The organism is Sphingobium sp. LB126 (genome assembly GCF_002795205.1).
Taxonomy (GTDB): Bacteria; Pseudomonadota; Alphaproteobacteria; order Sphingomonadales; family Sphingomonadaceae; genus Sphingobium; species Sphingobium chungbukense.
Genome location: NZ_NETV01000002.1, coordinates 290,686 through 348,120 on the forward strand (window position 1 = coordinate 290,686; position 57,435 = coordinate 348,120).

Below are 57,435 nucleotides of genomic sequence, written 5' to 3' on the forward strand. Positions count from 1 at the left end.
CTGTTGCTGGCGATGGTCAAGTCGAGGGGGGATGTGGATTCCGCGGCCATTCATGGGCTGGACGACTATTTCACGCGTGCCGTTGGCCGCGTCCGCTCGCAATATGAGGAGGCGGGGCTGGAATTCGACGTGCCGCCGGAACTGATGGTCCGCTATGGCTTCGGCATGCTGGCGGGATCGGTCCTGCTGGGCGACTGGTTCTTTCCCGAAGGTGGGCCGGACGCGGACGTCGAGGAAAGCGTGCTGGCGCGGCTGCTTTTCAAGGCGAGCGCGCCCAAGCAGGTTTGAGCGCCGCCGCCGCCATTCATCACATGGCCGAAATTCTGTTCCCCGGCTTGGCGGGAGGCGGTGGCGCCGCCATGGTCGGCTCCCAAAAGGAGTGGCTGATGGCGATCGATTTCAACGGGCAGGTGGCTGTGGTGACGGGGGCGGGCGGCGCGCTCGGTTCGGCCTTCTGCCGGGAACTGGCGCGCAGAGGCGCCGCCGTGATCGCCAATGACCTGGGGGGAGACCCGACCGGGCAGGGCGGTTCGACCGGCTATGCCGACGCCGTCGTGGAAGAGCTCAGGGGCCTGGGCGCGCGGGCCGTCGCCAATTACGACACGGTCGCGACGCAGGCCGGAGGACAGGCCGTGATCGATGCCGCGCTGGCCGCCTTCGGCCGGGTCGACATCGTCATCTCCAATGCCGGCAATCAACGGAACGGCGCTTTCGGCGCGCTGAGCGAAGAGGATGTCGAATCCGTCCTCGCGGTCCATGTGAAAGGCGCGTTCAACATATGCCAGCCCGCCTATCGCGCCATGACGGAACAGGGCTATGGCCGGATCGTGCTGGTCGGTTCGCAATCCGGCGTGTTCGGCAATCCTTATCGTGCCAATTACGGGGCCGCCAAGACGGCGCTGATCGGCCTGATGAACGTCATCGCGCAGGAGGCGCCGGCGGGGATCGCCGTCAACACGCTCTTTCCCAATGCGCAGGGCGGGCGGCTGGGCGGCACCCCGATCGAGCAGCGCCCCGACATCGCGTTCCTGAAGGCGGCGGGCGCGCGGACCCGTCATTTCATCGAGGGGATGAAGCCGGAATTCGTCGCCGCCCTGGCCTGTTATATGGCCAGCCGGGACTGCGATTCCTCCCAGCATATGTATTCGGTGCTGGGCGGCAAATATTCGCGGCTGTTCGTCGGTCTGACGCGGGGGTGGTACAGTCCTGGTCCGGACGCGCCGAGCTGTGACGACATCGCCGCCCATATCAGCCAGATCGACGACCGCGCCGACTATGACGTGCCGCTGAGCGGTCTCGACGAGATGGATACGGTGCTGGCGGCGCGGCGCGCCCTGGGGCTCGATGCATGATCGTAGCGGACGGACCGCTTCATGACGACGGCCCCATGCCGACGCGGGATCCGATTTCCGACATACTCGATGTGACGCAGGCGGGGCCGGATCGGTTCACCGGATCGGCCGGGGCGCGTAATCATCTCGGGTCGGTGTTCGGCGGGCGATTGCTGGCGCAGGCTCTCCTTTCGGGGATGAAGACGGTGGAGGCGCTGCCCGCCAGCTCGTTCCACGCCTATTTCCTGGCCGCCGGGCGCACGGATCGACCGATCGACTATCAGGTGGTGCGTCTGCGCGACAGCCGCCGCTTCGCCAACCGTCAGATCACCGCCTGTCAGGATGGGCAGGCGATCTTTACGATGATGGCCGAATTCCACGCGCCGGAGGAGGGGTTCGTCCATCAGAATGCGCCGATGCCCGCCGTTCCGCCGCCGGAACTTGTCGCGCCCATCCAGCATTTCGTGCGAGAGCGGGTGGCCGAACTGGAGCAGGCGGTGACGCATAATTTCGCCGCCGCCCTGGCCATCGAGATGCGGCCGATCGCGCCTGAAGAATATTTCCTGGCACGGCCGACCGAAGCGGCGCGATCCTTCTGGTTCCGTCAGTCGGACGCCGCCGCCGTCGAGGACAGCCGGTTGCAGCAATGTCTGCTCGCCTTCGCCAGCGACTATTGGCTGGCCGGTGCGGCGGCGATCCCGCACTTCCTGCCCACCAACAGCGGCGAATTCCTGATCACCAGCATGGATCATGCGATGTGGTTCCACCGCCCTGCCCGCTGCGAGGATTGGATGCTGCACGATACGTCCAGCCCCTCGGCGGGCAATGGCCTGGGCCTCACAACGGGGCGGATTTTCGACCGGGATGGCCGCCTGATCGCCTCGACCGCGCAGGAATGCCTGATGCGCCGCATAAGGGCCTGAGGATGGCTCAGTCGGGTTGGCCCCCTTCCGGATAGCGTCCCATCATCAGGTAAAATAATGCGGCGAGGAAGAAGCTGCCTGAGCATGCCAGCAGGGCGATATCGTAACTGCCGAAATGATCATAGGCCATGCCGATCAGACTGGCGCCGACCGCGACGCCCAGCGCGATGCCCAGCGTCGACAGGCTGTAGATGGTGGCATAGCTGCGCAGCCCGAAATAGCGGGCGATCATGAAGGCGACGATGTCGATCTCCGCCCCCTGGCCGAGACCGATCATCAGCACCGCGCCATAGAAAAGCGCGGGCGGCACATCATGCTGGAGCAACAGGAGGCAACCGATCGCCGGCGCGAAATTGAGGATGAAGGCGACGGCGGGCGCCCAGAAGCGATCGACCAATATGCCGCTGAGCAGTGCCCCCATGGCGGCGGCCACGCCCATCACCGATACCGCGCCCACGGCGGCGACGGCGTCCAGCCCCTTTTCCACGCCAAGCGGCTTCATCTGGGAGAGCAGCGCCACGACAGGCACATAGTTGAGGACGGACGCGGCGATCAGGATGCGCACCTTGCCGTTGGCGAGCAGTGAGAGCGCGCTGTCGGCGCGGGGGAGCGCGGTACGTCCGGACCGCAATTCCGCAGTGCGTGAGGGAACCCAGAACCAGATGAGGGGCAGCGCGATCAACAGGATGAAGGTGGCCAGCAGCAGATAGCCGCCCGCCGACCCGAAGCGCAGGATGATCGGATAGAGCGCCATCGGCATCAGCGCGCCGGCAACCGCCAGACCCGATCGGCCGATCGCCAGCGCGGTTCCGCGCGTCCGCTCGAACGCGCCGCTCAGGATGCGTGTGACGGTGATGCCGGTCGTCGCCATGCCGACGAGCGCAAAACCGAAATGCACCGCGTAGAAATAGCCGAGCGATCCGCCCATGGAGGCGAGCAGGCCATAACCGATGGCGGTCAGCAGCAGGCCCGCCGACAGGATCGGCCTGACGCCGTAACGGTCCGTCATCCGGCCGATGACGGGCGCGATGAAGGCGATGATCAGGCCGAAGCTGTGGACGAAGGCGATGTCACCGCGAGACCAGCCGAATTGTTGTTGCAGCGGTTCGACGAACAGGCTGGATACCGCCGAATAGAGGGAATAGCCCAGCGATCCGGCAAAGAGCGCCGCGACTCCGGGGCGCCAGGCGCGCCGCCATTCCTGAGCGATGAGGCGCAATTGGGATGTGTCGGCGGCGTCGTCATGGTGCGGGGTCATGGCCCATTTCTGCGCCAAAGCGGGCGACGGGAACAGTCGCATCCTATTTCTACGCATATGTGTAGAGACCATGGCTGTGGCTTGCCAGCGTGGCGGCGGCGGCGGAACCTTTGCCGCAACGTTGGGGAGAAGATGATGACCGAAGAGGATATTGTCGTCGAACGGTTTGCGGGCGGCGAGGGGATCGTGCTGGTGACGCTCAATCGCCCGGCGCGGCTGAACGCCTTGCTTCGGGAGACGGTCGCGCGCTTCAATGGGCTGCTGGACGAGCTGGCGGCCGATCCCTCCTGCCGGGCTGTCATCATCACCGGCGCCGGGCGCGGATTCTGCTCCGGGCAGGACCTCGCGGCATCCAACCAGCGCAACCAGGCTGGCAACAGCGGCGTGGTCGAGAAGCTGCACTGGCAACAGCAGTTCGCCGGCATGGGCGGGCGCATCCGGTCCATGCCGAAATTGGTGGTGGCGGCCGTCAATGGGCCTGCGGTCGGCGCTGGCATGGCAATCGCGCTCAGCGCCGATGTGCGGATCGCGACGCCAGCCGCGAAATTTCTGGTGGCGGCGGTGCGAATCGGGCTGACCGGCGGCGAGAGCGGCATTTCCTATCTGCTGCCGCGCATGATCGGCGCGGCGCGCGCCTTCGACATATTGTTGACCGGCCGCGCGATCGAGGCGGAGGAAGCCGAGCGCATCGGTCTCGTGCACTCGCTGTCCGATCCGCAATCGCTGATCGACGACGCCGTCGCCTATGCGCGCTCCGTATTGGCGAACAGTCCCTATTCGGTCGCCCATACCAAGGCGTTGATGTGGGCCAATCTGGACGCCAACAGCTATGACGCCGCGATCCAGGCGGAGAACCGTACGCAGATATTGGGCACGATGACCGAGGATTATAGCGAGGCGACCGCCGCTTTCATGGACAAGCGGTCACCGCGCTTTTTGGGCCGGTAGGCTGAAGCACCCCCCACGGCCCGAAGGCGGTGACGAGGTGCTTTCCCGATTTCAGTCGACGATCCGCTTGACCGCGCGGTTGCGGTCGAGCGCCGGGTCGAGATAGCGGCCCACCGCATAATCGCCCATGATCGTGGTGCGGCGGGCGCTGCGCGACACATCCAGCGGCACGCCCTCGGCATGATGGATCATCCGCCAATTGTCCCACACCAGCATGTCGTTCTTCTGCCAGTCGTGGAAATAGGCATGGCGCTCATCGGTCAGATGTGCCGCCAGTTCGGCCAGCAATGCATCGCTTTCCGCGCGGTCCATGTCCAGAATATACTGTGCCTGTAGTGGCGAGATCTTCAGTGCCTTGCGGCCGGTCTCCCGCTGGGTGATGACCATCGGGTGGACGACGGGCGGGAAGTCGTACTTCACCCCGCCCGAAGGCGTCTCGCGAGGCAAGGCTTTCAGATCGGCGGGCACACCATATCGGCATTGCAGGAAGTCCGTCACGAAATGATAGACGACCTCCATGCCGTCGATCTTCTCCTTCATCTGGGGCGACAGCCGTTCATAGGCCTCGATCGCATCGATGAACCCGGTCCGGCCAAGCTGCGTTGCCGGTTGCTCCATACGAAGCACCGCGCCGCGCACGATGGTCGGCATGAAGCTCTGGTCCCAGTGCCAGGGAATATAGCCTGCCCGGTCATGGCCGCCGAAATGATAATCGGTCTGGAACCGGGGTTTGTCGTCCGTCGGGTCATATTTCAGCGTCATCATGAACTGGTTGTTGGGATCGTTCATGTCCGCCGTGGCCGCCGGCTCCATCTCGCCAAACAGGCGGCTCAGCCGCATTTGCGCTTCGTCATCGGCATGGGGATCGCGGAACAGCAGCAGCCCGGCCTCGATCCATATGTCGCGAATGGCGTCGGCGGTGGCATCGTCCAGCGGGCGCGAGAGATCGGCGCCGATGATCTCCGCGCCGAAACCGGGGCTGAGCGAGCGGACTTTCAATCCCGCCTTCTCCCGAACCTCATGATCTTTCAGCATCACTCTCTCCTTGAACATGCGGTCGGGCCATGACGGCGGACCAATGGGGCCATGCTAAACCTTATCCATTATCTCCATAATCGGGCAAATTTCAAAAAAACCATTCAGGATCATTGAACAATGATCTTGAATGCACTTCCGGCAACTCATCAGAAATCTGATGACATCGCCCGGAACATGCCCATACCGGCGCCTATTCCTTCGGCCATGCTATAAGGGCCGTCAAGACGGGGGTCGCGGACGGCAGCCTCGTGTCGGACGATATCCCCAAGAAGGAATGGAAAAGAATGAACAGTTTCACCGCGACCCCGTGGCCCAAGGACCGCATCATGCCGGCCCGTTCGTGGGAGAGGCCCGCCGGCATGCGCGTTATTTCCAGCGACGATCACCTGATGGAAGAGCCGGGTCTGTGGGAAAGCCGGCTCAAGGGCGCGGACAAGGATCGCGCGCCCCGCTATTGGAAGGACGAAACCGGTTTCCACCTTGAGGTGGACGGTCAGAATTACGACGTTCCCGGCCTGCCGCCGACCTTCCCCGAAGGGCGCGAAGGCTATTGGGATGTCCAGCAGCGCCTGGCCGACATGGATGCGGAGGGTATCGATGCCGCGATCATCTATCATGGCCGTTTGAACAGCCTGATTCGCATGGCGGACAAGGATTTCTGGTTCCGCTGCGTCGACGTCTGCAACGAATGGGCCGCCGAATGGAAGGAGGCGGCGCCCGACCGGCTGTTCCCCGTCGCGCTGCTGCCCACCTTCCTGTGGCCGGAACGGACGAAGGATTATCTCCAGAAGCTGAAGCAGCTCGGCTACAAGGCGATCGACATTCCCGTCAATCCGAAGGGCGTGCGTTACAACAGCAAGGACATGGACCCGCTCTGGGAAGCGATCCAGGAAAGCGGCTTTCCCGTCTCCTTCCATATCGGCGCCTACCTGCAATATAGCGGCCGGGGCTCATTGGGCGCGAACCTGAATGCCAATCTGATGCCGTTCACCGGCCTGTTCGGGCAGCTTGTCTTCTCGGGCGTGTTCGACCGCTTCCCTGGCCTTCGCGTGGTGTTCACGGAGGGCGGCGCGAGCTGGGTGCCCGGCACGCTGGAAAATGCCGACAAGGTCGCGCGCGACTATGCGAGCGAATTGCGGCCGAAGCTGGCGCAGAAGCCGAGCTGGTACTGGCACAATCACTGCTACACCACCTTCATGGAAGATGATGTGGCGATGGAGAATATCGCGCGCATCGGCGACGGACGGGTGATGTGGTCGACCGACTATCCGCATCCCGAAGGCGTGATGGGCAACAGCGACGCCATCATGAAGCGCATCTTCGACACGGTCGGCGAGACGTCCGCACGCAAGGTGCTGGGCGAAACGGCAGCCCAGGTCTGGGGTATCTGATCGGGGCGGCCCGGTCGTGGGGTGGCGGCCGGGCGAGGGGGTAAGGGAAGGGGGAGCGGACCGGCGGTTCGCTCCCCCTTTTTTCATTGTTCGTCGGCGGATGCGGGCCTGGTTCGTTCAGGCGGGCGTCCCGTTGCCCCATGTCATCGCGCCCATGGCCTTGCGCTGTTGCAGCGTCTCCGTCTCGATCGCCAGCGCATCGGCCAGCGTGCCTTCCGTTCCGCGATCGACGACGCTCTTGGACATGCGGATGAGACCGGGATCGTGCGCGGCGATCGCTGCGGCAATTTCCATGGCTCTCGGCAGCAGTTCCTCAGCCCGCAGAAGCTCGTTCACCAGGCCCACGCGCAAAGCGGTGGCGGCATCGATCGGCTGGCAGCTCAATATCATCTGGCGGGCGAAGCGAGCGCCCACGGCGCGGGGCAGGCGCGCGCCCATGCCGCTACCTGAAAGTGCGCCGATTTTCGCATGGGTATCGGCAAATCGGGCATTTTCGCTGGCCAGGATGAAGTCGCAACCCAGCGCCAGTTCAAGGCCGCCGGTATAGGCGGCACCGCCGACGGCGGCGATCATGGGCTTGCCGAGATGCGGAACACGCTGGATCAGGGCCGTCACGCTGTGGCGCGGCGCATCGGGGGCCGAGAAGGTCTTGAGGTCCAGTCCGGCGCAGAAGGCCGGCGGTGCGCCCGTCAACACGCCCACCCGCCAGCGGTCGTCGCGGGTGAAGGCGTCGAAGGCGTCGTTCATGGCGTCGAGCAGGGCGAGATCGATCGCATTGCGCTGTGCCGGGCGGTTCATCGTCAGCAGCAATATGCCTTCGCCGGCTTCCTCGGCGAGCAGTATGTCGTTCATATCCGGCTCTCGAAAAAGGCGATGACATCGCGGGCGAATGCCTGGGGTTCCTCCATCGCCGCGAAATGCCCGCCCGCGTCCATCTTCGTCATCCGCACCACATTATATTGGCGTTCGGCCAGCGCGCGGCTGGGCATGGGATAAAATTCGCCGGGGAAATGGGCGAGCGCGGTGGGAACCGGCACCGGGCCAGCCGCCAACGTGTCGCCATTCAGGCCGTAATACATCCAGATCGACGACATGACAGTGTCGGTGACCAGATAGGACATGAGATTGGTGATCAGATGATCCTTGTCGAACCGGCTCTCTATATCGCCCTTGGTGTCGCCCCATCGCCAGAATTTCTCGACCACCCAGGCCGCCCAGCCGACCGGATTGTCGTGCAGCGCAAGGCCGATCGTCTGCGGTTTGGTGGCCTGTTCGTGATGATAGCCGCTTTCCACCTCCATCACCGCGCGGACCTGCGCCCAATAGTCGAGCAGTTCCGCGTCCGCATGGGCATCCGGCGGCGGCGCCATGAAGAAATTGAGATGGATCGCCGCCACGACATCGGCATGGCTGATGCCCAATTGCGTCGTCACCGCCGATCCCCAGTCGCCCCCCTGCGCGAAGAAGCGCGGATAGCCCAGCACGTCCACCATCAAGACGCGCCACAAGGCGGCGACGCGGGCCGGGCCGATCGGCCGCGGCGGACGGCCCGACCAGCCATAGCCGGGCAGCGATGGGACGACGACGGAAAATCCCGCCTCCACCAGCAGCGGGATCGCCTTCTGGAACTCCACCACCGATCCCGGCCATCCATGCGTCAGCAGGATCGGCGGCTTGTGCGGATCGCTGCCCCGCACATGATGGAAATGAATGGGGATGCCGTCGATCTCCGCCATGAACTGAGGCCAGCGGTTGAGCTTCTCCTCCTCCCGGCGCCAGTCATATGTGGTGCGCCAATAATCGACCAGCTCGGCCAGATAGCGCGCATCCATGCCGTATTTCCACTGGTCGGGATCGTCGGGCATATAGCCGATGCGACTGTCCGCCAGCCTATGTTGGATACGATCGAGCACGGGCTGCGGCACGTCGATGCGGAAGGGGGTAGGGGTCAAAGGGCCTCTCCTCAATGATCCGCCGATTCATAATCGCTCTGTTCCGCGCCCGAATATCCACGGATGGATACATCACAGTCATGATCGGATTCCCGCTGGTCATGACGGGGGAAAAGGCGGGTGGTACGATAACGTATCCTGTATGGAACCGAACGAAGAAGGGGACGCCAGTGGGCATCGTCATACGCTATCCACGCATCGATTTTTCGAAGGTGCGCGCGCATTGGGCGCACAATATCGCCTTCGCCCAGTTCCAGAACGCGACCTCGATCATTCCTGCGCCGGTCGAACCCTGGCTGATCAAGGTGCTGAACATCGCGATGGAACGGCTGCCCGCCGGTTCGGAGCAACTGCGGGAGGACATGGCCGCCTTCGTCGGCCAGGAATCGCAGCATTACCGCCAGCATCAGAAGTTCAACAAGGTGATCGCGGCGCAGGGCTATCCCCGGCTGGCCGAGTTCGAGAAGAAGCTGGCCGACGATCTGGACGCGTTCCTGAAGAACCGCTCGCTCAAATTCATGCTGGCCTATGCCGATGGCTTCGAATCACTGGGCGCGGTGCAGGGCGGCATCTGGTTCGAGCGGATGGATGCGCTGATCGAAGGCGCCGACGCCAATGCCGTGGCGTTCTGGAAATGGCATATGGCCGAAGAGTTCGAGCATCGGGAGGTCTGCTTCCAGATCTATCACCGGATTTACAGTCGCGGCCTGTGGGGCAAGATCTGGAACGGCTATTTCTACCGCGTCTATGGCTGCCTCTACGCCATGGTTCATTTGCGGGGTTTCATGGACCGCATGTTCTCCTACCTGATCGAGCAGGACAAGAAGAGCATGACGCCCGCCGAACAAGCCGCACTCGATCGCGACATCAAGGCGCTCAACAATTTTCAGCTCAGGGTCTTTTTCCCGCAACTGCTCAAGAATTTGCTGCCCTGGTACGATCCGGGGAAAAAGCCGACCCCTCCCGGGCTGTTCGATTTTCTCCGCCAGTTCGAAAAATCGGGACCGGCGGAGACCTGAGGGACAGGCCCTACGCCGCCGGTTGAGGCGCGCTGGCGCGGTCGAGCAGGGCGAGATGCTCGTCCGACAGGACAATATCCGCCGCATCGAGCAGATCGTCGAGCTGGGCGATGCTGGTCGCGCTGACGATCGGCGCGGTGACGCCCGGCTGCGCGATCAGCCAGGCGATGGCGACCTTTGCCGGGGTTGCGCCGGTCCGCGCCGCCACCTCGTCCAGCGCGTCGAGGATGGCGAGCCCGCGCGGCGTCAGATAATGGGCGACCATCCCGCCGCGCATGCGGCCCTCCAGATCGGCCTGCGAGCGATATTTGCCGGACAGGAATCCGCTGGCCAGGCCGAAATAGGGCACCACGCCCATGCCATGGCGCTGGACGATCGGCAGCAGCACGCTTTCGAACGGTTCCCGATCATGCAGATTATAGCCGGGTTGCAGTACCTCATAGCGCGCAAGGCCCTGGTCGCGCGACACGGTCAGCGCTTCTTCCAGCAGCGGCACCGGATAATGGGATGCGCCCAATATCCGCACCTTGCCGCTCTTCACCAGCCGGTCGAACGCGTGCATCGTTTCCTCCTGCGGCGTGTCCGGGTCGGCGATATGCGCGAAATAGACGTCGATATGGTCGGTCTGGAGACGGCGAAGGCTGTCCTCCACCGCTGCCTCGATATTGGCCGCCGAAAGCCCGCGCCGCGCCTGCCATTCGCCTACCTTGGTGGAAATGGCAAGCGCGTCGCGGCGGCCGGTCTTTGCGATCCAGCGCCCGATGATCTCCTCCGACAGCGCGCCGTTGGGACCGGGCTTTCCGGTCATGCTGTGATGCGGATAGCAATCGGCGGTATCGACCGCGTTGAAGCCGCGTTCGACGAAGCGGTCCAAGAGGCGGTGGGCGTCGGCCTCGTTGCAGTTGAGGCCAAAGATGTTCGTGCCCAGCATGATGGGCGCGATGGAAATGTCCGTCGACAAGGGGCGGCGTTGCATCGTCAATTCCTCTCATTGTCTTCTTGGGCACCGATGTCGATCATGTCGGCATGGCGTCGCGCCCAATCGGTGAAACTCGTGGGTTCTATGCCCCAGTCCAACATTTCCTCGGGCCGCGCGGGATAGTTGACGATGTTCATCCACTCCTGCGTGCGAACCCAGCCGTCATGCTGGCCACGGGCAATCAAGGCGTCGGCGTTCCAGCTTTCAGAGACGAGCTTCCGTCCCTTGACCGTGGCCAGCACGCCGGCGATTTCCGGCAAGGTCAGCAGGTCGCCCGCCAATTCGATGATCTGCCCGGCAAAGGCAGGCGGCGCCTCGAACGCGGCGCAGGCCATGCGCGCAATATCATCGGCGGCGATCAGCACCATCGGCGTTTCGGGCGCAAGGGCGGTGCGGATCGCGCCCTGCGCCAGATCGGGGAACATCCACGCCGCCTTCGGCATGGCGAAATTGTCCATCATGAAGGCGGGGCGCAAAATGGTGTGAACGGAAAAGCCCGCATCGCCCACAATGGCTTCCGCGTCTGCCTTGCTCTCCCAATAATTGCGTTCCCAGCGGCCCTCCGCCCAACCTTCCATGCTGCGGAACGCGCCGCTGTTGGACACGGAGCTATGCACGACATGGCGGACATTCTCGGTGCGCGCCGCATCGATCAGCGCACGTGCCTGCATCCGTTCGCCGTCGCGCTCGGCGCCGGGAGCGGTCTGGACGGAGAAAAGGGCATCCACACCGGAAAGGGCGGTCCGCAGCGAGGCGCTATCCTCAAAGCGGCCGACCGCCAGCATCGCACCCGCCTGCTCCAGCGTGCGAGCGGAGGCCGCATGGGGATCGCGCACCAACGCCCGTACCGGCTTGCCTCGCGCCAGCAGCGCCCGCGCCACGGCGCCGCCCTGCGTGCCGGTCGCGCCTGTCACCAGGATGGTCACATCCTTCTCCTCTCAAGGGTCGCCGGAGGGATCGGGCGCCGCGCCGCCACGTTTTCTTCCCGGTCACGCGTCTTTATACAATTCCTTCAGCGCGAACTTGATCACCTTGCCGGTCGAATTCATCGGCAGCGCATCCAGGAAGGTGACGCCGCGGGGAATCTTGTAATTGGCGAGATTGGCCTTCGCCCAGCCGATCACTTCCTCCGCCGTGACGGAGGAACCGGCGGCCCGGACGATGAAGGCATGGCCCACTTCGCCCAGCCGCTGGTCGGGCACGCCGATGATGGCGGACTGGTGGATGCCGGGCAGGCCCGTCATCTGCTTCTCGATCTCCGCCGGATAGACGTTGAAGCCGCCGACGATATACATGTCCTTCAGCCGGTCGGTGAGCTTCAGATACCCGTCCGCATCCAGACAGCCGACATCGCCCGAATGCAGCCAGCCATCGGCGTCGAGCGTGGCGCGGGTCGCCTCCGGATTGTCGAGATATTCGATCAGCAGCTTGTCGTCGCGGATCAGCACTTCGCCCGGCTCGCCCACGGCAAGGGAATGGCCGTCGGGTCCGGCGATGCGGATTTCCGTGCCGGGGATCGCCGTGCCGACCGTATAGGCGATGCGCTCCATCGGATCGCCCGGCCGGGTGTGCGTGGCGGAGCCGCAGCATTCGGTCATGCCATAGCCGGTGCTGATCTCCTGGATCGGCGTTTCGGCCTGGAGCCGCTTCATCAGTTCGATCGGCACGACGGTCGATCCCGTCGACATGAAGCGCCAGCTCGAAATGTCCCAGTCGCGCCAGTTGGGAAAGGCCAGCATTTCCTGGAACACGGTCGGCGGGGCGGGCATCACGGTGATGCGGTTCTTCGCCACCAGGTCGAGCACGCTCGCAGGATCATAGGCTTCGGGCCAATAGAGCGTGCTGCCCGCGATCAGCGAGGCGACCCAGCCCGCCTTGTAGGATGCGTTGTGCGAGAAGGGGCCGAAGGCGGCATAGCGATCGTCCGCCGTCTGGCGCGCAATGTCGACCCATGCCTGACCGCCGCCCAGCGACCGGCGATGATCGAACAGCGCGCCCTTGGGCGCTCCGGTCGTGCCGGACGTGAACATGAGGTCGGCCAGCGTGTCGGGCTTCACCATCGCCTCGCGCTCGGCAAGCTGCGCGTCGCTGCTGTTTGCGGCCAGCGCGACGAAATCCTCGAAGCGGATTTCGCCTTCGCCCAGTTCCTGCGGTTCTGCGCGCAACACGATGCGGCGGCGCAGGCCGGGCATCGCCTCGTCCTTCAGCATGGCCGGATAATAGCGGCCCAGGAAGCTGCCGATGGAAAACAGGCGGACGATCTGTCCCCGACGCACGATGTCCGACACCTCGCCGCCCTTGAGCCGGGTGTTGAGCGGCACCATCACGCCGGCGGCGCGCTGGATGCCGATGGCGATCGCCACCCATTCCCACATATTGGGCGCCCAGATGGCGGCCCGGTCGCCCGGCCGGGCGCCGTCCGCGATCAGGGCCTTGGCGACAAGATCGGCCTGGCGGTCGAGTTCGCGATAGCTGATCGCCCCGTCAGTCTGCGAAACCAGGGCCGGGCGGTCTCCGTGGCGCGCGGCAGCGCTGCGCATGAGGGCGGGAATAGTCGTCGTCATGATCGCCTTTTCATCAGGTTTCTGTTGCCGATGCCGTGTTGCAGCATGGCCTGGACTTGCCGTCGAAGGAAGGATGCGCGCGGCATAAACGTGGTTGTGATGGCTGACTTCATCGATCCAGATGGCGCAGGAAATCGCCGCGCGCCGACCACACCATCCAGGCGGCGAGCGGCCCGGCGGTCAGCAATCCCGTAATGATCGCCCAGCCAAGCTTCATGGGATCGCCATAGACATAATCCGTCAGGAAACCGATCAGCATGGGTCCAAATGCGTAACCGCACAGATTGGACGCCAATACCATCAGCGCAGCGAAACGGCCGCGCATCTCGATGGGCGCGATCATCTGCACGGCCGCCATGGTCGGCCCATAGCTGGACCCCATGGTCATCATCATCAGCGTGATCGCGCCGAACAGCAGGGCGAAATTGCCGATCGCGAAGGCCAGCGCGAGGATCGGGGGAATGACGATGCAGAAGCCGCACAGCAGCCGCAGCGCCATGTCGCGGGTGCCGCGCGCGAAGCGATGATCGATCAGCACGCCGAGCGAGAGCCCGCCGACGATACCGCCCAATGCCACCGCAACCGACATCATCGTTCCGACATCCGCCGCGCTCGCGCCCAGCACGCGGCGGGCATAGGTCGGCGTCCACACCATCGTCCCCTGGATGGCGACCGCCATCACCGCCGATCCCAGGATCAGCCCCAGCATCAGGCGCGGGTGCGCGGCGATATAGCGGAAGAAGGCGCCCCAGCTTGCCGCATGCCGGTCGGGCGGGGGTTGGCTGCGTCGTTTCGGCTCGCGAAAGGCGAAGGCGAGGAAGGCGACCGCCACGCCGGGCAGGCCCGTCACCACCAGTACTTGTCGCCAGGGGGCAAGCCCCGCAAGCGGACCGCCGAGCGGCTCCGTGCTGAACAGTGCCAGCAGATTGCCGCCCAGCGCATAGGATAGCGATATGCCGATGACGCCGGACACGGAAAGACAGGCGATCGGCGTCGTCAGCCGATGCCGTGGGAAGATGGAGGAGAGGAGCGATTGCCCCGCCGGGGATACCGCCGCCTCGCCCGCGCCCACCAGCAGGCGGCCGGCAAAGAGCTGCGTATAGCTGCGCGCCAGCCCCGTCCCCGCCGCCGCCAGCGACCAGACAACGATGCCGGTGAACATGATCGCGCGCCGCGAATAACGGTCCACCATGCCGCCGATCACCAGCCCCATCAGCCCATAGAAGAGCGCGAAGGACAGGCCCTGGACCAGGCTGATCTGGAAATCGTTGAGGCCAAGGTCCGCCCGCATCTCCGGGATCAGCACCGATATGACCTGCCGGTCGATCATCGACACGATCTGGAAGATCATGAGGATGAAGACGGTCCACCAGGCGCTGGCCGGACCATAATTGTCCGGCCAGTCGCCCGCATGGACATGGCCGTCCGGCAGGACCTGCGTGGCCAAGGGTCAGCCCTTCAGATGGGCAGGCAGATCCTGCATGAAGACGGCCTTGATCTCGGTGAAGCCGTGCAGGCCTTCCTCACCGCCCTCTCGGCCGACGCCCGACTGCTTGAAGCCGCCATAGGGAATGGTATAGTCGATGACGCGGCCATTATGGCCGAAATTGCCGGTGCGGATGCGCCGGGCGACCTTGTAGGCGCGCTCGACATCCTGCGTGAACACGCCGCCCGACAGGCCGTAGATATTGTCGTTGGCGATGGCGATCGCCTCTTCCTCGCTGCCATAGGCGATGATCGTGCCGACGGGTCCGAAAATCTCCTCGCGGGCGATGGTCATGTCGTTGCTGGCGTCGGTGAACAGGGTCGGCTCCACGAACCAGCCCTTGTCGAGATGCGCGGGGCGGTTGCCGCCGGTGACGATGCGGGCGCCCTGCGCCTTGCCCTGCTGGATATAGTCGAAGACGCGGCCGTGCTGGCGCTGGGTGACGAGCGGGCCCATCTGCGTGGTTTCGGCGAAAGGATCGCCCACCTGCACATATTGCATGGCGGCGGCGATCGCCTCCTCCACCGCGCCTTTCAGCGAGGCAGGAACCAATATGCGGCTGAAGGCGGCGCATTGCTGGCCGCACAGCCCGACCAGGTTCGGCATGATGCCTTCCACGACCTTGCCGATATCGGCATCGTCCAGGATGATGGCGGCGGACTTGCCGCCCAGTTCCGTCGTGATGCGTCCCGACCGGCCGCTGACGACGGAGGCGATGTGCAGGCCGGCAGCGGTCGAGCCGGTGAAGCTGACCTTGTCCACCCCTGCATGACGGATCAGATAGTCGGACACGTCGCGATCCGCCGTCAGGACGGAAAAGACGCCCTCGGGCACGCCCGCCGCCGCGATGCATTCAGCCAGGATCAGCGCTTCCAGCGGCGTTTCGGGGGAAGGCTTGGCGATGATCGTGCAGCCCGCCGCCAGCGCGAAGGCGACCTTCAAGGAGAGCGTGGCGAGCGGCGCGTTCCACGGCACCACCGCGGCGACGACGCCCACAGGCTCGCGCACGACGATGGCATGCCCGCCGGCCAGGGCGGGACGCACCTCCTCAAACCCCTTTTCGGCAAGCTCCGCGGCATAGGTGTAATAACCGCCCATGAAGGGCGCGGTCATCGACGATTGCGAATAGGGCATGCCCACCTGCATCGACCAGGCGCGGGCGAAATCGTCGTTGCGCTTGGCCATTTCCTCAGCGATGCGGCGCAGATAGACGGCGCGCTCCGGCCCGGTCATGCGGGGCCAGGGGCCGTTGTCGAAGGCATTGCGCGCCGCTGCGATGGCGCGGTCCATGTCGGCGGTGGTCGCCTTGGCGACGCGGCCCACTTTCTCCTCGGTGGCGGGCGAGATGATCTCGATACCGTCCGATCCGGAAGAAGGGGACCAGTCGCCGCCGATGAACAGCTTTTCGGGGCTCGCGAGATTGAGAAGCGTATCGGTCATGCGCGATTTTCCTTCTGGATTCGGCAAAAGAGTAAGGACGTAGGGCCGTTCAGGTCTCGACGACCACAGGTAGCGACAGGATATTGGCGACGCCGCCGTCCACCGGCAGCATGTGGCCGGTGATATAGGCCGATGCGTCGGATGCCAGGAACTGGACCGGGCCGACCATCTCCCTGGGATCGCCGAAGCGATCAAGCGCGATGGCGCTGCGGAAGATTTTCGCCCGTTCCGGATGGCCGACGGTGGGCGCCGCCATGTCGGTGTCGAAGAAGCCGGGCGCGATGGCGTTGCAGGTGACGCCATGGGGCGCCAGGTCCGCCGCGATCGATCGCGTCAGGCCCAGCACCGCATGCTTGCTGGCGACATAGGCGGACAGATTCGGCCGCCCCGTGTCGGAGACATAGGAGGCGAAGTTGACGATCCGCCCCCATTTGCGCGCCACCATGCCCTTCGACAGGTCGCGGCACAGCAGATACATGGACGATACGTTCACATCGAACATATTCTCCCAATGGGCGAGGGTGGATTCGTGAAGCGGCCCCCACCCGCCAATGGCGCCATTGTTGACCAATATGTCGATGGCCGCACTCTCGGCGTTCAGCCTGTCGGTCGCCGCCTGCACCGCGTCGAGATCGGCCAGGTCGAAGGCGATGGTCCGCGCCTGCCCACCCGTGGCGCGTATCTCCTCGGCGGTTTCTTCCAGTTTCGCGCCGTCGCGCGCGGCGAGGACCAGGGATGCTCCGGCTTCCGCCAGTCCCAGCGCGATCGCCTTGCCCAGGCCGCGCGAGGCTCCCGTGACCATCGCCGTGCGTCCCGCGAGCGAGAAAAGCCCCGTCATTTCTATCCTCATCCTTGGCCAAGACTTCGTTCCGATGCAGTCATAGCGCTGGCCGCCACCGGATTTCGATGGCGTCCGGCAAGCCATCATAAGGGCGATGTTCGCCGGCAAAGTCCGACTAAGGCTTGCGCACCCTTCATGCCTGCCCGTTATGCACGGTGCTGAGGATAAGGAGAAAGGCAGCATGGTCGAGGCGCACAACAGTGTGGTGGCGGAAGCCGATTATGTCATCGTCGGCGCCGGATCGGCCGGTTGCGTGCTCGCCAACCGGCTGAGTGCGAACGGTCGCCACAAGGTCGCGTTGCTGGAGGCGGGCGGGGACGATCGTCCATTGCAGAACCTTCTCAATCCCGCGCAGGCGATGAGCACGATGAACATTCACGTGCCCGCCGGCTTCACCAAGATGCTCAAGGACCCGCGTCTCAACTGGAATTACATGACCGAACCCGATCCGGGTTCGGACGGGCGGCAGCATTTCTTCCCGCGCGGCAAGGTTCTGGGCGGCTCCTCCTCCATCAACGGCATCCTCTGGGTGCGCGGCCTGCCGGAAGATTATGACGGTTGGCGGCAAAGGGGGCTGACCGGCTGGGGTTGGGACGAAGCGGAAACCTATTTCCGCCGGATCGAGAATCAGCAGGGCGAAGGCGCCAGCCGCGACCAGCAGGAAGGGCTGCTGAAGATCAGCGACGTGCCGATGCGGCATCCGATGCTGGACATCATGACGAAGGCGTTCGAGGAAGCGGGCGCACCGGTCGCCAACGACCTGAACGGCACCACGAGAGAGGGCGTCGCGCGGGTCCGGCTCAACGCCTATAAGGGCCTGCGGGTATCGGCGGCGGTCGCCTATCTGCACCCGGCGATGAAGCGACCCAATCTCCAGGTCATCATTCATGCCCATGCCACGCGCCTGTTGTTCGAGGGCAGGAAGGCCATCGGCGTCGAATATTGGAAGGGCGGCCGGTTGCGGCAGGTGCGGGCGCGCCGCGAGGTCATCCTCTCGGGCGGAACGATCAATTCGCCCCAGTTGCTGGAACTGTCCGGCATCGGGCAGGGCGAACGGCTGCGGGCGCTGGGCGTCGCTACTCTGGTGGACAGCCCGAATGTCGGCGAGAATCTCCAGGATCATTATGCATCGATGGTCCGCGCTCGCCTCAAGCCCGGTGCCTCAAGCTTCAACGCCATGTCGCGGGGCCTGCCGCTGATCGGACAGATGGTCCGCTTTGCAATGAACCGAAGCGGCCTGCTGGCGCTGGGCGGTTCGAATTTGACGGCGTTTCTCAAATCCGATCCCGCGCTCGACCTGCCCGACCTGCAATTTTTCGCCAGCCCTGCGACGGTGGATTTCGAGGCGCTTGCGAAAAATGGCGCGATGACCATGGAAAAGCTGCCCGGCATGACGGTGGGCGGATATGTGATGCGTCCGCAGTCGAAGGGGTCGATCCATATCAGGAGCGGTGATTTCCACGACGCGCCTTCGATCAAGCCGAATTTCCTTTCCGCCGATGCGGATTGCCGTGCGCAGGTCGGCGGCCTGCGTTGGGCGCGGCGCGTCATGGAAAGCCCGGCGCTGGCGCCCTATTTCGACCATGAGCTTACGCCGGGCGCAGCGTTCCAGAGCGACGAGGAACTGCTGGCCTTTGCCCGGGCGAGCGGATCGACCGGCTATCATCAGACATCCACCTGCGCGATGGGCGTGGGGGCGGACGCGGTCGTTTCCGGCCAGCTCAAGGTCAATGGCGTGGAGGGCCTGCGCGTGGTGGATGCTTCGGTGATGCCGGCGGTCGTCTCAGGCAATACCAATGCCGCCACCATGATGATCGCGGAGAAGGGATCGGACCTCATTCTCGCGGAGGCATGATCGCGAAGGGTTGGGCTGGCGCCAGACCCTACCGCTGCACCTGCTCTCCGAACGACAGCAGCGACTGGTCGGTCGGCAGTGCGGCCCAGATCTGGCGCGCGGCGGTGTCTATGTCCATGACGCCGATGCCCTGTTCCATCTGTTTTCGCATCTGCGAAGCGATGGGATAGTCGCTGTCCGCCATGGCCGCGACATGCCGCGTGAGCGGGGTGTCGACGAAGCCGGGCCGCACCGCGGTAACCCAGACATCATGTCTTTCCCGCATCGCCAATTCCCGGCGCGCCACCCGGACCCACATTTCCAGGGCCGCCTTGCCGGCACAATAGACGGTTTGGCCGATGGTCGGGGATCGCGCGGAGGAGGAGGACATCATGACGAGGCCCGCCTCGCCCGCATAGCCGCTTTGCCCGACCGCGCGCAGGAACATTTCTCCCAGTCGCAATGGAGCGACCATGTTCGCGGTGATGTCGCGGGCATAGTCATCGGGAGGAACTTCCCCCAAGAAGCCGGTCATCCCCTTCATATGCGCGTTCTGGATGAAGATCGCGCGCGAACCCCCAAAGCGCGTCAGACTATCCGTGAAATGGGCGCCGATCCCGTCCCAGCTACCCGGATCGGCCAAGTCGAGAAAGACGCTTTCAAAATCGGGATGCGGCCGTCGCGACAGGTTGACGATGCGGGCGGAGGCATAAGGCACATTGCGCGCGAGACCCAGCCCGATGCCTTCGGTCGCGCCGGAAATCCAGATCAGGCTACCATGCTTCTCATCTACATTTTGCATGCAAGATAAGCAGCATGGCGTGGCTGGACTGTCAAACCGCTTCCCGCCATCATCGCATGGATGATGCTGCGGCCCGCCGTGCTTGCGCCCCATGGGCGTGCGGGCCATGGAAACGCCTAATCACCGAATAGACAGCCGGAGCCGATCCGATGGAACTGCGCCTCGATCCCGATCTCGAAACCTTCCGGAAGGAAGTGCGCGCCTTCATTGACAGGGTATTGCCCGCCGACATGAAGGAACGCCAGCTTCGCAAGGTCGCCAACAACGCCGCCGTGCCCGACCTGCTGGAATGGATGCGTATCCTGAACGCCCATGGCCGGTCCGTCCCGCACTGGCCGGAGGAACATGGCGGCTGCGGCTGGACGCCGATGCAACTCTTCATCTTCAACGAGGAATTGTACAAGGCCGATGCGCCCGAATTCGACTGGGGCGGCACGCATATGCTGGGCCCCGTGCTCTACACTTATGGCTCCGACTATCTGAAGGACAAGTTCCTGCCCATGATCCGCGAAGGCGTGACCATGTGGGCGCAGGGCTTTTCCGAACCGGGGTCGGGTTCCGACCTTGCCTCGCTGCGCACTTCGGCCGAGCTGGTGGGCGACAAATATGTCGTCAACGGCCAGAAGATCTGGACCAGCGGCGCTGCCCATGCCGACTGGGGCTTTTTCTTGGTCCGCACCGACAAGAATGTGAAGCCGCAGCGTGGCATCAGCTTCCTCATCATCAAGATGGACACGCCCGGCATCACCGTGCGCCAGATTCCGCAGATCAATGGCGAAGCCCATCTGTGCGAGGTGTTCCTGGACAATGTCGAGGTGCCCGCCGACCAGTTGATCGGCGAGCCCGGCATGGGTTGGACCTATGCCAAGTTCCTGTTGGAGCATGAGCGCACCACGTCGAGCTTCATCTATTGGAGCAAGCGGGAACTCGCCCGCGCCAAGGACATCGCGCTGGGCGAAAGCGTGGGCGGCCGCCGTGTCGCAGACGATCCCGCCTTCCGCGCCCGCTTCGCCAAGGTGGAGGCCGACCTGCTCGCGCTGGAATGGTCGGTATTGCGCGTGCTGGCGCATGAGGAGTTCGATGCGCCGGAGGCCGCCGCCGCCTCCGTGCTGAAGATCAGGGGCTCGGAATTGCAGCAGGAAATCACCATGTTGCAGGTGGACGCCATGGGCGCCAAGTCGCTGCGCTTCTTCGACGTGGCGCCTGTTCCGCCTCCGGCGCCCACCGATGCCTGGCCCGATTATGCGCCCGGCCGCACCACCGTGGCGCTGATCAACCGGGCAGCGACCATCTATGGCGGGTCGAAGCAGATTCAAAAGAATATTCTGGCCAAGCTCGCCTTCGGCCTTTGAGGGGAAGACAGGGACAATGGATTTCGCGAAGTCCGACATTCAGGCGATGCTTCTGGATAGCGCCGAGCGGTTGCTGTCCGAAAATGCCGACGTCGAATATTGGCGGCATCAGCGGTCGAGCGCGCTGGGTTTCGACGAGGCGCGATGGGCGCAGTTCGCGGAACTGGGCTGGCTCGCCCTGCCGGTGCCGGAGGCGGCGGGCGGCCTGGACGGCACGATAGAGGATATTGCGCTGCTGAACATCGCGCTCGGCAAGGCGCTGGCGACCGAACCTTATGTCAGCACGGTCGTGCTGGCCGATCATGTGCTCAAGCAGGCGGTGGACGAAGCGCGGGCGCTGGAATTGCTGGGAGAGATTGCGGGCGGCACGCTGCGCATCGCGCTTGCCCATCAGGAAAATGGTGCCCATCCGCTCGACGTCGAGGCGGCGGCCACCTTGGCACGCCCCTCCGCGGGCGGCTATCTCCTGTCGGGCGCGAAGATCATGGCGCTCGACGCGCCCAGCGCGGGTCGGTTGATCGTCTCCGCCCGCATCGAGGGGGAGGAAGGCATCGGCCTGTTCCTCATCCCCGCCAACGCGCCCGGCCTTTCCGCCGAATCCTATGTGCTGATCGACGGCACCCGCGCGTCCGACATCGTTTTTGCCGACGTGGCCCTGCCGGCCGACGCATTGCTGGTCGGCGGCAATCGTGGCGCGGCTGTGCTGCGCGAGGCGGTCGACCGCGCCTCGATCGCGCTGATGGCGCAGGCGGTGGGCGCCATGGAGGCCGCGAACAAGGTCTGCGGCGCCTATGTGCAGGAACGCAAGCAGTTCGGCACCGCGATCGGATCCTTCCAGGCGATCCAGCATATCATGGCCGATAATTTCGTCGCGGCCCATCAGGCGCGTTCGATGCTCTATCATGCGCTCGCCAATGCCGATGCTGATGAGGCCACCCGTTCGGCGGCGCTCTCCGCCGCGCGGCTCGTCATCGGAGAGGCCGGGCAGACCGTCTCGCGCAACGGCATCCAGGTCCATGGCGGCTACGGCCTGACCGACGAATATGCGATCGGCCATTATTTCCGCCGCCTGATGTGCATCGAAAAGCAATATGGCGACCTGATCCAGCACGGTGAGCGGTTCGGGGACAGCATCTTCGGCTAGGATGCGCAGGCATGGCTGCCTCTTGCGGATCGCATCCCCCTGTGTCTTTGTGGCGCGATGACGGGAAGGGCCAGGACTGGGGAAGGCGAACGGGGCATCGAGCTATGCCGCGCCGCACTCGAAGCGCATTATGCGGTGCATCGCACCATTCCCTCCATGGCGGGCCTCGCCAGGCTGTGGGACTATGCCAGCAAATCCTCGGCCGCCCGTCGGGTCGATCAATTGATCGAGGCGGGCGTGCTGCTCTGGTCGGCCGACCGGCGGCTCGCTCCCGGCCCTGCCTTTCGCATCCTGCCTGATCTGAAGGCGCAGGTCGGCGAGGTGCCCGGTCAGCATGATCATGGCCCGCACGATCTTGGCCCACACGATCTTGGTCCGCACGATCCCGACCCGCTTCAGGCGGCGCTGGCTGCCTGGGCGACGGATTATGATCCGGTGCTGGTCCGCTCCTATTCCGTCACCACGCGCCTGCTGCGCCTCGCCCGCAGCATGGAGCGGCATATGACCCAGTCCGCCGCGAGGGAAGGATTGACGTCGGGCGACGTGCTCCTGCTGGATGCGCTATATCGCGTCGGCCCGCCCCATCGCATCGCGCCGACCGCACTCAAACATTACTTCCTGATGTCGCTGGCAGGCGTTGCCAAGCGGGTCGACCGGCTGGAGGCGCTGGGCTTCATCCGCCGCGTCCCTAATCCCGAAGACCGGCGCGGCCTGTTCATCGAACTGACGGAGCCGGGCCGGGCAGCGCTCGCCCGGCTGGTCGCGGTTGATCGGGCGGCGCCGCATATCGTCTGGCCCACCGCGCTCAGCGAGCAGCAATATCATGCGATGATCGAATCCCTGACCATTGCGGAGGCGCTGGTGGCGGAATCGAAAAAGAACGATCGTTCTTATTAGAAACCCTAAGAGGGTAAATTATTTCCGGTATCGTTGACTTTCTTGTTCGAATTCGCTTCAAGATAGAAATCTTGGTAAAGCAAATCGAGCGGGAGAGGAATGGATGCGTAGCCGGTCGGAAAATGTGGGGAGCGTTGCTGACCTCTCGACTCGCGTGGATGTGTCGGCCCTCATTCGTACGTCGCAGATGGTCGCGGGCAATTTCGATCCCATCGACCCCGCTCTTGCCGGCCGGGTCGAGCGATTCGTCGGTTGGCTGAATGAACAGCCGCCGCTGCGTCCGGAGCAGAAGGCGGATGTCGAACTGCAATTGCGCAAGCTGCTTGCGACCCGCCTGCGCCTGGCCGCCGACCGCAAGCGCATTCCCGCCATTGCCGAGGAGAGGATCGAGCGGCCGATCTTCGTCATAGGCTTCGGCCGCACCGGCACCACGCTCACCCATTCGCTGCTGGCCGAGGACCCCGGCGCGCGCGCGCCGTTGTGGTGGCATACCCATTCGCCCAGCCCGCCGCCGGGCGAAGTGCCCGCCACGCCCGAGCGCATCGAGCTCACGGCCAGGGAGCTGGACGAGATGCTGATGCAGGCACCCGGCCTGCTCACCCTTCACCCCTATTGGGACAAGCGGGGACATTGCCCGATCGAATGCGAGGAGATATTCACCCTCGACTTCCAGAACGCCTATCCTTCGCTGCTCTACAAGCTGCCCGCGCTGGCGATGATTCTCGATGCCAGCAACATCGCCGACGCCTATCGCTTCCACCGCGAATTCCTCCAGCAGTTGCAATGGCGGCAGCCGACCAAGCACTGGGTGGTGAAGGGCATCTACCACCAGTTCGCGCTGGACGCGCTGTTCGAAGCCTATCCCGACGCGCTGTGCATCTGGACCCATCGCGACCCGGTACAGGTCCATCCTTCGATCATGGCGATCACCGCGGTCCTCTATGGCGGCATCACCAACTGGCAGATGGATTTCCAGGCGCTCGGCCCCGCTTTCGTCGAAAGCATCGCCGCATCGGTGTCCGAGGCGATGGAAAGCCCGCTGGTCGACGATCCGCGTATCTTCCATGTCGATTTCCACGATCTCACCCGCGATCCGGTGGATGTCATACGCCGCGCCTATGGCCATTGGCGGCTCGATTACACGCCGGAATTCGAGGCACGGATGCGGGGCTGGCTTGCCGATCCGGGCAATGCCTCCAACCGCTATGGCCGCTACGACTATGCGCCGGAGCCTTTCGGGCTGAGCCGGGAGATGATCGAGCAGGCGTTCGAGGGTTATTCGCGGCGGTTCAAGCTGGGCCGGTTCGCCTGACCGCTCCGATCCCCGTCCATGGGAGGATGATGATGACCAATCCGATCGCCAATGCGGGGCAATTCGCCGCCGAAGCGGAAGTGCGTGCCATGTGGCAGGAGGCGGCGACCAGGGCGGCGCGCGACCATTGCGCGCAACTCTGGCGGGTCGGTCATGGCAACGATGTGCCGCCGGAGGTGGAGCCGCTGTTCGACGGGGCGATGGACGCCTGGATGAGCAATTATCTGTTCAAGGCTGCGGCCCGCGATCCGGTGCGGCCCCGCTTCGTGCGCAACTTCATGCCGGGCTACAGCTGGAACGGCGCCGCCGTCCCCGACGCGCGCATGGGCGGAGATAATCCCGACAATTGCTATCGCCTCGCGGGCATTGCGCATGGCGGCCGTTATCGCGTCACCGGCCGGATTGTCGACGCTCGCCCGGCGCATGTTTCCTTCACGCTGGTCGAAAATTGGGGCACGTCGATGACCGTGCAGACGGTCGAGTTGCCCGGCATCGAGGTGGCGCCGGACGGCCGCTTCGCGATCACCATCGATGACCAGCCGGCGAACGGACGCCCGAACCATATGACGACCAATCCGCGCGTCAAATTCCTGTTCGTGCGGGATTCGATGATGGATTGGGAGAGGGAGACCCCCCTGGCCTTGGAGATCGAGCGGATCGACGCGCCCGCAGCCCAGCCCCTGTCCTTCGAGGAGCGGCTGGAGGAGGCCCTGCGGCGCGCGCGCGAAGACGTGCCGCTCTATTATTGGTTCTTGCGCCTGTCGGCTGCGCGTGCCGTCAATAGCATGCCGCAACCCATGCGGACGGCGAGCGTCGGTGGACTGGTCACGCAGGCCAGCAGCATCGGGCGGCTGCGTCTGGAGGATGATCAGGCCGCGATCATCCGTTTCGATCCGGCGGGCGCGGCCTATAACAGCCTGCAATTGGCGATGTGGTGGTATCGGTCGGTGGATGCGCATCTTCTGCAAAGCGGCCTTTCCGCGACGCAGGCGGCGCGGGACAGCGACGGAATGATCACCACGGTCGTTTCTGCGCGCGATCCGGGCATTGCCAATTGGGTGCAGACCGACGGCCTGCGCGACCTGTTGCCGATGATCCGTTGGCAGGGACTTCCCGAAAGGCAGCAGGGCGAGGGGCCTGTTCACCGGCTCGACATCGTGCCGTTCGACCGGATCGCAGTGCATCTGCCCGACGGCGTCGAGCGCATGGACGCGCAGGAACGCCAGGCGCGGCTTGACGCGCGCCGCGCAGCCTGGAACCGCAGAACCGGCATATGATCGAAAATATCCGGTGGTCCGGACAAAAGCATCCGATGGTGATCGGTCGGTCAATTGTAGGAGGAAATGGAAGCTTCCGGTAACATGCTGGTTAGATGGCGGAAAAAATGCCATCGGAACTGTGGCGAGAAATCAACGGGGCGTCAAAATCGGCGCGCGGTTTTCCGGAGCCTGCAAGATCGCGTATCTGATGATGCATAATATCCGCTAATCAAGGGTTTGGCACGGCCGGAAATAGCGCTAGCTGGCGATCATTCGTTCGCCGGCCGCAGAGCAGAGCCTATTGGCCGGTTCCATCCAGTCCTTGAGAGGATGCAATGACCTATCGACACTATCTTGCCGCAACTTGCGCGGTCCTGTTCGTATCCGCACCCGCCATCGCCCAGGATGATGTGCGGCCGCAAGCCGATGGCGTGTCGAGTGGCGACATCGTGGTTACGGCGCGCCGCCGTGACGAAGCGCTCCAGGATGTGCCGATCTCCGTGTCCGCCATTTCCGGCGAGCAGCTTGCCCGTTCGGGCGTGACCGACGTCCAGGGTCTGCAATATCGCACGCCGTCGCTGTCGATCACCAGCGCGCAGAGCCAGCGCAACACCGTCGCCTTCTCGCTGCGCGGCCAGCGCACGCAGGAAACCCAGCTGTTCACCGACCCGCCGGTCGGCACCTATTTCGCCGAAGTGGTGCAGCCCCGTCCCTATGGCTTCGGCAACAGCCTGTATGACCTTGAATCGGTTCAGGTCCTGAAGGGCGTGCAAGGCACGCTGTTCGGACGCAACATGACCGGCGGCGCGGTTCTGGTCGAGCCTGCCCATCCCAAGCTGGGCGAATTTTCGGGCGAAATCCGCGGCCAATATGGCAATTACGACATGCACGACCTGTTCGGCATGGTGAACGTGCCGGTCGGGGACAGCGTTGCCCTGCGTTTCGCTGGCAAGACCCGCGAGCGTGACGGCTGGTCGCACGACATCGGCAGCGGTCTGCGCCTCGACAACCAGAATTACGACACGTTCCGCGTGTCGGCACTGGTTTCGCCGGGCAACGGCATCGAATCGCTGACCGTGTTCGACTGGTTCAAGTCGAATGAAAACGGCACCGCGTCCTTCCTGACGTCGACCAAATATCCCTCGGCGCTCAGCAACTATGCGACGCTGGCCGATATTCCGGCCCAGTTCGCCGAAGCGCAGCAGTTGTTCCGCTCGCGCCGCTTCACGCTGAATTCCGGTTCGGGCAACGGCAGCCATCTCGACGTGTTCGGCCGTCCGCGCGAAAGCATCAAGAACTGGGGCATCACCAACAAGACCACCTGGGATCTGGCCGACAACCTGACGCTGAAGAACATCTTCGGTTATCGCAAGCAGCGCCGCGACGTCGTTCAGGACTATGACGGTATTCCCGCCTTCCTGATCGCGCCCTACCAGTTCGCCCGCTCGCGCAATATTTCGGAAGAGTTGCAGCTTCAGGCGAAGATGTTCGAGAACCGTCTCGACCTGATTGCCGGCGGCTATTATTTCGAGGAAAAGGGTCTTGACGGTTCGCTCGCCAATACGCTGCCCCAGCTGAACATCCGGGGCGCAGGCCTTGATCCCTTCTCCACGGACGCCACTCTGTTCGTCACCAGCAATCCGGGCGAAGGCTATTCGCGTACCGCCGCCGCCTTCATCGCGGGCACGTTCAAGGCGACCGATCGCCTGAGCCTGTCGGGCGGTCTTCGCTACAATTACGACAAGCGCAAGATCACCGTCTCGCCGTCGCGGCCCAACCTGCCCAATGGCGACGGCACGTTCGGCGTCTGCTCGTTCGATCCGACCGTCCCGACCGGTTTCAAGACGACTGTCCGCCAGACCGGGCCTTGCGCCTTCACCAACAGCAAGTCGTTCAAGGAATGGACCTACGACGCGACGATCCAGTATGAACCGTCCGCGGAAGTGACCACCTATGCGTCCTATCGCCACGGCTTCCGTGCGGGCGGTTTCTCGACCCGCGCCACCGGTGTCGTCACCCTGTCGCCCTTCCTGCCCGAATTCGTCGATGAATATGAAATCGGCCTGAAGACCAACCACCGCGTCGGCGGGGGCCGGCTGACCACCAGCACCGCTCTCTTCCGCCAGGACGGCAGCGACGTGCAGAAGCAGCGCGCGACCTTCGTCAACGGCAACGTCTTCACCGTCGTCGACAACACCGCCAAGCAGCGCAACGTGGGTGGCGAGTTCGAGGCGAACTTCAGCACCGACACCTTCTCGCTGGCGGCCTTCTACTCCTATACGAAGGTCGACATCCGGTCGGGTCGCGTCACGCTGAACGGGCTGACCGAGTTCGAACAGCGCGGCGTGCCGAAGCACCAGCTGGGCGCGACCGCGACGATCTCGCCGCCGGTCAGCGAAAATCTGGGCGATCTGAACTTCGTCCTGAACTACACCTGGCGCAGCAAGATCTATCTCGACGACTTCGAGATCGAGGGCGTTCAGCCGGCCTATTCGCTGATCAACCTGCGCGCCGAACTCAACAATGTCGGCGGGTCGCGCGCTTCGGTGGCGGCGTTCGTCAACAACGCGCTGAACGAAACCTATCGCATCGGCGTTCTCGGCCTGATGGCCGAAGGGCTGGGCTTCCAGAACAGCGTCTATGGCGAACCGCGCACCTACGGCGTGGAAGTCAGCTTCAAGTTCTGATCGCTGGCAAAGGCTGAAAGCATCAAGGGGGCGCAGATTTCTGCGTCCCCTTTTTCTTGTCCGCAGCACCCTGCCATGGTGCGGAAAATGGTGGAGAGGATGATATGAGTGAGGCTTATCCCGCCGACGCGCTGCCGTTGCCGCTGGAGGTCGGGCAGGTCGACGCCGCATGGCTGACCCGCGCCCTGCGGCAGCGCCTGCCGGGCGTCACCGTTCGGGAATCGGAGGTGGTCGACGTCATCCTGGGCACGTCGACGAAAATCCGCGTGCGCCTGTCCGTTGCGGGGGAGGGTGCCGAGGAGGTTGGCGAAACGCTGATCGTCAAGGGCGGGTTCGAGGAGCACAGCCCGAAGATGGCGGCGATGTACGCCAATGAAACGCGCTTCTACGCCGATATCCAGCCGTTCATCCCCATGCCCTCACCCCGTGCCTATTTCGCGGGGACCGATCCCGCTTCGCATCAGTCGATCGTCATCATGGAGGATCTGAAGCGGCCCGGCGTCGATTTCTGCGACGCGTTGCGCCCGCACGGTTTCGACCAGATTGTGCGCCGCATGGAAACCATGGCGGCCTATCATGCGGCGACCTGGGCTTCAGCACATTTCCAGCCGGGCGGGCGCTGGTCGGACATTGCCAGCCGGTTCGACGGCTGGGGTCTCGACTATATGCGCCGCTACCTCGTCCCCGATGTCTGGGCGCATTATATGGGCTCGCCGCGCGGGGCGGCGGTCTCGACCCGGCTGCACGATCGTGACTGGATGGAACGCGCGCTGACGACGATCGGCGACATCCAGCGCGAACAGCCGCGATGCCTGATCCATGGCGACACGCATCTGGGCAATCTCTACATTTTGGAGGACGGGACGCCCGGCTATTTCGACGCGCAGGTGGCGCAGACCGCCTGGCATCATGAGGTGTCCTACCACATCGTGTGCGCCGCCGACCTGGCCGACCGAAGGGTCTGGGAGCGCGACCTGCTGCTTATCTATCTGGACGCACTGGCGCGGCACGGCGGCCCGGCGCTGGACCGGGAGGCGGCCTGGCTCGACTATCGGCGCTCCATCCTCTGGGGCCTGTTCATCTTCCTGACCAACGAGGTGCGTTTCCAGACGGAGGCGGTCAACACCGCCTATGCCGCCCGTTTCGGGCAGGCGGCGCTGGATCATGATCTGCGCCGGTTGCTGCCATAAAGAGGGGGAGGGGCGCAAAACGCCCCCACCTGTCAGGAGGCGGACCGGCCCGCGTCGATCAGATAGCTGCCGCCCGTGATGTGCGGCGCTTCGTCGGAGGCAAGGAAGGCGACGAGCGCGGCCACCTCCTCCGGTTCCACCAGTTCGCCCTGTGGGGAACGGGACACCAGCATGTCGATCATCTCCTGCGGCTTGCCCGCGAGGATGTCGGTGTTGGTGGTGCCGGGGCACACGGCGTTCACGCGAATATTGTCCTTCGCATAATCGACCGCCGCCGCGCGCGTCATCATCAGCGCCGCGCCCTTCGACGTGATATAGGGGCTGGACATGGCAGTGGCGCGATAGCTGCCGATCGAGGCCATGTTGACGATGGAGCCGCCGCCCTGGCGCAGCATGTGGGGGATGATGGCGCGCTGCATCAGGAACATGCCGCGCACATTGACCGAAATCACCTTGTCCCAGTTCTCGATGGGCTGTTCGTGCAGGCGAAGCCGGGCGGGATTGCCGATGCCGGCATTGTTGACCAGCACATGGATGGCGCCCCAGCGGGCGATCACCTCCGCCACGGCGGCGTCGATGCTGTCGGGTTCCGAAACGTCGCAGGCGATGGCGACGATATCGCCCATCGCCTCCGCCACGGCGGCCGTCAGTTTCGCGACGTCGCGGTCCAGCGCGGCGATCTGCGCGCCCTCACTTGCCAGTCGGATCATGCACGCCTTGCCGATGCCCGCCGCTGCGCCGGTGATGACGGCGACCTTGCCCGCGAAACGGCCGGTCATGCGGCCTGTTCCTGCATGAAGGTGTCGATTCTGGCGTTGAGCTTGTCGACCAGCGCCCGATCGGACAGTTCCACATAATAGCCGAGCTGCTCCACCGTATCGAGGTGGATCACCGCCGCGTCGCCATTGGGCATTTTGGCGCCCCAGCTTTCGAACACGCAATCGACGCCATCGGGCCGCTGCGACAGGTCGTCGACCGCATAGCCGAGATGGAAAATACCTTCACCGCGCGTGTCCAGCCATTCCCTTGCATTCCCCTGGCCGACCACCGGCTCGATCATCTCCAGATAGACGTCGCCCCATTTGGTGAAGGCGTTCTTATTGGCGAAGCGCCCGCGCCAGTCGCGGTAGCGCCCTTCATAATCGGTATCGAGCCGCCAGAAAGGCCCAAGGCCCAGCAGATTGCGATAATGCGCCATGCCTGCATCGATGTCGCGCACGACGACGCCGATCTGATAGAAGTCGCCCTTGAATTTCATGGCCATGCTCTTTTCCGTTTTCGTTACTTCGATCAGCCGGCGGATCGGGCCTTCGCCTGATCGCGCAGCAGGAATTTCTGGATTTTCCCCAGTGGCGTGCGCGGAAAGTCATCCACCAGGAACAAGTGGCGCGGCACCTTGTAATTCGCCATCTGCTCCCGGCTCCAGGCGGTCAGGTCCGCCAGCGTCAGCGCCGCGCCTTCCTTCAGGATGACGCAAGCGGCGCAGACCTCTCCCATGCGATCGTCGGGCCAGCCGATGATGCACACATCGGCGATGGCGGGATGTTTGCGCAGGATATTCTCGATCTCCGCCGGATAGGCGTTGAATCCGCCGACGATGACGACATCCTTGAGGCGGTCGAGAATGCGGAGCGTGCCGTCCTCGCCAATGCACCCGACATCGCCGCTATGAAGCCAGCCATCCGCGTCGATCGTCGCCGCGGTCTGCTCCGTCTCCTCGAAATAGCCCTGCATGACCACCGGCCCGCGAATCAGCAGTTCGCCGCTTTCTCCGGGAGGCAGCGGATTGCCGTCCGTATCGACGATGCGCAGTTCGACGCCGGGCAAAGGCTTGCCGACCGTCCTCGCAATGGTTTCGAAGCTGGCATCGGGATAGTTGACTGTGGCCAGCGCCGTGCATTCGGTCTGGCCGAAGCTGGTCAGGAACAGGTCGAACCCGAATATTTCCCGCCCGGCGCGGATCAGCTCCACCGGAACATTGGATGCGCCCGTATGCCCGACCCGCAGGGACGAGATGTCGAACGCGCCGAAACGCGGATGCTCCATCAGCGAGAAGAAGATGGTCGGCGGTCCCATCAGGACGCTGATCTTCTCGTGTTCGATCAGCCCCAGCAGCGCTTCGGCATCGAATGTCGCCAGCGGATAGACGGTGATCCCCGCGACCAGCGCGGAAATCCAGCCCGACCGGTAACCGAAGCTGTGGAAGAAGGGATTGACGATGGCCATGCGGTCGCCGGCCCGCAGGTCGTTGGATTCGTTCCAGATGGCCGGCACCCACAGCGCCTGCCCATGATTGTGCATCGCGCCCTTCGGCTGCCCGGTGGTGCCGCTGGTGAAAAGAATGTCGGCGATGGTCTGAGGCGTCACGGCCGCGATCCGCGCCGCCAGCGTGGCCTCTTCCGCCTGTTCGCGCTGGAAGGCGGCGAAGGCAGGCCCGTCCAGCGCCACGATATGGCTCAACCCCGGCAGGTCGCGCACCGGCCCGGTTTCGCCCGCGCCGCCGCCCGCCTGAACCAGCATGGCGGCATAGTCATTGCCCAGAAACCCCGTCACGGTGAACAGGATCTTGGCGCGCGTCTTCGCCAATATGTAGAGCGCTTCCCCACCCTTGAAGCGGGTGTTGACCGGCACCATGATCGCGCCGATGCTTTCCGCCGCCGCCGCCGCGATCATCCATTCCGGGCTGTTGGGCGCCCAGATCGCCACCCGCTCGCCATGGGCGACGCCATGGGCGATCAGGGCGCGGGCAAGACCGTCCACCCGCTCCTTATATTGCGCGAAGCTGATCCGCGCTCCGTCCTCGCCCATGATGAACGGCGTGCTGCCATAGCGTGCCGCGACATGCGCGATGACTTCCGGCAATGTGTGTTCCAGCGTTTTCGGCAGGTCGGAAAAATGCGGATTCGCCATGGTCGTCGCGCCGGTCACAACAGCCCCTTTTCCTCGGCCGTCTGCACGTCCGGGGACACGCCCGCTTCCCGCATCGCCTCGATGACCGCGGTGGTGGCGGAGGCGATACAGGGAAAGCCGACATAGGGCGTAAGCTGCACCAGCAATCCCTCCAGCTCTTGCGCCGTCAGTCCGTTGGCGATGCCGATCTTGACGTGGTTCTTCAGTTCCAGCGACTGCCGCGTGGCGATCAGCGCGGATATGACGGCCATGCTCTTTTCCCTGGGCGCCAGGCCCTGATGCTGCCAGGCGTCGTGAAAGGCCCAACTTGCCGCCATGCGCGGAATGGGCGAGCCGAAACGATCAGCGGTGCAGGCTTCCCGGAAGGCGTTGCCGAACCCTTCGCCCATGATGCCGCTGATGAAGTCGACGCCCGATTTCTGTTTCTCGTCCAGCTCAGCCATCCGTTGCCTCCATGCGTTTTGATTGCCTGGCCTATGGGTGGCGGCGTGCCCGCGTCAATAACGCCGCCGCCGCCATCGGACGGTAACACACACTGATCGGCCATCTGATGGCATCGCCATCCCATCGTCTATGTGATGGCAGGGCTGGACCGATATTCGCGACATGCGGCCATGCCTATATAGGTTTCGACACTTACAGGTTTCGACACTGGGCGCCCGGATTTGATGACGGCGCGATCCAGATCATATCGAATAACGTCATGGTTTTGGGGAAGGAACATCATGTCTGCACAAATCGAGGCGGCGGAAACTTCGCCTGTCTATTCAGGTCCGATCTTCGATGCCGATACGCATTTCTGGGAAACGGATGAGGCGTGGACGAAATATCTGCCCCAAGACGCCGCCGAACGATATGGCATCACTTTCAAGACCGGGCCGGATGGCGACTTCGCCATGTATGTGGGGCCGCGCAAGGTGGAGATCAGCGCCGACCATCTGTTCGAGGATGGCCGCGTTCCCGCGCCCGGCAAGCTGCATGAATGGCTGCGCGCCATGAAGGAGGGCAAGGCCGAGATTGACATGCATGTGCCCAAGACCCCGGCCATGGTCGAGCCGGGGGAACGGGTCAAGCTGCTCGATGCCTGGGATGTGCGTTCGTCCATCCTCTTCGTCGGCAACATGATCACGGCCATCAGTTTCCTGGACGACCCGCGTTACGCCTACCCGATATTGAACGCCTATAATGGTTGGATGTACGACCAGTGGAAGTATAATTACAACGACCGCATCTATTCCTGCCCGATCATGACCCTCGACAATGTAGAGGAGGCTTGCAAGGCGCTGAAGGAAGTCATCACCAAGGGCGCGAAGCTCATCCTGATGCCCATGGGCCCCTATAACGGCAAGGCGCCCGCGCATCCCGACCATGATCCCTTCTGGGCCATCGCCAATGAAGCCGGCATCCGCGTCGTCTTCCATGTCTCCGAAGCCATCTACATGAAGGATCATATGGCGCTGTGGGGGGAGGGGATGCAGCAATCGCGCATCCGGCAGTCCGCCTTCGTATGGATGCACGGCTATTCGGAACGGCCGGTGATCGAGACGCTGTCGAGCTTCATCTTCTGGAATTTCTTCGAACGCTTTCCAAACGTGAAGCTGCTGTCGGCCGAAAATGGCGCCGAATGGGTGCCGTCCATGCTGGTGAAGATGGACAAGTGCCGGGGCATCGCGAAGAACGGCCATTGGCCCGCCGGGCAGTTGAAGGACCGGCCGAGCGCCATCTTCGCCCGGCACGTGTCCGTCGTCGCCTATCCGGAGGACGATCTGAAATCCATCGTCGATCAGGTCGGCAATGCCGATTGGGTCTTGATGGGATCGGACTATCCCCATGCGGAGGGCGTCGCGGAACCACGCCTGTTCGCGGAGGAAGCGTGCCGGGACTTGTCGGCATCGGATGTCCGCAAGGTCATGTATGAAAACGGCATGCGCTTCATGGGCCTGCCGGTCTGAACCGATCCGGTTCGCCGCGTTTCAGCTCCCCGCTGAGGCGTGGCGGCCCGCATCCAGCGTGGCGTTCAGAAGACGCTCGAAATTCTGCTTCATCCGATCGAGCGGCGCCGCCAGCATGAGCGCGCCGAGCAGATCGCCGTCAGGCCCCATGACCGGCACCGCCAATGCCGCCGTGTCGCTCAACATCTCACCGAAGCTGGCGCAATAGCCCTGTTCGCGAATTTCCACCAAGGCGGCGCGGATGGCGCCGGGATCGGTTCGCGTGTTGCCGGTCAGTTGCCGAAGATGGGCGCGGGCCAGATAGTCCTCCACCTGTTCGGGTCCGGCATAGGCCATCAGGAGCCGACCGGCGGCGCTGGCGTAAAGGGGCGCCCGCAGCCCCGCCTGCATGGCGTAGCGCACCGGCTGCGGGCTGTTGCTCGCCTCGATGTAGATGGCCTGCCCGATGTCCCAGTCCGCAATGGCGAATCCCACCGACTCGCGGGTTTCGGCGGCGAGCTGCTTGACCTGGGCGCGGATGATCTCCGGCGCGGACCAGTGGCGCACGATCCGGCTGGCGAAATGATAGGCCGACGGTCCCAGGCGGTATCGCCCCTCCTGACAGGACAGATAATGCATGTCGGTCAGGCCGCGCAGCGTATCGATGAACGTGCTTTTGGGCACTGTCATGGCTGCGCTGAGTTCGGCCAGACTCATGCCGTCCTGTTTGCCCGCCAGCAAAGCCAGCAGATCGAGTACGCGCGTGATGGCCTTTGGTCCTCTGGTCTGGCCCGCCGCGAGATTGGCCTGCTGCATCGTCCCCTGTCCGCCTTTTATTCTTTTCGATGCGCGTGGCATAGCCGTTCGGAATTTCGAACACAATTCGAAAAATCGTTGGACATTATATTTGTGATGCGGTACGAAAATTCGTGCAGCGGATGCGATTTCATGCATTCGCAGGAGGAGAGGTAAACCCAATGGCCACCAGCGCATCCCGGACCATCAAATCCGCGCATCGAGTGCTGGAGATCCTGGAATATTTCGATCAGGATCGCCGCGTTGCCACCGTCATGGAAATGTCGCGCACGCTGAACTATCCGCAATCCAGCACTTCCGAACTGCTCCGCTGCCTGACGCGGCTGGGCTATCTCCATTATAATCGCGTCCGCCGGACCTACAGCCCGACCGCGCGCGTCGCCCTGCTCGGCGCCTGGGTGAAGCCCTCGCTGTTCCGGGGCGGACCGGTGCTGTCCGCGATCGACGAGATCGCCAAGATGACCGGCGAAACGGTGCTGTTGTCGACCAGTTCCAATTATGTGTTGCAGCATCTGCACGTCATCCATGGCAATAATGAGCATGCGCTGGACGCGCATGCGGGCGATCAACTGTCCATCCTGCACAGTACCCAGGGTCGCCTGCTGCTTTCGAGCTATCGAAATGAGGGCATTCGTTCCGCGGTCCATCGCCTGAATGCGGAAGAGACCGACTTGTCGCGGCACGTCCGCGTGGCTGAACTGCTCTCCGAATTCGCCGTGCTGCGCGAGAAGGGCTGGTCCATTGATCAGAATCCCGACGGGGTAGGCTGCGTTGCCGTGTTGCTGCCCTTCGGCCGGAATATGGACCGGTTGACCGTCAGCGTCATCGCCCAGCCCTCGGTGATCGCCGAACGCGGGCAGGAAATTCTGGACCTGCTGCTCAGCCGCAAGTCCAGCATTGCCGCACTGCATCAGGAAGAAGAGGGTGTGGAGCAGGACAACAGCAATGTCGTGAAAATGCCCGAGACGATCAAGATTGCCAGCTATCGTCGGCATTTCGCCTGACATCGGGGCAGGGGCCGGCGTGGACCTCGCGCTCCTGCCCGGCGGGGAGGGGCATGTCCGGTTGACGGAAGCGCCGCTGCCGTCCTCGCCCAGGGGCGACGAAGTGCTGGTGCGCATGGTCTATGCGCCCGTCAACCCGGCCGATCTTCTGGCGATCGAAGGCCGATATTCCTTCGATCTGCCCGCTGACCAGCCCTTGGGCGCCGAGGGCGCAGGAATGGTGGAGGCGGTGGGCGACGCCGTCATCGACCTGCGGCCGGGCGATCTGGTGATGCCGCTCAGCCGAGGCAACTGGTGTGCCAGACGCCTGCTGCCGCGCCGCCATCTGATAGCGCTGCCCGCCGGGTTCGATCCCGTTCAGGCGGCGATGCTGCGGATCAATCCTCCGACCGCCTATCTCCTCCTGCGCAGCGCCGGCCTGCGTCCAGGCGATGCGCTGGTCCAGAATGGCGCGGGATCGGTCGTTGCGCACTGGGTCCGCACCTTTGCAGCGCGCATGGACGTGAAGGTCATCGATGTCGTGCGAACGGTGCATCCCGCGATACCCCACGCACTGCTGGACGGCGACGATCTGGCGGAGCGGGCACGGATCGCTTCCGGCGGCCGACCGATCCGCGCGGCGCTCGATTGCGTGGCGGGCACGGCAACGGGCCGGCTTGCAAGATGCCTGGAGCCGGCCGGGCGTTTGCTGCTGTTCGGTCATCTCTCTGGCGAACCGATCCAGGTCCGTTCGCAATTGCTGACGGGCGGGGGCCTTTCGATCTCGGGTTTCAGCCTTCGTCCTGCGGAAGCGGCGCTGGGTGCCGATGGGGTGGACGCTCTGTTTGGGGAACTGGTCGCGCTCCATGCCGCCGATCCGCCGTCCCTGCCGGTGCGGGCGATCGTCCCGCTCTCCCGTGCGGAGGAGGGAATCGCGCTTGGCCGCACTGGTGGAGACGGACGCGTGCTGTTCGATCTGACGCAATGATATCGGGCATGTGAAGGCCTTGGCCGCGCGGTTGACTTGGAAGGCCGATGCCTGCTGGGGAAGGGGTTCTTATATGGGAACAGCGCGATGAAACTGGACTTTACGCCTGAGGAAACGGCCTTCCGCGATGAGGTGCGCAGCTTCCTCAAGGATGCCCTTCCCGACGATCTGCGACGCAAGATGATCAACCGCGATCATCTGACCAAGGAGGATACGGTGCGATGGCAACGCATCCTCAACGCGCGGGGCTGGGCCGTCACCCATTGGCCGGTCGAATATGGCGGCCAGGCCTGGACCCCGGCGCAGCGCTATATCTTTCAGGAGGAAATGGCGCTGGCCCATGCGCCTGAAGGATCGCCGTTCAACGTCAACATGATCGGTCCGGTGCTGTGCAAATTCGGCACCCCGGCGCAGCAGGAACGCTTCCTCGCCGCAACCGCGAATATCGACATCTGGTGGTGCCAGGGCTTTTCGGAGCCGGGCGCGGGTTCCGACCTTGCGAGCCTGAAGACCACGGCGGTGCGGGACGGCGATCATTATGTGCTGAACGGCCAGAAGATCTGGACGACGCAGGCGCAGCATGCCGACTGGATGTTCGGCCTGTTCAGGACCGACAGCAGCGGTAAGAAGCAGCAGGGCATCACCTTCCTGCTGCTCGACATGAAGACGCCGGGCATCACCGTGCGTCCGATCGAGACGATCGATGGCGAGCATGACGCCAATGAGGTGTTTTTCGACGATGTGCGCGTGCCGGTGGAAAATATCATCGGCGAGGAAGGCCGGGGCTGGGACGTTGCCAAGCATCTGCTGGGCAGCGAACGTAGCGGCATTGCCCGCATCGGCCTGTCGAAGGAACGGCTGTCGCAGCTTCGCGCGCTGGAAACCCGCCTTGCCGCGGACGGCACCCTGACCGGAGAAGAACAGCGCCGCCTTGCCCACAAGCTGGCCGAGGTGGAGGTGGAATTGCGGGCGCTGGAACTGACCCAGTTGCGCGTCGTCGCGGCCGATGCCCATGGCGGCGGGGCCAATGCGGCCGCGTCCATCCTGAAGGTCAAGGGCACCGAGATGCAGCAGCGGATGACCGAACTCGTGACCGAACTTGCGGGGCCGGCCGGGCTTGCCATGCCCGACCATGATCACGCGCCGAACGATCCGGACGATGGTTGGGTCAACGCCGCCGCTCCTTTCTATTTCACAATGCGCAAGGTGTCGATCTTCGGCGGATCCAACGAGGTCCAGAAGAACATCATCGCCAAGACCATGCTGGGACTTTGACGCGCCATGGATTTCGACCTGAACGACGAACAGAAGATGCTGCAGGAAACCGTCACGCGGTTCGTGGCGGAAACCTACGACTTCCAGAAGCGCGAACATGCGCTCAAGACGCCTGAGGGCTGGAGCAGGGAGGCCTATGCGGGGCTTGCGGAGATGGGCCTGCTCGCCTTGCCCTTCGCGGAAGAGGATGGCGGCTTTGGCGGTGGCGGCGTGGAGATGATGATCGTCATGGAGGCGCTGGGGCGCGGCCTGATGGTCGAACCCTATTTCGCGACCGTGGTGCTGGCGGGCGGCGTGCTGCGTCATGGTGCGTCTGCCGAGCAGCGTGCCGACATCGTTCCCGGCATCGTGGCGGGCGAGCATATTCTTGCGTTGGCCCATAGCGAGGCGGGTTTGCCGCGCCACACGTTGATGGCGCGTGCGACCGCGTCGTCGACGGACGACGGGTGGACGCTCGATGGCCGCAAGATCGCTGTGATCCACGGGCAGAGCGCCGATACGTTCGTCGTCAGCGCGATGACGGAAGCGGGACTTTCCCTTTTCCTCGTGGACGCGGCGGCGCAGGGCGTGACCGTCGAGGGCAAGCGCGGCTATGACGGCGTGCCGGTGGCCACCGTCGCTTTTGCAGGCGTCAATGTCGCGAAGGAGGCGTTGATAGGATCGCCGGGGCAGGGGGAGGACATATTGTCCCGCGTGTTTGAGGAGGCGACCGCCGCTCTCGTGGCGGAATCGGTTGGCGCGATGGTGGAGACTTTCGATGTCACCGTCGACTATCTCAAGACCCGCCAGCAGTTCGGCATTGCCATCGGCAGTTTCCAGGCGCTCCAGCATCGCGCCGTCGAAATGCTGATGCAGCTTGAACTGTCGCGCAGCATGTCGATCCTCGCCGCGCTGTCTCTCGATATCGATGCCGATCAGCGGAGCCGCAATATCTCCGCTGCGAAGGCACAGATCGGCAAGTCCGGCCGCATCATCGGCCAGGAAGCGGTGCAGATGCACGGCGCCATCGGCATCACCGCGGAATATAAGGTTGGCCACGCCTTCAAGCGGCTGACCGCGATCGACGCGTTGCTGGGCGATCGCGACTGGCATCTGGCGCGACTGGTGGAAAAGCGGGGCGTCTACCCCGTCGCTGCCTGACGGGGGGGGCGATGGTTTGAACCGCCGGCCCCATTTCTTATCCGGCGGGAACGGTCCCGACCCGTGCCCAGAAGGTCTGCGCTGCGGCGTCGAGCATGTCGGCGCCATAGGTGATCAGGCCCTGCTCCACGCGGTAGAGCATGGCCCATTCATAATGGATGTCCTCGCCGTTCGACGCGCTTTTGCGATAGGCGCGGGCGTGGACGAAGGCGCATTCCCGGTCGATGCCCGTGATGGCGATGATCTCGTCGTGCCTTTCCGCCAGGGCCTGTGCGCAGCCGGTCGCGAAGGCGAGGAAGGCGTCGCGACCGACCAGAGTTTCCTTCGTGCCGCTGGGACCGAACAGGCTGTGCACGACATCGGGATGGAAATATTCGGAAGGGGACGACCGGTTTTCATCGCCGACGGGAAAGACGTCGGGATGTTGCCGCCCCCCTTCCGTGAAGCCGAACATGCGCGTCAACAGCTTCACGGCATCGTTCATCGCCTTGCCCTTATCCTTCCGCCGCCTTGCGCAGCATGACGGCACGCTCGCCGTCCCGCACCACGACCAGTCGCATGCCGGGCTTCATATAATTGACGAAGTCGTCGAAGCTCTCGCGCACGCCCGGATCGATCGGCCGCAAATAGCTGTCCTTGTCGATATTCAGCGTGATCTCCCCGACCCGATCCGCGTCCACGGTGACGGTCGTGGGCGTGAAGGACTTTACCGTGGCCGCGACGGCGCTCGGATTGGCGGCGGACTGTACCCGCGAGTCGAAGGAAACGCGCAGTCGGTCGCTGCTGTTGGCAAGGCCGCAATGCGGCGTGCACGGATGCACGACCAGCACGTCCCCCGGCATATAGTCGGTCGTCGCCCAGCTTTCCGCAGGGATCGCGTCGCGCGGGATGGGGAAGGGATTGGGCTTTCCGACATTGTGGAAATAGCCGCGCTTATTCTGGCCCACCGCCAGCGCGAGCCCGCCCATGTCGCGGGTGCAGGGGGTCAGCGACACCCAGACCGGGCGATAATCCTGAATGCCGGGGCTGTAGAAGCCGTCCTGATGCACGGTGCCCAGCTTGCTGTGCGGCGGATAGGTGCGATATTGCACGATCGGTACGGAGCAGGCCGGTTCGCCCAGTACCTTTTCCATCACCGCCTGATTGGCCGGGTCCTCGATCAGCCGCTTGGCGATTCCGGCATAAAGATCGCTTTCCTCCATACCCCCGACGGAGGGCTTGCCCGTCCACTTGCCCGTCGGGTCGCCCGGCTCGACCAGGCCCATCTTCGCCGCGACCGCGAGCATTTCGTCCCGCGCGCGCGCGACGCTGTCCCGATCGAACACGCCGCGCAGCAGGATATAGCCCTTATCCTCGTAGAAGCGGTTGAGCGCTTCGGGATCGTCCAACAGATGGTTGCAGCTTTCCAGTTCGCCCGCCGCCACGACATCCTGCACGTGCAGGTCCTCGGCTTCGGGGCGATTGATCACATCGACGGTCATCTCTTTCTTCCTCTCCACTCAGGCCGGCCAACCTCCGGAGGCGCCGGGACGGGACCATATTATCACGGCAGGGCATGCGGGGGTGGGATGGTTTTCGTCGACTTTCGGCTGCTATCACTCATTTTTCGTCGTCAGGAGCTTCAACATCTGCATCAGCTTCTCATCCTGCCAGGCGGCGATTTCCGCGACGCTCCGCCCGGCGGCCGCCTGCTCCATCTGTTCGACCAGCATTGCCTGAAGGGCGGGGTCGGCCAGCGGCGGATCGGCCATGGTTTCCCACCGCTTGATGATGCCCGGCCCGAATTTGGGCAGGAATTCGGCGAGGCCACCCACCCCGCCGGACGTGTGGAAGGTGGTGAACTGGCCCTGGATCGCCCATTTGAGCGCGAAGCTGTGCTTCATCGCCTTGTCGATGTCACCGACGCTGGCATAGCCTTCCGCCACCAGCCGCACCGCCTCCCGGAACATGGCGGCGGTCAGCCGGTTGCCGATATGGCCGAATATCTCGCGCTCCAGCCGGATCGGCTGTTTGCCCATCGCGGCATAGAGCGCGAAAGCGGTGTCGATCGCCTGCCCGGCGGTCTGTTCGCCGCCGCCGACCTCCACCAGCGGGATCAGGTGCACCGGATTGAACGGGTGGCCCAGCACGAAGCGATGCGCGGTTGCCAGCCCGGCCTGCAAATCGGTGATGGGCAGGCTGGACGTACTGCTGGCAACAAGCACATCGGCGGGTGTCAGCCGGTCGAGATCGGCAAACAATGCCTGCTTGAGATCGGTACGCTCGGGCGTGCTTTCCTGCACGAAATCCGCGCCCGCAAGCGCGTCGGCCACTGTGTCGTGGACCGAAAAGCGCGCAGACCACTCATCGTCGGCCTTCGCCAACCCGAGTTCCACCATCTGGTCCCAGGCGCCCGACACATGGATGCGGGTACGCTCGCCCGCGCCGGGCATGGGATCGTAAAGACGCACGGCCCGGCCGCTGCCCAGAAAGGCAGCGACCCAGCCATTGCCGATCACCCCGCCGCCGATCGCGGCGACGGTGCTTATGCTGTCCGCGTCGCGATAGGCGGCCATGGCGATCAATATCCCTTGAAGACCGGCTTTTCCTTGTTGGCAAAGGCGGTGGTCGCCGCCTTGTAATCCTGCGTCAGCATCGTCATCGCTTCATAGGCGATGGACAGTTCGCCGGTCAGGTTCACCTGATCGCGGATGCACTTGTTGACCGCCGCCTTCGACCAGCGGACCGCCCACATCGGCTGACCGGCGATCTCGCGCGCGATCTTCAGCGCTTCCTCCAGCACCTGCTCGCGCGGGAAGGCATAGTTGACGAGGCCGATCTCCTCGGCCTTCTTGCCGTTCAGCAGCTTGCCGCGCATCAGATATTCCTTGGCCTTCTGAGGGCCGACCAGCAGCGGCCACATGACCGAGCCGCCGTCGCCGGTCACCAGCCCGACGCGCACATGGGTGTCGCCCAGCTTCGCGTCCTCCGCGACGATGCTCATGTCGCAGAAGGCGAACAGCGACGTGCCGAGGCCGATGGCGTCGCCATTGACCGCCGCGATGATCGGCTGGGGCGTCATCAATATCTGGTCCCAGATGCGCAGCGTGTTGATGGGCACGCGCAGCGCGTATTTCAGGCCATATTCGGTCTGGGCACGCTCCGCCATCAACTTGATGTCGCCGCCGGCGGAGAAGGCCTTGCCCGCGCCGGTCAGCACGATGACCTTGATCCGTTCGTCGCGCGCCAGCTTCAACCAGATGTCCTCCAGCTGCCAGTGATTGTGCGGCCCCACCGCATTCAGCTTGTCGGGGTCGTTCATCGTGACGGTGGTAACGCCATCCTCTGCGATTTCGACCTTGAAGAAATCGAACTCGCTATAGTCGATGTCGCGCTGAAACTCGTTGTCGCTCATAATCGTCTCCGGAAAATCCCTGTGATATTCTCTGTCTCGTTCAGGCCGCGGCGCGGCCTTTCTGCCAGTCGGCGAAACTTTGATCCTTCTCCGCCAGTTCTACCAGAAGCGCGGCGGGTTGCAGCGACGGGTCGCCCGGCGTTTCCGCCGCCATCTCGCGCAGCTTGGCGACGATCGTCGGCAGGCCTGTTTCGTCCGCATAGAACATGGGCCCGCCCAGATGCCGGGGCCAGCCATAGCCGTTGATCCACACCAGATCGACGTCGGACGCGCGCAGCGCGATGCCTTCCTCCAGAATCCGCGCGCCTTCGTTGATGAGGGGGAAGAGCAGCCGTTGCACCATCTCCTCTTCGGCAATTTCGCGGCGGGTGATGCCCAGCTTCTGCGACGTCGCGACGATCAGCGCTTCCGTTTCCGGATTGGGATAAGGGGTGCGATCGCCCGGTTCGTAGCGATAATAGCCCGCGCCGGTCTTCTGCCCCAGCCGCCCGCTTTCCACGATGGCATCGGCGATAGGGAAGGGGGTGCCGCGCCGCTTGCGGATCGAATAGCCGATGTCGAGGCCCGACATGTCGTTGGTGGTCAGCGGCCCCATCGGGAAGCCCAGATTGGTGAGCGCGGCATCCACCTGCTGCGGGAAGGCACCCTGCTGCAACAGCCGTTCGGCCTGTGCGGACCGCTTGGCGACCATGCGGTTGCCGATGAAGCCGTCGCAATTGCCCGACCAGACCGGCACCTTGCCGATGGTCTTGCCCACCGCCATCGCGGTCAGGATGGCGTCGGGGCTGCTGTGTTTGGCGACCACGACTTCCAGCAGCTTCATGACGTTGGCGGGCGAGAAGAAGTGCATGCCGACGAAATCCTGCGGCCGCTCTAGCACCGACGCGATGTCGTCCACGTCCAGCGCGGAGGTGTTGGACGCGAGGATGGTGCCCGGTTTCACCCGCTTTTCGAGATCGGCGAAAATCTCCTTCTTGACGTCCATGTCCTCGAACACGGCCTCGATCACGATATCGGCGTCAGCCGCCGCCGCGCGATCCGTCGCGCCGCCGATCAGCGACAGGCGTTGGTCCATCTGCGCCTGGGTAATGGAACCCCGCTTGACCGAGGTGGCGTAGTTCCCCTTCACCCGTTCCAGCCCGCGATCCAGCGCCTCCTGCGTGGTGTCGATCACGGTGACGGGCACGCCCGCCCCGGCAAAACACATGGCGATGCCGCCGCCCATGGTGCCCGCGCCGATGATTGCCGCTTTCCTGACCGGCCGCGCCTTGGCGGTTTCCGGCAGGCCGGGAATGCGGGCGGCTTCGCGTTCTGCGAAGAAGAGGTGGCGCAGCGCGCGCGACTGGCTGCCCGCCATCAGTTCCCGGATGGCGACGGCGTCGATTTCCAGCGCCGCGTCGAGATCCATGGTGAAGGAACGGCGGATCGAATCGATGTTCGCCTGCGGCGCAAGCTGCCCCTTGCTGCGCGCCGTCAGCTTCTTCGCGAGCGCGTCGAAGGCGGAGGGATCGGCGCGGGTCGCGGCCAGCTTCTCTTCGCGGTCGCGCACTGGCACGGCGGGGATGTTCTCGTCGATCACCCGGCGGGCGAAGGCGGCGCCGATCGCGGCCGGATCGCCTTCCTCCACCGCATCGAGAATGCCGAGTTCCAGCGCTTGCTGCGCGCCGACGGGCTTGCCGGACAGGACATGTTCGAGTGCCTTTTCCGGGCCAATCAAGCGCGGCAGGCGCTGTGTGCCGCCGCCGCCGGCAAAGATGCCGAGATTGATTTCGGGCAGGCCGACCTTGGCGGAAGGGATGGCGACTCGGAAGGCGCAGCCCAGCGCAGTCTCGAACCCGCCGCCTAGCGCAGTGCCGTGAATCGCGGCGACGACCGGTTTGGCCGAGCTTTCCATGGCGGCAATGACTTCCTGCAGAGTGGGCGATTGACGTGGCTTGCCGAATTCGGTGATATCCGCGCCAGCGAAGAAGGTGCGTCCCACGCAGGAAAGCACGATCACCTTTACGGCGGGATCGGCATTCAGTTCTTCCAGAGCGCCGACCAGCCCCTGACGCACGGCCGTTCCCAGTGCGTTAACGGGGGGATTGTCGCTGATGATGAAGCCGATATCGCCTTCAATGCGGGTGGATATCTTTTCGTTGATCTGGATCATGGCTGAATCGTGGGGCCCTGTCTCGAATGGGTCTGGCTTGAAATGGGTCTGAAACCTGCCGCCACAAGCTATCCGCTGGCCGCAACTGTCAAGTTGAGGGGGTGGGCGCGAGCGAGGTATCGCGAATGTGAAGGATCGCCTCGGCAATCTTCGCATCGCGATAATCCCCGATTAGGTCGATGATAGCAGTTTATCCGCGGCATATGAGCCGCCCTATGGGAAGCGATCGGATGCAGTTCGACTTGAATGAAGAGCAGACCATGTTCCGCGACGCGGTAGCCGCTTTCGCGCAGCGCCACCTGGCCGCTGGCGCGCTGGAGCGGGCGCATAGCGACGATTATCCGTGGGAAGTGGCCCGGATGATGGCCGAACAGGGCCTGATCGGGATCACCGTGCCGGAAGACAAGGGCGGCCTGGGCGGCAGCCTGATGGACGCGGTCATCGCGATCGAGACCATCGCGTCGGTGTGCCCCCGCTCCGCGGACGTGGTGCAGGCGGGCAATTTCGGCGCCATCCGCACCTTCGCCCAGTTCGCGACCGACGCGCAGAAGGAACAATATCTGGCGCCGCTGCTGCGCGGCGACGGCCTGATTTCCGTCGCGATGACGGAGCCGAACGCGGGTTCGGCCGTGACCGAGCTGACCACCACGGCGGTCGAGGATGGCGACGGCTATCGCATCACCGGGCAGAAGATCTTCACCACCCACGGCACCCATGCCACCGTGTTCCTGGTCTATGTCCGCTATGGTCCGGGCACCGGCAATATCGGATCGGTGCTGATCGAGCGCGGCCAGGAAGGCTTCACCTTCGGCAAGCCGATCCGTTTCCTGTCAGGCGAGGAATGGAACCCGCTCTTCTTCGACAATGTCTATGTACCCAAGGACAAGGTGCTGCTGGGTCCGGGCGGCTTCAAGAAGCAGATGGCGGGCTTCAACGTGGAGCGCATCGGTAACACGGCGCGCAGCCTGGCGCTGGGCCGCTATGCCTTCAACGCGGCGGTCGAACATGCCAAGACGCGGCGCCAGTTCGGCAAGGCGCTGTGCGAGTTCCAGGGGCTGCAGTGGAAGTTCGCGGAAATGAAGCTGAAGCTGGATGCCGCGCAGCTGCTGCTCTATCGTGCCGCCACCAACGCGGACGCGGGCTTGCCTTCGCCGGAGGAAACCGCGATCGCCAAGGTCGCGTGCAACCGCGCCGGTTTTGAATGTGCGAATGAGGCGATCCAGATCATGGGCGGCGCAGGATACAGCCAGGACAGCCTGGTCGAATATTGCCTGCGTCGCACGCGCGGATGGATGATTGCGGGCGGCGCGATCGAAGTGTTGCTCAACCGCATTGCAGAGGGCGTTTTCGACATGCGTTTCCCCCAGGGACCGGCGAAAAGCTGAAGCGGCACGCCAAGGAGAGGATCGGACAATGAACGACATGGCCAGCGTTTCGGGGCAGGCAGCCGCGGTGACGGCGGATCGCATCCCGGTCGATGCCTATATCTCGCGCGATTATGCGAGGATCGAGAAGGAACGGCTCTGGCCCAAAGTGTGGCAGGTCGCCTGCCGGGCAGAGGAGATTCCGAACGCTGGCGATTTCTATACCTATGACATTGCCGATGAATCCATTTCGGTCGTCCGTCAGAAGGACGGGTCGATCGCGGCCTATTTCAACGTCTGCCCTCACCGGGGCAGGCGGCTGACCGAAGGCTGCGGGCGGATGGGCAAGTTCCACTGCAAATATCATGGCTGGCAGTGGAGCCTGGACGGCAAGCCGACGGAGATCGTCGACCGGCACGACTGGGGCAATGCCCTGCCGGACGAGGATGTCACCCTGCAAAGGGTGAAGGTCGGCCAGTGGGGCGGCTGGGTCTTCATCAACATGGACCCGGACAGTGAAAGCCTGGAGGATTTCCTGGGCGAAGCCAAGACGATCCTCGACCCGTTCGAGATCGAGCATATGCGCTATGCCTGGCGCAAGCGCATCGTCATGCCCTGCAACTGGAAGACGGCGCAGGAAGCCTTCATGGAAGGCTATCATGTGCAGACGACGCACCGCCAGCTGCTCGCCTACCAGGACGACTACACCTATTCGAAGGCCTATGGGAAACATGCGATGTTCGGCTATGCGCCGACCGCGCTGTTCGGCCTGCCCAGCCCGCGCATCAGCGACCAGAGCGGTGACATCCGCAAGGGTTTCTACGAATTCAACAAGGAAATCTGGGACACGTTGCAGGCGACCACCACGCAGGAGATGCTGGCGGCGGGCAGGCGGCTGATGGAATTGCCCGAAGGGGTCGACCCCTTCACCATGTATGGCGCCTTTGCCCAGTTCCATGCGGAGGAATCGGCGAAGAGCGGTCGTCCCTTCCCGGCGGTCACGGGCGAGCAGCTGATGAAGGCGGGAACGGACTGGAACATCTTCCCCAACCTCGTCTTCCTGCAACAGGCGACCAACGTGCTCTTCTATCGCGCGCGTCCCTATGGCGACGATCCCGACAAGTGCATCTTCGAGGTCAATGTGCTGGAACGCTACGCGCCCGGCACGGAGCCGAAGGTCGAGGTGGAGGATGGCGGTGACGGCAGCAACGGCAAGTGGCGCGACCTCAACTGGGGCCTCATCCTGGACCAGGACTTCCAGAATATGGAAGAGGTGCAGAAGGGCATGAAGTCGCAGGCCTTCAAGGTCGCCCGGACCAACCCGGTGCAGGAGGTGGAGATCAGCAATTTCCACCGCGTCTATCATCAATATGTGGGGAAGGTGGACTGAATGGTCGAGGCGAAGTTCGACGAGGTTGCCGACTTTGTCATCATCGGATCGGGCGGCGGGGCGATGGCGGCGGGCCTGTACCTGAAATCCATCGGCAAGACGCCGGTGATCCTGGAAAAGACCGACAAGCTGGGCGGATCGACCGCCATGTCGGGCGGCGTGCTGTGGGTGCCCAACAACCATCTGCTGAAGGCCAAGGGCATTGAGGACAGCCATGATAAGGCGCGCACCTACATGGACGCGACCGTCGGTCACGACGGCGGGTCGGGCGCCACGCCGGAGCGCAAGGAGGCCTATCTGCGCAACGGCCCGGTCATGTTGAAATGGCTGGAAGAGCAGGGCATGAAATGGCTGCACACCGAAGGCTGGTCGGATTATTATGACGACCGGCCCGGCGGCGTGACGCGCAGCCGGTCGATCGGCGCGCCGATGCTGGACGCGCGCGAGATGGGGCCGTTGTTCGACAAATTGCGCCTTGGCCCGATGGTGATGCCGCTGCCGACCGACAAGGCGGGCATCATTGGCCTGGCCACCCGCACCCCGCGCGGCATGTGGGAGGGGTTGAAGTTGTTGTGGCGCATGCGCGTGGTGGAAAAGCGCGGCAAGCCGATCCTGAGTTTCGGCGGCGCGTTGCAGGGGCGGCTGCTGATGCTGGCGGACAAGGCCGGGGTCGACATGCGCACCGACCATGGCGTCACCGAACTGATCGAGGAGGATGGCCGCATCGTCGGCGTCGTCGCGAACCATGGCGGCCAGACCCTGCGCATCGGCGCGCGGGACGGCGTGCTGATCAATGCGGGCGGATTTTCCCGCAATGCGGAGATGCGCAAGCGGTACGGCCCGCAGCCCAGTTCCGTCGAATGGACCAACGCCAATCCCGGCGACACGGGCGAGATGATCCAGATTGCCGAGAAGCATGGCGCCGCGCTGGACCTGATGGACCAGGCCTGGTGGGTTCCCGGAACGGTGGTGCCCGAAGGCGGACCGGCGAACATGCATAATACGGATATTTCCAAGCCGCATTGCATCATCGTCAATCGTCAGGGACGTCGCATCCTCAATGAAAGCGGCTCCTACATGGAAAATGGCCAGCGTCTGTACCGCAATGACGTGCCTGCCTATGTCATCCTCGATAGCCGTCATCGCAAGCGTTACGCCTGGGGCTATTATCCGCCGGGCAAGACGCCGCAGTCCTGGCTGGACAGCGGGATGATGAAGAAGGCGGATTCGATCGAGGAACTCGCGCGGATCACCGGCATCGACGCCGAGGGACTGAAGGCCGAGATCGAGAAGTTCAACGGATATTGCGAAACCGGCAAGGATCTGGACTTCAACCGGGGCGGGCGCGGCTATGACAATTGTTTCGGCGATCCGACGGTCAAGCCCAACCCCAACCTCGGCAAGATAGACAAGCCGCCTTTCTATGTGATGGAGATCGTGCCAGGCGACGTCGGCACGTCGGGCGGCATCGTCACCGACGAGGATGCCCGTGTCCTGCGCGCCGACGGGTCGGTGATCGCGGGGCTCTACGCCACCGGCAACTCCACCGCATCGGTGATGGGCCGCTGCTACCCGGCGGCGGGCGCCAGCATCGGCGCGTCCTTCATCTTCGGATGGATCGCCGCCCACCATGCCGTGGGCAGCAATAGCTGATCAGGAAACCAGCCTCTCCCCATTGGGGGGGCTGGTCGTCCGTGGGGTTCAGGTGCCGCCGGTCTTGGCCTTCGGCCGCGGCCTCGTCCGCCATTCGCTGGCCGTCATGCCGGCATGCTGACGAAACATCGCCCGGAACAACCGGCTGTCCGAATAGCCGACCAGTTGCGCGATCCGGTCCACCGAGCGCGTCGATTTGTCGAGCATGCGCACCGCCGCCTGAAAGCGGAGTTGCCCGACATAGGCCTTGGGCGCAAGACCGAGCGCCTTGTGAAAGCGTCGGTTGAGCGTCGCCGGGCTCGTCGACAGATGCTTCGCCAATTCTGCCATGTTGATCGGCCCGGTGAAACGCTGCTCGATCCATAGCTGCGCCCTGGCGACCATGGGATCGGGTGCGAGCAGTTCCTTCTCCTCATAGTCCTGCCCGACGATCGAGGAGAGCCAGCGCGCGATATCGGGGGAGATCATCCGCTCCAGTACCCGGATGATCAATTGCAGATCATTGCCCATGCCGTTGCCGATCAGCAAATGACCGTGATCGACCAGTCCGAACCGTTCCTCGAACGGCTGGCGGGGGAACAGCGTGCGTGTCAGCGGTTGCATCGCCCGCGCCACCGGAACCGCGAGATCGGATGTGAAGCCGCCCGCCATCAGCAGCGTTGACGCCGCTCCGCTCGCGCCGATCACCGCGCCCATTTCCGATTGTCGACGAAGCCAGTCGATCAGCGGTCCGGCCTCCGCCAGGCGGCGCTCCAACGGTTCGCGCCCTCCCGCGCGGAAAGCCGGCAGCCAGATGAAGGCCATCGGTTCCTCTCCGTTCGCGGAGCCGTCGACCGGAAAGGACCGTCCGTCGCCCAGCACGACCGGCTCGCCATCGGCGGACAGGATATGAAGCTGGGTCTCCATGCGCATCTCTTCCTCGCCCGCGAAAACATGCTCCACCCGATCGCGCGCGATCAGGAAGCTGTCCATCAGCGCGCCGACGCTGCTGGAATAGGCGCCGGGCAGCGCGACAAGGGCGAAGTCGAAGGCCATGGGTGAGAGAAAACAACCGGTATATGCGCAAATACTCCCTGTCAATCTTCCCCTTGCTGCGCGAACAGCAGGGTTGCGCGCTGGACGGACATGCCCTTCTGCTCCATCGGCATCGTCGACAAGGAAAGAGCCTGCATGCCCGAACCGATACGCCATTATGACCGCCTTGCTGGGAAAGTGGCAATCGTCACGGGCGCTGGCGCGGAAGGGGATGATATTGGCATCGGCCGTTCCATCGCGCTGCTGATGGCAGCGGAAGGCGCGCAGCTTGTCTGCGCCGATCTCGACCTCGCCCGCGCGCAAGCGACGGCCGAACGGATCGAAACCAATGGCGGGCGCGCGGTTGCGGCCGGGGGCGACGTGGGCGACCCGGCTGTCTGCGGCAAGCTGGTCGACGCAGCCATGGCGGCATTTGGCAGGCTCGACATATTGGTCAACAATGTGGGAATATCGGGACCGGCCACGCTCGAAACCATGACGCTCGACCAGTGGAACCGGACCCTGACGACCAATCTCACCAGCGTGATGCTGATGAGCCAGTCGGCCATTCCGCATATGGCCCGTAACGGCGGCGGAGCGATCATCAATATCTCCTCGCTGGCCGGTATCAGGGCCATGGGCGCCATCGCCTACGGACCGTCCAAGGCGGCGATGGCGCAACTGTCGCGCGAGATCGGCGTGCTCCACGGCCGCCAGGGGATCCGCGTCAACACGGTGGCGCCCGGCCATGTCATGACGCCTCACGCGGCGCGCTACATGTCCGAAGAAATGCGTGAGACGCGCCGGAAGGTGAGCCCCCTCGGCATCGAGGGCGATGCCTGGGACGTGGCGCAGGCGGTGCTGTTCCTGGCGAGCGATGAGGCGCGCTTCGTCAATGGCGTCGAACTGGCTGTCGATGGCGGCGTGGTGGGGATCGGGCCGCTTGCCGGTCATGCCTTCATCGCGGAAAGCTGATGGGACAGCCCTGCAAATATCACGACTGCGATCAATCTGGCCTGCGCGTTCGGGAAGATTGAGTAAAAATATCCTTTCGACATGATCCTTCACAGAGCCGCAACAGCGGCCAGACCGGCGACAGTGCCGGACGATCAGGAGAGGAAGGATGACCATGTTCCGGTCCGCATTGCTTGCCGCCACATCGCTCTTCGCCACCGCCGCCGCAGCGCAGGACGCCGCGCCTCAGGCATCGGGCATGGCCCAGGCGCCCGACATCGTCGTGACCGCCCGCCGGCGCGAGGAAGCGTTGCAGGATGTGCCCATTTCGATCACCGCGGTCAGCGGCGACTCGCTCGCGCGGAGCGGCGTCAGCGATGCGCTGGGGCTGCAAAGCCGCGTGCCCTCGCTCAGCCTGACCAACCAGGGTACCAGCCGCAACGAGCTGGGCTTCGCCATCCGCGGTCAGCGCACCCAGGAATCGCAGTTGCTCACCGATCCGCCGGTCGGCACCTATTTCGCTGAAGTGGTCCAGGCCCGCAGCGTCGGCTTCGCCTATGCGCTCTACGACCTTCAATCGACCCAGGTCCTGAAGGGCGTGCAGGGCACGCTGTTCGGTCGCAACATGACCGGCGGCGCGGTCCTGATCGAACCCAACAAGCCGGTGGACGATTTCCATGCCGAGTTGCGCGGCCAGATCGGCAATTATGACATGCGTGACCTTTACGGCATGGTGAACATACCCCTCACTGACGGACTGGGCGTGCGTTTCGCGGGCAAGATCAGGAAGCGTGACGGCTTCACCAGAGATGTGCTGACCGGTCGCGACTATGACGACCAGGATTACAAGACCTTCCGTACCTCGATCCGCTTTGCGCCGACGCCCGAATTCGAATCCAATACGATCATCGATTACATCAAGACGAACGAACATGGCACGGCATTGGTCGGCACCGCCGCCAATCCCGCGGCGCCCGCCATCGCCGGCTATGCGACGCTGCGCGGCTTCGGCATTCCGGTATCGGACGTCATCGGCCAGTTCGCGGCGCAGCAGGCACGGCCGCATTATAGATTCGCGTCGGGATCGGGAACCGGCGGCACTCTCGATGCCTATCAGACCCAGCCCTATGAACGGCTGAAGAACCGCGGCGTCACGAACCGCACCACCTACAGCCTCGACAATATCACGTTCAAGAATGTCGTCGGCTATCGCAAGCTGGATTTCGACCAGGTCATGGATCTGGACGGCGTGCCCGCCTATCTCATCAATTCCAATCGCTATCGCAGCATCGAACAGTTCAGCGAGGAATTCCAGATCCAGGGCAAGGCGATTGAGAACCGGCTCGATTATGTGCTGGGCGCTTATTATTTCGTCGAGAAGGGCAAGGACGGTTCGACGTCGAGCCAGTTCCCGGAACTGGCGATCGCCGGCTCCGGATTGCCGCTCAACACGCCCGCCGCGACTTTCCTCAACGCCTATGCGGGCAGCGGCAAGGCGAAGACTTTTGCGCTGTTCGCGGCGGGCACCTATGCCTTCACCGACCAGTTCAAGGTTTCGGCGGGCATCCGCTACACGACCGACAAGCGTAATGCGCGAATCTTCGCTTATTATCCCAATCTGGGCACATGCCTGTTCCGTGTGGACACCGGCACCACCTCTTTCGTCCCCGCGACGCTGGCCGACTGCCCCCAGACCAACAGCAAGAAATGGGATGCCTTCACCTGGGACGTCACGCTGCAATATGAACCCAACGCGAATCTGACGACCTATATCTCGACCCGGCGCGGTTTCCGGTCGGGCGGCTTCTCGCTTCGCGCGGCGTCGACCGAAGAGTTGCGACCCTTCGACCCTGAAACAGTGCAGGAATATGAAGCCGGGCTCAAGACGCGTCATGGGCTGGGTGGAGCGACGCTGACCGGCAATCTCGCCATCTTCTATCAGGACTATAAGAACGTCCAGAAGCAGACCTCGTCGATCGACAGTGCGGGCAATGTCAACACGATCATCGACAATACCGCCCGGCAGAAGAATTATGGCGGCGAACTGGAACTGGGTCTTATCGCGGGTCCGCTCAACATCAGCGCCTTCTATTCCTATGTCGGCGTGAAGATCAGCCAGGGCCGCCAACCGGGCGAATTCGCGCTGGTCGGATCGCCTCATCATCAGATGGGCGCCAATGTCAGCTATGAAATCCCCCTGCCGGGCGATGCGGGCGCGATCAACCTCAACGCCAATATCAGCTATCGCACGAAACAGCATCTCGACAAGAATGACGTGCTGGCGACCGAGCCGGGTTATGAACTGGTCAACCTGCGCGCGGGTTGGGAGAATATCTTCGGCACGGGTCTGGGTGCCGCCGCCTTCGTCAACAATCTGACGAAGAGCTATTACCGGGTGGGCGTGATCGGCATCTACAATGAGGCGGGTTACATTTCCTCGGTCTATGGCGAACCGCGCACCTACGGGATGGAACTGTCCTATAAATTCTAATCGGGTCATTACGGGCGCCGGATTTTCGATCCAGCGCCCGTAAGATTGCGGGAGGAATCGGCCATTTTATCGGGTTTCGCGCTCGTCCCCTGCACGCCACCGATCACCAGATCGATTGATGCTTTGCACTCTATCCTGCGCGGGCCGGTGCGGTTAATGCGGCGGGATGGATGGTCGCGAACAAGGGCATCATGACAATGGGCGCGGTGCCCTGTGGATGCTGGCCTCCGGCTTTGCCTACAGCATCGCCATGGCGCTGGTGAAGCTGCTGGGTGACGACTATTCGGCGGCCACGCAGAATTTCGTGCGGCAGGGCGTCGGCCTGATCGCGCTGGCGCCCTTCATCCTGCGGCAACCGCGCAGCGCCTTCATGCTTCGCCGGCCAATGCTGATGATATTGCGTTGCGCGGCGACCAGCCTGTCGATCATCCTCGCGTTCAACAGCTTCCACCTTCTGGGACTGGCGGAAGCGAACGCCCTGTCCTTCACCCGCACCCTGTTCCTCGTGCCCCTCGCCGCGCTGCTCCTGGGCGAGCGGCTGGATCGGCAAAGGCTCTTCGCCACGCTGGTCGGCTTTGCGGGCGTACTCATCATCATTGCTCCGGGTTCGGCCCATTCGCTGATCGGATGGGCGGCGGCTCAGGGGCTGCTGGCCGCGCTGCTCGTCTCCTGGTCGGTGATCAGCGTCAAGCAGATGGCGCGCGATCACAGCGATCTTGCACTCCTTACCTGGTCGACATTGCTGGGCCTGATCTTTACCGCGCCGTTGGCCTGGAGCAGCTGGCGCATGCCAACCGCCGAGGATGCTCTGCTGCTCGCAGCCATGGGCATACTCGGTGTCGCGACACAGGCCTGCTATATCCGGGGCATGACGTTAGGGGAGGCGAGCCTCATGGGGCCGCTCGACTATGTCCGTATCCTGTTCATCACGGCGCTCGGCTACATGCTGTTCAGCGAATGGCCACAGCCGGGCACCTATGTGGGATCGGCGTTGATCATCGGCACCGCCATCTACATCACCGTGCACGGACGGCGGCGCGTCTGACCTTGCTCAGCCTCTTTCCACGTCCGGGCCGAAATCGGGCGCATCGGTAGCCGTCCAGGGCAGGTGGCGGAAATAGCGCGCGCCCGCCTCCGCCTGATTATGGACGGGAGCGAGCATGGTTTCGTCCCATATTTCCGCCACGCACTCGCCAACCTTTTCCGCATTGATCCGCGGGTCGAAAATCTCGCCGGTTTCCGCGAAGATGAGGTTCGACAAGCGGCCGCCGCCCGTCAGCAGGATGCGGCCGGTCTCTTTGCAGTCGCGGCTCAGGAACCAGACCATCGCCGCCGCCACCTTCTCGGGCGGCAGATTGTCGCGGAACCAGGCAACGGTGGAGGGATCGGGTATCTGCTCGATCAGGCGGGAATAGGATGTCGGCATGACGGCATTGAGCATTATGCCCAGCGGTTTCCCCTCGATCGCGGCATCCAGCGTCAGGCCCAGCATGCCGGCCTTGGCCGCGGCATAAGGAGCATTGCCGCCGACGCCAAGCGCGCCGTTCGAACTGACGTTGAGGATGCGGCCATAGCGCTGCGCCGCCATATGCGGCCAGGCGGCGCGCATCAGATGATGGCCGCCGATCAGGTTCGTCGCATAATGGCGTTCGATGGCCTCGTCATCATGGGCGGTGAAGGGGCCCGCAATGCCCGTGCCGGCATTGTTGATCAGAATATCGACCCGTCCGAAGGCATTCAGGGCCGTATCGACTATCGACCGTGCGTTCGCCGCAGTTCCCACCGCCAGGCCATTGGCGATCGCACGCCCGTTCGCCGCGGTGATTTCCGCGGCCACCGCTTCGGCCGGAGCGGAACTGCCGTCCTGTTCGCCCAGAACCCCGCCGCCATAGTCGTTGACGACCACCGCCGCGCCCCGCCGCGCCAGTTCCAGCGCATAGGCGCGTCCCATGCCTCCACCCGCGCCGGTCACAATGGCCACCTGGCCGGAAAAATCTATCGGCATGCCGTCATCGCCTTCACCAGTTCCGGCAGGATCTCCGCGCCGGACGCAAAAGAGCTGGTCCATTCGGGTTGCGCGGTCAGGCCTCGCATCACGCTGTCGATATCGCCTTCGGACAGTTGATGGACCGGTCCTTCCAATATCTGGACGCGGCGGACATGGCCCCCGCCCGCATGATAGATGCCGCCCGACGTGGCGCATCTGTCGCTGCATAGCCAGCCGACGACCGGCGCGACATGATCGGGGGAGGCATAACCGGCCCACTGCGCCGGAATGCTGCCCGCCGACATGGGCGTATAAGCGGCGGGAGCGACGACATTGACGCATAGGTCCGCGCCCGGCGGGACGTCGATCGCCAAAGAGCGGGCGAGGCCCACCATCGCGGCCTTGGAGGCGGCGTAGTCGGCCGAGCCGACCTGTCCCCACAACCCGGCGCTGGAGCCGGTAAGGACGATCCGTCCATAACCTGAATCGACCATGGCGGGCCACACGGCCTTCAATCCCACCAGCACGCCGCGCAGGTTGATGTCGAGCAGCGCATCCATTTCCTTCAGTGTGACGGCGCCGAAATCGCGGAACGCCTGCACGCCCGCATTGCTGACGAAAATATCGGGCGTGCCGAAATGCTGCCGGGCGATGCGCACCATCTCGGCGGCGGACTCCGGCATCTGCACGGGCCCGTCATGCGCGACCGCCCGGCCGCCTGCGCTCACGATTTCCTCCGCCACGGCCTGCGCCGAGGAGGAGCCGTCGGGCGCCGGGCGATTGCTGACGATCACGGCGCAGCCATGGGCCGCAAGCCAATGGGCATAGGCGCGGCCCAGCCCCTTGGCGGCGCCGGTGATGATGGCGGTGCGGCCCGAAAAGTCGAGCGTCCGGCTCACAGCATCATCTGCCCGCCGTCCACATTGATGGTCTGGCCGGTCACATAGCGGCTGTCCTCGCTGGCCAGGAACAAGGCGGCCGGCCCGATATCCTTCTCGCAATCGCCCAGATAGCCGAGCGCGACGAGTTTCATGACCTTTTCGGCTTCCTCCGGGAAATCCTTGACCCATTGTTCGGCAATCGGGCTGAGCGCGGCGGGGCAGATCACATTGACGCGAATCTTATAGGGGCCCAGTTCCCGCGCGGCGGTGCGGGACAGGCCGCGAATGGCCTCCTTGGTCGCGGCATAGGCAGCAAAGCCGACGCCGCCATGAATGCCCTCATAGGAACCGAAGTTGATGATCGATCCGCCCTTCTCCTTCATATGGGGGATCGCCGCCTGCATATGCTGGAACGTGCCGTAAAGGCCGGATTCGATCGTCAGCGCAAATAATGCGTCATCCGTA

General features: G+C 63.9%; 50 protein-coding genes (2 of these 50 cut by a window edge). 25 read left to right on the forward strand and 25 right to left on the reverse strand.

From position 1 onward, the window contains the following. The 3 genes from CAF53_RS17565 to CAF53_RS17575 all read left to right on the forward strand — a co-directional run. Positions 1-288 carry the 3' portion of a TetR/AcrR family transcriptional regulator gene (locus CAF53_RS17565; RefSeq protein WP_100239033.1) on the forward strand. The gene continues 351 nt to the left of window position 1, outside the view, so the window shows 288 of its 639 coding nt (coding positions 352-639); the start codon falls outside the window, past its left edge; it ends in the stop codon at positions 286-288. A gap of 98 nt (positions 289-386) precedes the next feature. After that, complete coding sequence (locus CAF53_RS17570; RefSeq protein ID WP_242443504.1) at positions 387-1,352, forward strand: SDR family NAD(P)-dependent oxidoreductase; 966 nt, start codon at positions 387-389, stop codon at positions 1,350-1,352. After that, positions 1,349-2,254, forward strand: coding sequence for an acyl-CoA thioesterase domain-containing protein (locus tag CAF53_RS17575; RefSeq protein ID WP_197707472.1), 906 nt, complete (start codon positions 1,349-1,351; stop codon positions 2,252-2,254). Before CAF53_RS17570 ends, CAF53_RS17575 begins: the two co-directional genes overlap by 4 nt. A gap of 7 nt (positions 2,255-2,261) precedes the next feature. Here CAF53_RS17575 and CAF53_RS17580 read toward each other — a convergent pair whose 3' ends face one another. After that, a complete protein-coding gene (locus CAF53_RS17580; RefSeq protein WP_232307526.1) occupies positions 2,262-3,554 on the reverse strand; it encodes an MFS transporter in 1,293 nt (430 codons plus the stop codon). A gap of 93 nt (positions 3,555-3,647) precedes the next feature. Between CAF53_RS17580 and CAF53_RS17585 the strand changes: the two genes are divergently transcribed. Beyond that, positions 3,648-4,460 (forward strand): enoyl-CoA hydratase-related protein, encoded by an 813-nt coding sequence (locus tag CAF53_RS17585; protein ID WP_100239537.1) that lies wholly within the window; start codon positions 3,648-3,650, stop codon positions 4,458-4,460. Between the two features lie 51 nt (positions 4,461-4,511). On the opposite strand, the gene CAF53_RS17590 is transcribed toward CAF53_RS17585, so the two are convergent. Then, positions 4,512-5,495, reverse strand: a complete 984-nt coding sequence (locus CAF53_RS17590; RefSeq protein WP_100239035.1) for a TauD/TfdA family dioxygenase — start codon at positions 5,493-5,495, stop codon at positions 4,512-4,514. Between the two features lie 287 nt (positions 5,496-5,782). Between CAF53_RS17590 and CAF53_RS17595 the strand changes: the two genes are divergently transcribed. Next, positions 5,783-6,889, forward strand: a complete 1,107-nt coding sequence (locus CAF53_RS17595; RefSeq protein WP_100239036.1) for an amidohydrolase family protein — start codon at positions 5,783-5,785, stop codon at positions 6,887-6,889. Positions 6,890-7,006: 117 nt separating this feature from the next. Here CAF53_RS17595 and CAF53_RS17600 read toward each other — a convergent pair whose 3' ends face one another. Together CAF53_RS17600 and CAF53_RS17605 are read right to left on the reverse strand one after the other, a co-directional pair. Then, the gene (locus CAF53_RS17600) at positions 7,007-7,741 is read right to left on the reverse strand and encodes an enoyl-CoA hydratase-related protein (RefSeq protein ID WP_100239037.1); all 735 of its coding nucleotides are present in this window, start codon (positions 7,739-7,741) and stop codon (positions 7,007-7,009) included. Then, a complete protein-coding gene (locus CAF53_RS17605; RefSeq protein WP_046763855.1) occupies positions 7,738-8,841 on the reverse strand; it encodes an epoxide hydrolase family protein in 1,104 nt (367 codons plus the stop codon). The genes CAF53_RS17600 and CAF53_RS17605 overlap by 4 nt, the downstream gene beginning before the upstream one ends. Positions 8,842-9,011: 170 nt before the next feature. Between CAF53_RS17605 and CAF53_RS17610 the strand changes: the two genes are divergently transcribed. Further along, positions 9,012-9,860, forward strand: coding sequence for a metal-dependent hydrolase (locus CAF53_RS17610; RefSeq protein WP_157801287.1), 849 nt, complete (start codon positions 9,012-9,014; stop codon positions 9,858-9,860). Between the two features lie 10 nt (positions 9,861-9,870). Here CAF53_RS17610 and CAF53_RS17615 read toward each other — a convergent pair whose 3' ends face one another. The 6 genes from CAF53_RS17615 to CAF53_RS17640 all read right to left on the reverse strand — a co-directional run bounded on the left by CAF53_RS17615 (position 9,871) and on the right by CAF53_RS17640 (position 17,167). Next, positions 9,871-10,836 (reverse strand): aldo/keto reductase, encoded by a 966-nt coding sequence (locus CAF53_RS17615; protein ID WP_046763856.1) that lies wholly within the window; start codon positions 10,834-10,836, stop codon positions 9,871-9,873. 2 nt (positions 10,837-10,838) lie between these two features. After that, positions 10,839-11,765: an NmrA family NAD(P)-binding protein gene (locus CAF53_RS17620; RefSeq protein WP_100239039.1), complete on the reverse strand. Its 927-nt coding sequence runs from the start codon at positions 11,763-11,765 to the stop codon at positions 10,839-10,841. A gap of 63 nt (positions 11,766-11,828) precedes the next feature. Beyond that, a complete protein-coding gene (locus CAF53_RS17625) occupies positions 11,829-13,403 on the reverse strand; it encodes an AMP-binding protein (RefSeq protein ID WP_100239040.1) in 1,575 nt (524 codons plus the stop codon). A 109-nt stretch (positions 13,404-13,512) separates the two neighbouring features. After that, a complete protein-coding gene (locus tag CAF53_RS17630) occupies positions 13,513-14,850 on the reverse strand; it encodes an MFS transporter (RefSeq protein WP_242443505.1) in 1,338 nt (445 codons plus the stop codon). A 3-nt stretch (positions 14,851-14,853) separates the two neighbouring features. Next, the gene (locus CAF53_RS17635) at positions 14,854-16,329 is read right to left on the reverse strand and encodes an aldehyde dehydrogenase (RefSeq protein ID WP_100239041.1); all 1,476 of its coding nucleotides are present in this window, start codon (positions 16,327-16,329) and stop codon (positions 14,854-14,856) included. 49 nt (positions 16,330-16,378) lie between these two features. Beyond that, complete coding sequence (locus CAF53_RS17640) at positions 16,379-17,167, reverse strand: glucose 1-dehydrogenase (RefSeq protein ID WP_046763860.1); 789 nt, start codon at positions 17,165-17,167, stop codon at positions 16,379-16,381. A 184-nt stretch (positions 17,168-17,351) separates the two neighbouring features. Here CAF53_RS17640 and CAF53_RS17645 point away from each other — a divergent pair, with 184 nt between their 5' ends. Then, positions 17,352-19,025 (forward strand): GMC family oxidoreductase N-terminal domain-containing protein, encoded by a 1,674-nt coding sequence (locus CAF53_RS17645; RefSeq protein ID WP_100239042.1) that lies wholly within the window; start codon positions 17,352-17,354, stop codon positions 19,023-19,025. A gap of 28 nt (positions 19,026-19,053) precedes the next feature. On the opposite strand, the gene CAF53_RS17650 is transcribed toward CAF53_RS17645, so the two are convergent. Further along, the gene (locus CAF53_RS17650; RefSeq protein ID WP_100239043.1) at positions 19,054-19,806 is read right to left on the reverse strand and encodes an SDR family NAD(P)-dependent oxidoreductase; all 753 of its coding nucleotides are present in this window, start codon (positions 19,804-19,806) and stop codon (positions 19,054-19,056) included. 149 nt (positions 19,807-19,955) lie between these two features. Between CAF53_RS17650 and CAF53_RS17655 the strand changes: the two genes are divergently transcribed. The 7 genes from CAF53_RS17655 (at position 19,956) to CAF53_RS17685 (ending at position 29,647) form a co-directional block, all read left to right on the forward strand. Next, positions 19,956-21,158, forward strand: coding sequence for an acyl-CoA dehydrogenase family protein (locus tag CAF53_RS17655; protein ID WP_046763863.1), 1,203 nt, complete (start codon positions 19,956-19,958; stop codon positions 21,156-21,158). Positions 21,159-21,174: 16 nt separating this feature from the next. After that, the gene (locus tag CAF53_RS17660; protein ID WP_100239044.1) at positions 21,175-22,302 is read left to right on the forward strand and encodes an acyl-CoA dehydrogenase family protein; all 1,128 of its coding nucleotides are present in this window, start codon (positions 21,175-21,177) and stop codon (positions 22,300-22,302) included. A 57-nt stretch (positions 22,303-22,359) separates the two neighbouring features. Continuing rightward, positions 22,360-23,199: a MarR family transcriptional regulator gene (locus tag CAF53_RS17665; RefSeq protein WP_242443506.1), complete on the forward strand. Its 840-nt coding sequence runs from the start codon at positions 22,360-22,362 to the stop codon at positions 23,197-23,199. 103 nt (positions 23,200-23,302) lie between these two features. Beyond that, positions 23,303-24,511: a sulfotransferase gene (locus tag CAF53_RS17670; protein ID WP_046763866.1), complete on the forward strand. Its 1,209-nt coding sequence runs from the start codon at positions 23,303-23,305 to the stop codon at positions 24,509-24,511. Positions 24,512-24,540: 29 nt separating this feature from the next. Beyond that, positions 24,541-25,788: a hypothetical protein gene (locus CAF53_RS17675; RefSeq protein ID WP_242443507.1), complete on the forward strand. Its 1,248-nt coding sequence runs from the start codon at positions 24,541-24,543 to the stop codon at positions 25,786-25,788. 317 nt (positions 25,789-26,105) lie between these two features. After that, on the forward strand, positions 26,106-28,457 hold the full coding sequence (locus CAF53_RS17680; RefSeq protein ID WP_046763867.1) for a TonB-dependent receptor: 2,352 nt from the start codon (positions 26,106-26,108) through the stop codon (positions 28,455-28,457). 104 nt (positions 28,458-28,561) lie between these two features. After that, a complete protein-coding gene (locus tag CAF53_RS17685; protein WP_100239045.1) occupies positions 28,562-29,647 on the forward strand; it encodes a hypothetical protein in 1,086 nt (361 codons plus the stop codon). A 32-nt stretch (positions 29,648-29,679) separates the two neighbouring features. Here the strand turns inward: CAF53_RS17685 and CAF53_RS17690 are convergent, their stop codons facing one another. The 4 genes from CAF53_RS17690 to CAF53_RS17705 are packed head-to-tail and all read right to left on the reverse strand — an operon-like array spanning position 29,680 to position 33,000. Next, on the reverse strand, positions 29,680-30,426 hold the full coding sequence (locus tag CAF53_RS17690) for an SDR family oxidoreductase (protein ID WP_100239046.1): 747 nt from the start codon (positions 30,424-30,426) through the stop codon (positions 29,680-29,682). After that, the gene (locus tag CAF53_RS17695) at positions 30,423-30,911 is read right to left on the reverse strand and encodes a VOC family protein (RefSeq protein ID WP_242443508.1); all 489 of its coding nucleotides are present in this window, start codon (positions 30,909-30,911) and stop codon (positions 30,423-30,425) included. Before CAF53_RS17695 ends, CAF53_RS17690 begins: the two co-directional genes overlap by 4 nt. Before the next feature lie 26 nt (positions 30,912-30,937). Further along, entirely contained in the window at positions 30,938-32,575 is a 1,638-nt protein-coding gene (locus CAF53_RS17700) for an AMP-binding protein (protein ID WP_100239047.1), read from the reverse strand. Beyond that, positions 32,572-33,000 carry a carboxymuconolactone decarboxylase family protein gene (locus CAF53_RS17705; protein WP_100239048.1) on the reverse strand — a complete coding sequence of 143 codons (429 nt, stop codon included), beginning with the start codon at positions 32,998-33,000 and terminating at the stop codon, positions 32,572-32,574. The genes CAF53_RS17700 and CAF53_RS17705 overlap by 4 nt, the downstream gene beginning before the upstream one ends. A gap of 282 nt (positions 33,001-33,282) precedes the next feature. On the opposite strand from CAF53_RS17705, the gene CAF53_RS17710 reads away from it, so the two are divergent. After that, entirely contained in the window at positions 33,283-34,509 is a 1,227-nt protein-coding gene (locus CAF53_RS17710) for an amidohydrolase family protein (RefSeq protein ID WP_100239049.1), read from the forward strand. A gap of 21 nt (positions 34,510-34,530) precedes the next feature. Here the strand turns inward: CAF53_RS17710 and CAF53_RS17715 are convergent, their stop codons facing one another. Continuing rightward, positions 34,531-35,304, reverse strand: a complete 774-nt coding sequence (locus tag CAF53_RS17715; RefSeq protein WP_046763872.1) for an IclR family transcriptional regulator — start codon at positions 35,302-35,304, stop codon at positions 34,531-34,533. A gap of 161 nt (positions 35,305-35,465) precedes the next feature. Between CAF53_RS17715 and CAF53_RS17720 the strand changes: the two genes are divergently transcribed. The 4 genes from CAF53_RS17720 (at position 35,466) to CAF53_RS17735 (ending at position 39,690) form a co-directional block, all read left to right on the forward strand. Beyond that, complete coding sequence (locus tag CAF53_RS17720; RefSeq protein WP_100239050.1) at positions 35,466-36,308, forward strand: helix-turn-helix domain-containing protein; 843 nt, start codon at positions 35,466-35,468, stop codon at positions 36,306-36,308. Positions 36,309-36,327: 19 nt separating this feature from the next. After that, the gene (locus CAF53_RS17725; RefSeq protein ID WP_100239542.1) at positions 36,328-37,275 is read left to right on the forward strand and encodes a 2-enoyl thioester reductase domain-containing protein; all 948 of its coding nucleotides are present in this window, start codon (positions 36,328-36,330) and stop codon (positions 37,273-37,275) included. An 87-nt stretch (positions 37,276-37,362) separates the two neighbouring features. After that, the gene (locus CAF53_RS17730; protein WP_100239051.1) at positions 37,363-38,550 is read left to right on the forward strand and encodes an acyl-CoA dehydrogenase family protein; all 1,188 of its coding nucleotides are present in this window, start codon (positions 37,363-37,365) and stop codon (positions 38,548-38,550) included. A gap of 6 nt (positions 38,551-38,556) precedes the next feature. Next, positions 38,557-39,690 carry an acyl-CoA dehydrogenase family protein gene (locus tag CAF53_RS17735; protein ID WP_100239052.1) on the forward strand — a complete coding sequence of 378 codons (1,134 nt, stop codon included), beginning with the start codon at positions 38,557-38,559 and terminating at the stop codon, positions 39,688-39,690. 37 nt (positions 39,691-39,727) lie between these two features. Here CAF53_RS17735 and CAF53_RS17740 read toward each other — a convergent pair whose 3' ends face one another. The 5 genes from CAF53_RS17740 to CAF53_RS17760 form a co-directional block, all read right to left on the reverse strand. Further along, on the reverse strand, positions 39,728-40,174 hold the full coding sequence (locus CAF53_RS17740) for a nuclear transport factor 2 family protein (protein ID WP_100239053.1): 447 nt from the start codon (positions 40,172-40,174) through the stop codon (positions 39,728-39,730). A gap of 10 nt (positions 40,175-40,184) precedes the next feature. Further along, positions 40,185-41,171: a phytanoyl-CoA dioxygenase family protein gene (locus tag CAF53_RS17745; RefSeq protein WP_046763877.1), complete on the reverse strand. Its 987-nt coding sequence runs from the start codon at positions 41,169-41,171 to the stop codon at positions 40,185-40,187. A 114-nt stretch (positions 41,172-41,285) separates the two neighbouring features. Beyond that, positions 41,286-42,245: a 3-hydroxyacyl-CoA dehydrogenase NAD-binding domain-containing protein gene (locus tag CAF53_RS17750; protein WP_100239543.1), complete on the reverse strand. Its 960-nt coding sequence runs from the start codon at positions 42,243-42,245 to the stop codon at positions 41,286-41,288. 5 nt (positions 42,246-42,250) lie between these two features. After that, positions 42,251-43,084, reverse strand: coding sequence for an enoyl-CoA hydratase-related protein (locus CAF53_RS17755; RefSeq protein WP_046763878.1), 834 nt, complete (start codon positions 43,082-43,084; stop codon positions 42,251-42,253). Positions 43,085-43,124: 40 nt separating this feature from the next. Further along, entirely contained in the window at positions 43,125-45,236 is a 2,112-nt protein-coding gene (locus CAF53_RS17760; RefSeq protein ID WP_197707473.1) for a 3-hydroxyacyl-CoA dehydrogenase NAD-binding domain-containing protein, read from the reverse strand. A gap of 230 nt (positions 45,237-45,466) precedes the next feature. Here CAF53_RS17760 and CAF53_RS17765 point away from each other — a divergent pair, with 230 nt between their 5' ends. Genes CAF53_RS17765 through CAF53_RS17775 form a run of 3 tightly spaced genes read left to right on the forward strand, consistent with a single transcriptional unit; the run spans position 45,467 to position 49,643 of the window. After that, positions 45,467-46,621 (forward strand): acyl-CoA dehydrogenase family protein, encoded by a 1,155-nt coding sequence (locus CAF53_RS17765; protein ID WP_046764107.1) that lies wholly within the window; start codon positions 45,467-45,469, stop codon positions 46,619-46,621. 28 nt (positions 46,622-46,649) lie between these two features. Beyond that, complete coding sequence (locus CAF53_RS17770) at positions 46,650-47,990, forward strand: SRPBCC family protein (protein ID WP_100239054.1); 1,341 nt, start codon at positions 46,650-46,652, stop codon at positions 47,988-47,990. Beyond that, positions 47,991-49,643 carry an FAD-binding protein gene (locus CAF53_RS17775; RefSeq protein ID WP_100239055.1) on the forward strand — a complete coding sequence of 551 codons (1,653 nt, stop codon included), beginning with the start codon at positions 47,991-47,993 and terminating at the stop codon, positions 49,641-49,643. 48 nt (positions 49,644-49,691) lie between these two features. On the opposite strand, the gene CAF53_RS17780 is transcribed toward CAF53_RS17775, so the two are convergent. Beyond that, a complete protein-coding gene (locus tag CAF53_RS17780; protein ID WP_100239056.1) occupies positions 49,692-50,678 on the reverse strand; it encodes a helix-turn-helix domain-containing protein in 987 nt (328 codons plus the stop codon). Positions 50,679-50,813: 135 nt separating this feature from the next. Here CAF53_RS17780 and CAF53_RS17785 point away from each other — a divergent pair, with 135 nt between their 5' ends. From CAF53_RS17785 to CAF53_RS17795, 3 genes are all read left to right on the forward strand, one after another. After that, a complete protein-coding gene (locus tag CAF53_RS17785) occupies positions 50,814-51,632 on the forward strand; it encodes an SDR family NAD(P)-dependent oxidoreductase (RefSeq protein WP_100239057.1) in 819 nt (272 codons plus the stop codon). A 148-nt stretch (positions 51,633-51,780) separates the two neighbouring features. Beyond that, the gene (locus tag CAF53_RS17790) at positions 51,781-54,102 is read left to right on the forward strand and encodes a TonB-dependent receptor (RefSeq protein WP_046763883.1); all 2,322 of its coding nucleotides are present in this window, start codon (positions 51,781-51,783) and stop codon (positions 54,100-54,102) included. Positions 54,103-54,268: 166 nt separating this feature from the next. Further along, a complete protein-coding gene (locus CAF53_RS17795; RefSeq protein ID WP_046763884.1) occupies positions 54,269-55,147 on the forward strand; it encodes a DMT family transporter in 879 nt (292 codons plus the stop codon). A 6-nt stretch (positions 55,148-55,153) separates the two neighbouring features. Here the strand turns inward: CAF53_RS17795 and CAF53_RS17800 are convergent, their stop codons facing one another. The 3 genes in view from CAF53_RS17800 to CAF53_RS17810 are tightly spaced (each overlapping or abutting the next) and all read right to left on the reverse strand, a layout consistent with a single transcriptional unit that may run on beyond the window. Next, positions 55,154-56,107: an SDR family NAD(P)-dependent oxidoreductase gene (locus tag CAF53_RS17800; RefSeq protein WP_100239058.1), complete on the reverse strand. Its 954-nt coding sequence runs from the start codon at positions 56,105-56,107 to the stop codon at positions 55,154-55,156. After that, the gene (locus CAF53_RS17805) at positions 56,098-56,988 is read right to left on the reverse strand and encodes an SDR family NAD(P)-dependent oxidoreductase (protein ID WP_100239059.1); all 891 of its coding nucleotides are present in this window, start codon (positions 56,986-56,988) and stop codon (positions 56,098-56,100) included. The genes CAF53_RS17800 and CAF53_RS17805 overlap by 10 nt, the downstream gene beginning before the upstream one ends. Continuing rightward, positions 56,985-57,435, reverse strand: the 3' portion of a protein-coding gene (locus CAF53_RS17810; protein WP_100239060.1) for an SDR family NAD(P)-dependent oxidoreductase. Its footprint extends 308 nt past the window's final position; only the last 451 of its 759 coding nucleotides appear in the window; the start codon falls outside the window, past its right edge — the gene reads right to left on this strand; the stop codon is at positions 56,985-56,987. Before CAF53_RS17810 ends, CAF53_RS17805 begins: the two co-directional genes overlap by 4 nt.

Excerpts from the sequence above, each read along its gene's own strand:
- CAF53_RS17740 (WP_100239053.1), bottom strand. The coding sequence starts at position 40,174 with ATGAACGATGCCGTGAAGCTGTTGACGCGCATGTTCGGCTTCACGGAA.
- CAF53_RS17570 (WP_242443504.1), top strand. The coding sequence starts at position 387 with ATGGCGATCGATTTCAACGGGCAGGTGGCTGTGGTGACGGGGGCGGGC.
- CAF53_RS17600 (WP_100239037.1), bottom strand. The coding sequence starts at position 7,741 with ATGAACGACATACTGCTCGCCGAGGAAGCCGGCGAAGGCATATTGCTG.
- CAF53_RS17635 (WP_100239041.1), bottom strand. The coding sequence starts at position 16,329 with ATGACCGATACGCTTCTCAATCTCGCGAGCCCCGAAAAGCTGTTCATC.
- CAF53_RS17660 (WP_100239044.1), top strand. The coding sequence starts at position 21,175 with ATGGATTTCGCGAAGTCCGACATTCAGGCGATGCTTCTGGATAGCGCC.
- CAF53_RS17705 (WP_100239048.1), bottom strand. The coding sequence starts at position 33,000 with ATGGCTGAGCTGGACGAGAAACAGAAATCGGGCGTCGACTTCATCAGC.
- CAF53_RS17580 (WP_232307526.1), bottom strand. The coding sequence starts at position 3,554 with ATGCGACTGTTCCCGTCGCCCGCTTTGGCGCAGAAATGGGCCATGACC.
- CAF53_RS17750 (WP_100239543.1), bottom strand. The coding sequence starts at position 42,245 with ATGGCCGCCTATCGCGACGCGGACAGCATAAGCACCGTCGCCGCGATC.
- CAF53_RS17675 (WP_242443507.1), top strand. The coding sequence starts at position 24,541 with ATGATGACCAATCCGATCGCCAATGCGGGGCAATTCGCCGCCGAAGCG.
- CAF53_RS17595 (WP_100239036.1), top strand. The coding sequence starts at position 5,783 with ATGAACAGTTTCACCGCGACCCCGTGGCCCAAGGACCGCATCATGCCG.
- CAF53_RS17670 (WP_046763866.1), top strand. The coding sequence starts at position 23,303 with ATGCGTAGCCGGTCGGAAAATGTGGGGAGCGTTGCTGACCTCTCGACT.
- CAF53_RS17615 (WP_046763856.1), bottom strand. The coding sequence starts at position 10,836 with ATGCAACGCCGCCCCTTGTCGACGGACATTTCCATCGCGCCCATCATG.
- CAF53_RS17585 (WP_100239537.1), top strand. The coding sequence starts at position 3,648 with ATGACCGAAGAGGATATTGTCGTCGAACGGTTTGCGGGCGGCGAGGGG.
- CAF53_RS17785 (WP_100239057.1), top strand. The coding sequence starts at position 50,814 with ATGCCCGAACCGATACGCCATTATGACCGCCTTGCTGGGAAAGTGGCA.
- CAF53_RS17640 (WP_046763860.1), bottom strand. The coding sequence starts at position 17,167 with ATGACGGGGCTTTTCTCGCTCGCGGGACGCACGGCGATGGTCACGGGA.
- CAF53_RS17780 (WP_100239056.1), bottom strand. The coding sequence starts at position 50,678 with ATGGCCTTCGACTTCGCCCTTGTCGCGCTGCCCGGCGCCTATTCCAGC.
- CAF53_RS17655 (WP_046763863.1), top strand. The coding sequence starts at position 19,956 with ATGGAACTGCGCCTCGATCCCGATCTCGAAACCTTCCGGAAGGAAGTG.
- CAF53_RS17745 (WP_046763877.1), bottom strand. The coding sequence starts at position 41,171 with ATGACCGTCGATGTGATCAATCGCCCCGAAGCCGAGGACCTGCACGTG.
- CAF53_RS17575 (WP_197707472.1), top strand. The coding sequence starts at position 1,349 with ATGATCGTAGCGGACGGACCGCTTCATGACGACGGCCCCATGCCGACG.
- CAF53_RS17795 (WP_046763884.1), top strand. The coding sequence starts at position 54,269 with ATGGATGGTCGCGAACAAGGGCATCATGACAATGGGCGCGGTGCCCTG.
- CAF53_RS17735 (WP_100239052.1), top strand. The coding sequence starts at position 38,557 with ATGGATTTCGACCTGAACGACGAACAGAAGATGCTGCAGGAAACCGTC.
- CAF53_RS17645 (WP_100239042.1), top strand. The coding sequence starts at position 17,352 with ATGGTCGAGGCGCACAACAGTGTGGTGGCGGAAGCCGATTATGTCATC.
- CAF53_RS17685 (WP_100239045.1), top strand. The coding sequence starts at position 28,562 with ATGAGTGAGGCTTATCCCGCCGACGCGCTGCCGTTGCCGCTGGAGGTC.
- CAF53_RS17730 (WP_100239051.1), top strand. The coding sequence starts at position 37,363 with ATGAAACTGGACTTTACGCCTGAGGAAACGGCCTTCCGCGATGAGGTG.
- CAF53_RS17800 (WP_100239058.1), bottom strand. The coding sequence starts at position 56,107 with ATGCCGATAGATTTTTCCGGCCAGGTGGCCATTGTGACCGGCGCGGGT.
- CAF53_RS17690 (WP_100239046.1), bottom strand. The coding sequence starts at position 30,426 with ATGACCGGCCGTTTCGCGGGCAAGGTCGCCGTCATCACCGGCGCAGCG.
- CAF53_RS17790 (WP_046763883.1), top strand. The coding sequence starts at position 51,781 with ATGACCATGTTCCGGTCCGCATTGCTTGCCGCCACATCGCTCTTCGCC.
- CAF53_RS17710 (WP_100239049.1), top strand. The coding sequence starts at position 33,283 with ATGTCTGCACAAATCGAGGCGGCGGAAACTTCGCCTGTCTATTCAGGT.
- CAF53_RS17765 (WP_046764107.1), top strand. The coding sequence starts at position 45,467 with ATGCAGTTCGACTTGAATGAAGAGCAGACCATGTTCCGCGACGCGGTA.
- CAF53_RS17775 (WP_100239055.1), top strand. The coding sequence starts at position 47,991 with ATGGTCGAGGCGAAGTTCGACGAGGTTGCCGACTTTGTCATCATCGGA.
- CAF53_RS17650 (WP_100239043.1), bottom strand. The coding sequence starts at position 19,806 with ATGCAAAATGTAGATGAGAAGCATGGTAGCCTGATCTGGATTTCCGGC.
- CAF53_RS17770 (WP_100239054.1), top strand. The coding sequence starts at position 46,650 with ATGAACGACATGGCCAGCGTTTCGGGGCAGGCAGCCGCGGTGACGGCG.
- CAF53_RS17665 (WP_242443506.1), top strand. The coding sequence starts at position 22,360 with ATGACGGGAAGGGCCAGGACTGGGGAAGGCGAACGGGGCATCGAGCTA.
- CAF53_RS17755 (WP_046763878.1), bottom strand. The coding sequence starts at position 43,084 with ATGAGCGACAACGAGTTTCAGCGCGACATCGACTATAGCGAGTTCGAT.
- CAF53_RS17625 (WP_100239040.1), bottom strand. The coding sequence starts at position 13,403 with ATGACGACGACTATTCCCGCCCTCATGCGCAGCGCTGCCGCGCGCCAC.
- CAF53_RS17715 (WP_046763872.1), bottom strand. The coding sequence starts at position 35,304 with ATGCAGCAGGCCAATCTCGCGGCGGGCCAGACCAGAGGACCAAAGGCC.
- CAF53_RS17720 (WP_100239050.1), top strand. The coding sequence starts at position 35,466 with ATGGCCACCAGCGCATCCCGGACCATCAAATCCGCGCATCGAGTGCTG.
- CAF53_RS17695 (WP_242443508.1), bottom strand. The coding sequence starts at position 30,911 with ATGGCCATGAAATTCAAGGGCGACTTCTATCAGATCGGCGTCGTCGTG.
- CAF53_RS17760 (WP_197707473.1), bottom strand. The coding sequence starts at position 45,236 with ATGATCCAGATCAACGAAAAGATATCCACCCGCATTGAAGGCGATATC.
- CAF53_RS17590 (WP_100239035.1), bottom strand. The coding sequence starts at position 5,495 with ATGCTGAAAGATCATGAGGTTCGGGAGAAGGCGGGATTGAAAGTCCGC.
- CAF53_RS17680 (WP_046763867.1), top strand. The coding sequence starts at position 26,106 with ATGACCTATCGACACTATCTTGCCGCAACTTGCGCGGTCCTGTTCGTA.